Origin of the sequence: Streptomyces sp. NPDC093225 (assembly GCF_044753805.1) — a bacterium.
GTDB lineage: Bacteria > Actinomycetota > Actinomycetes > Streptomycetales > Streptomycetaceae > Streptomyces.
Genome location: NZ_JBIVNX010000022.1, coordinates 1 through 56562 on the forward strand (window position 1 = coordinate 1; position 56562 = coordinate 56562).

At 73.0% G+C, this 56562-nt stretch carries 51 protein-coding genes and 1 riboswitch (1 of these 52 only partly in view); of the genes, 13 read left to right on the top strand and 38 right to left on the bottom strand.

The annotated features are described in order from the left end of the window. Positions 1 to 267: 267 nt before the first annotated feature. Positions 268 to 1410, bottom strand: coding sequence for a glycosyltransferase family 4 protein (locus ACIQCH_RS20725; protein WP_402582816.1), 1143 nt, complete (start codon positions 1408 to 1410; stop codon positions 268 to 270). 68 nt (positions 1411 to 1478) lie between these two features. Between ACIQCH_RS20725 and ACIQCH_RS20730 the strand changes: the two genes are divergently transcribed. Further along, positions 1479 to 2633, top strand: coding sequence for a glycosyltransferase 87 family protein (locus ACIQCH_RS20730; RefSeq protein WP_402582817.1), 1155 nt, complete (start codon positions 1479 to 1481; stop codon positions 2631 to 2633). A 44-nt stretch (positions 2634 to 2677) separates the two neighbouring features. Here the strand turns inward: ACIQCH_RS20730 and ACIQCH_RS20735 are convergent, their stop codons facing one another. From ACIQCH_RS20735 to ACIQCH_RS20755, 5 genes are all read right to left on the bottom strand, one after another. Next, positions 2678 to 3916 (bottom strand): hypothetical protein, encoded by a 1239-nt coding sequence (locus ACIQCH_RS20735; protein WP_402582819.1) that lies wholly within the window; start codon positions 3914 to 3916, stop codon positions 2678 to 2680. An 82-nt stretch (positions 3917 to 3998) separates the two neighbouring features. Next, on the bottom strand, positions 3999 to 5045 hold the full coding sequence (locus tag ACIQCH_RS20740) for an NlpC/P60 family protein (protein WP_402582821.1): 1047 nt from the start codon (positions 5043 to 5045) through the stop codon (positions 3999 to 4001). 263 nt (positions 5046 to 5308) lie between these two features. Beyond that, on the bottom strand, positions 5309 to 6352 hold the full coding sequence (locus ACIQCH_RS20745) for an NlpC/P60 family protein (protein WP_402582823.1): 1044 nt from the start codon (positions 6350 to 6352) through the stop codon (positions 5309 to 5311). Between the two features lie 251 nt (positions 6353 to 6603). Continuing rightward, entirely contained in the window at positions 6604 to 7968 is a 1365-nt protein-coding gene (locus ACIQCH_RS20750; protein WP_402583008.1) for an NYN domain-containing protein, read from the bottom strand. A gap of 45 nt (positions 7969 to 8013) precedes the next feature. Next, complete coding sequence (locus ACIQCH_RS20755; protein ID WP_030206510.1) at positions 8014 to 8253, bottom strand: hypothetical protein; 240 nt, start codon at positions 8251 to 8253, stop codon at positions 8014 to 8016. A gap of 221 nt (positions 8254 to 8474) precedes the next feature. Between ACIQCH_RS20755 and ACIQCH_RS20760 the strand changes: the two genes are divergently transcribed. Next, a complete protein-coding gene (locus tag ACIQCH_RS20760; RefSeq protein WP_402582825.1) occupies positions 8475 to 9185 on the top strand; it encodes a rhomboid family intramembrane serine protease in 711 nt (236 codons plus the stop codon). Beyond that, positions 9182 to 9463: an Lrp/AsnC family transcriptional regulator gene (locus tag ACIQCH_RS20765; RefSeq protein ID WP_030206505.1), complete on the top strand. Its 282-nt coding sequence runs from the start codon at positions 9182 to 9184 to the stop codon at positions 9461 to 9463. The genes ACIQCH_RS20760 and ACIQCH_RS20765 overlap by 4 nt, the downstream gene beginning before the upstream one ends. A gap of 74 nt (positions 9464 to 9537) precedes the next feature. On the opposite strand, the gene ACIQCH_RS20770 is transcribed toward ACIQCH_RS20765, so the two are convergent. The 8 genes from ACIQCH_RS20770 to ACIQCH_RS20805 all read right to left on the bottom strand — a co-directional run bounded on the left by ACIQCH_RS20770 (position 9538) and on the right by ACIQCH_RS20805 (position 18882). Further along, positions 9538 to 10296 (bottom strand): DUF2785 domain-containing protein, encoded by a 759-nt coding sequence (locus tag ACIQCH_RS20770; protein WP_402582827.1) that lies wholly within the window; start codon positions 10294 to 10296, stop codon positions 9538 to 9540. A gap of 118 nt (positions 10297 to 10414) precedes the next feature. Further along, positions 10415 to 11878 (bottom strand): aminotransferase class V-fold PLP-dependent enzyme, encoded by a 1464-nt coding sequence (locus ACIQCH_RS20775; RefSeq protein ID WP_402582829.1) that lies wholly within the window; start codon positions 11876 to 11878, stop codon positions 10415 to 10417. Positions 11879 to 12109: 231 nt separating this feature from the next. Further along, positions 12110 to 12226: riboswitch (SAM riboswitch) on the bottom strand. 142 nt (positions 12227 to 12368) lie between these two features. Further along, positions 12369 to 13289 carry a hypothetical protein gene (locus ACIQCH_RS20780; protein ID WP_402582831.1) on the bottom strand — a complete coding sequence of 307 codons (921 nt, stop codon included), beginning with the start codon at positions 13287 to 13289 and terminating at the stop codon, positions 12369 to 12371. Positions 13290 to 13474: 185 nt separating this feature from the next. Beyond that, positions 13475 to 14539 carry an anthranilate phosphoribosyltransferase gene (gene trpD, locus ACIQCH_RS20785; protein WP_402582833.1) on the bottom strand — a complete coding sequence of 355 codons (1065 nt, stop codon included), beginning with the start codon at positions 14537 to 14539 and terminating at the stop codon, positions 13475 to 13477. A 181-nt stretch (positions 14540 to 14720) separates the two neighbouring features. Then, complete coding sequence (locus ACIQCH_RS20790; RefSeq protein ID WP_402582835.1) at positions 14721 to 16343, bottom strand: cytochrome bc complex cytochrome b subunit; 1623 nt, start codon at positions 16341 to 16343, stop codon at positions 14721 to 14723. Further along, complete coding sequence (locus ACIQCH_RS20795; RefSeq protein ID WP_402582837.1) at positions 16340 to 17392, bottom strand: Rieske 2Fe-2S domain-containing protein; 1053 nt, start codon at positions 17390 to 17392, stop codon at positions 16340 to 16342. The genes ACIQCH_RS20790 and ACIQCH_RS20795 overlap by 4 nt, the downstream gene beginning before the upstream one ends. Then, positions 17389 to 18198: a c-type cytochrome gene (locus ACIQCH_RS20800; RefSeq protein ID WP_030206473.1), complete on the bottom strand. Its 810-nt coding sequence runs from the start codon at positions 18196 to 18198 to the stop codon at positions 17389 to 17391. The genes ACIQCH_RS20795 and ACIQCH_RS20800 overlap by 4 nt, the downstream gene beginning before the upstream one ends. 63 nt (positions 18199 to 18261) lie before the next feature. Beyond that, positions 18262 to 18882, bottom strand: coding sequence for a heme-copper oxidase subunit III (locus tag ACIQCH_RS20805; protein ID WP_030206470.1), 621 nt, complete (start codon positions 18880 to 18882; stop codon positions 18262 to 18264). A gap of 173 nt (positions 18883 to 19055) precedes the next feature. Between ACIQCH_RS20805 and ACIQCH_RS20810 the strand changes: the two genes are divergently transcribed. Continuing rightward, on the top strand, positions 19056 to 19466 hold the full coding sequence (locus ACIQCH_RS20810) for a response regulator transcription factor (protein WP_030206467.1): 411 nt from the start codon (positions 19056 to 19058) through the stop codon (positions 19464 to 19466). 51 nt (positions 19467 to 19517) lie between these two features. Here the strand turns inward: ACIQCH_RS20810 and ACIQCH_RS20815 are convergent, their stop codons facing one another. The 4 genes from ACIQCH_RS20815 to coxB all read right to left on the bottom strand — a co-directional run bounded on the left by ACIQCH_RS20815 (position 19518) and on the right by coxB (position 24033). Next, the gene (locus ACIQCH_RS20815; RefSeq protein WP_402582840.1) at positions 19518 to 20768 is read right to left on the bottom strand and encodes an Ig-like domain-containing protein; all 1251 of its coding nucleotides are present in this window, start codon (positions 20766 to 20768) and stop codon (positions 19518 to 19520) included. Between the two features lie 171 nt (positions 20769 to 20939). Continuing rightward, a complete protein-coding gene (locus tag ACIQCH_RS20820; protein WP_030206461.1) occupies positions 20940 to 21338 on the bottom strand; it encodes a cytochrome c oxidase subunit 4 in 399 nt (132 codons plus the stop codon). Next, a complete protein-coding gene (ctaD, locus tag ACIQCH_RS20825; protein WP_402582842.1) occupies positions 21335 to 23065 on the bottom strand; it encodes a cytochrome c oxidase subunit I in 1731 nt (576 codons plus the stop codon). Before ctaD ends, ACIQCH_RS20820 begins: the two co-directional genes overlap by 4 nt. Continuing rightward, complete coding sequence (coxB, locus tag ACIQCH_RS20830) at positions 23062 to 24033, bottom strand: cytochrome c oxidase subunit II (RefSeq protein WP_402582844.1); 972 nt, start codon at positions 24031 to 24033, stop codon at positions 23062 to 23064. Before coxB ends, ctaD begins: the two co-directional genes overlap by 4 nt. A 337-nt stretch (positions 24034 to 24370) precedes the next feature. Between coxB and ACIQCH_RS20835 the strand changes: the two genes are divergently transcribed. Beyond that, positions 24371 to 25753 carry an aminotransferase class V-fold PLP-dependent enzyme gene (locus ACIQCH_RS20835; protein ID WP_402582845.1) on the top strand — a complete coding sequence of 461 codons (1383 nt, stop codon included), beginning with the start codon at positions 24371 to 24373 and terminating at the stop codon, positions 25751 to 25753. Between the two features lie 12 nt (positions 25754 to 25765). On the opposite strand, the gene ACIQCH_RS20840 is transcribed toward ACIQCH_RS20835, so the two are convergent. Next, the gene (locus ACIQCH_RS20840; RefSeq protein WP_402582847.1) at positions 25766 to 26116 is read right to left on the bottom strand and encodes a hypothetical protein; all 351 of its coding nucleotides are present in this window, start codon (positions 26114 to 26116) and stop codon (positions 25766 to 25768) included. Positions 26117 to 26607: 491 nt separating this feature from the next. Continuing rightward, positions 26608 to 27585, bottom strand: coding sequence for a carbohydrate kinase family protein (locus ACIQCH_RS20845; RefSeq protein WP_402582849.1), 978 nt, complete (start codon positions 27583 to 27585; stop codon positions 26608 to 26610). A gap of 199 nt (positions 27586 to 27784) precedes the next feature. On the opposite strand from ACIQCH_RS20845, the gene ACIQCH_RS20850 reads away from it, so the two are divergent. Together ACIQCH_RS20850 and ACIQCH_RS20855 are read left to right on the top strand one after the other, a co-directional pair. Further along, on the top strand, positions 27785 to 28057 hold the full coding sequence (locus tag ACIQCH_RS20850; protein WP_402582850.1) for a hypothetical protein: 273 nt from the start codon (positions 27785 to 27787) through the stop codon (positions 28055 to 28057). Positions 28058 to 28224: 167 nt separating this feature from the next. Then, on the top strand, positions 28225 to 29793 hold the full coding sequence (locus ACIQCH_RS20855; protein ID WP_402582852.1) for a hypothetical protein: 1569 nt from the start codon (positions 28225 to 28227) through the stop codon (positions 29791 to 29793). A 172-nt stretch (positions 29794 to 29965) separates the two neighbouring features. On the opposite strand, the gene erpA is transcribed toward ACIQCH_RS20855, so the two are convergent. Further along, the gene (gene erpA / locus ACIQCH_RS20860; RefSeq protein ID WP_030206436.1) at positions 29966 to 30322 is read right to left on the bottom strand and encodes an iron-sulfur cluster insertion protein ErpA; all 357 of its coding nucleotides are present in this window, start codon (positions 30320 to 30322) and stop codon (positions 29966 to 29968) included. Between the two features lie 301 nt (positions 30323 to 30623). On the opposite strand from erpA, the gene nadA reads away from it, so the two are divergent. Then, complete coding sequence (gene nadA, locus ACIQCH_RS20865) at positions 30624 to 31811, top strand: quinolinate synthase NadA (RefSeq protein ID WP_402582855.1); 1188 nt, start codon at positions 30624 to 30626, stop codon at positions 31809 to 31811. 110 nt (positions 31812 to 31921) lie between these two features. Here the strand turns inward: nadA and ACIQCH_RS20870 are convergent, their stop codons facing one another. From ACIQCH_RS20870 to ACIQCH_RS20890, 5 genes are all read right to left on the bottom strand, one after another. After that, positions 31922 to 32326, bottom strand: a complete 405-nt coding sequence (locus ACIQCH_RS20870) for a peptidoglycan-binding protein (protein WP_402582857.1) — start codon at positions 32324 to 32326, stop codon at positions 31922 to 31924. A gap of 46 nt (positions 32327 to 32372) precedes the next feature. Continuing rightward, on the bottom strand, positions 32373 to 32783 hold the full coding sequence (locus ACIQCH_RS20875) for a peptidoglycan-binding protein (RefSeq protein WP_402582858.1): 411 nt from the start codon (positions 32781 to 32783) through the stop codon (positions 32373 to 32375). Positions 32784 to 32899: 116 nt separating this feature from the next. Next, positions 32900 to 33292: a peptidoglycan-binding protein gene (locus ACIQCH_RS20880; RefSeq protein WP_402582860.1), complete on the bottom strand. Its 393-nt coding sequence runs from the start codon at positions 33290 to 33292 to the stop codon at positions 32900 to 32902. Positions 33293 to 33534: 242 nt separating this feature from the next. Further along, complete coding sequence (locus ACIQCH_RS20885; RefSeq protein ID WP_402582862.1) at positions 33535 to 36687, bottom strand: efflux RND transporter permease subunit; 3153 nt, start codon at positions 36685 to 36687, stop codon at positions 33535 to 33537. A gap of 193 nt (positions 36688 to 36880) precedes the next feature. Beyond that, the gene (locus ACIQCH_RS20890) at positions 36881 to 37636 is read right to left on the bottom strand and encodes a response regulator (RefSeq protein ID WP_402582863.1); all 756 of its coding nucleotides are present in this window, start codon (positions 37634 to 37636) and stop codon (positions 36881 to 36883) included. Positions 37637 to 37787: 151 nt separating this feature from the next. On the opposite strand from ACIQCH_RS20890, the gene ACIQCH_RS20895 reads away from it, so the two are divergent. Beyond that, positions 37788 to 38699, top strand: a complete 912-nt coding sequence (locus ACIQCH_RS20895) for a hypothetical protein (RefSeq protein WP_402582865.1) — start codon at positions 37788 to 37790, stop codon at positions 38697 to 38699. A gap of 58 nt (positions 38700 to 38757) precedes the next feature. On the opposite strand, the gene ACIQCH_RS20900 is transcribed toward ACIQCH_RS20895, so the two are convergent. The 5 genes from ACIQCH_RS20900 to ACIQCH_RS20920 form a co-directional block, all read right to left on the bottom strand. Continuing rightward, a complete protein-coding gene (locus ACIQCH_RS20900; protein ID WP_402582867.1) occupies positions 38758 to 40074 on the bottom strand; it encodes a sensor histidine kinase in 1317 nt (438 codons plus the stop codon). Positions 40075 to 40083: 9 nt separating this feature from the next. Continuing rightward, entirely contained in the window at positions 40084 to 40803 is a 720-nt protein-coding gene (locus tag ACIQCH_RS20905; protein ID WP_402582869.1) for a hypothetical protein, read from the bottom strand. Then, positions 40800 to 42620 (bottom strand): phosphatidylglycerol lysyltransferase domain-containing protein, encoded by a 1821-nt coding sequence (locus ACIQCH_RS20910; protein ID WP_402582871.1) that lies wholly within the window; start codon positions 42618 to 42620, stop codon positions 40800 to 40802. The genes ACIQCH_RS20905 and ACIQCH_RS20910 overlap by 4 nt, the downstream gene beginning before the upstream one ends. 123 nt (positions 42621 to 42743) lie before the next feature. Continuing rightward, positions 42744 to 43805, bottom strand: coding sequence for a nicotinate-nucleotide--dimethylbenzimidazole phosphoribosyltransferase (cobT, locus tag ACIQCH_RS20915; protein WP_402582873.1), 1062 nt, complete (start codon positions 43803 to 43805; stop codon positions 42744 to 42746). 61 nt (positions 43806 to 43866) lie between these two features. After that, positions 43867 to 45081: a bifunctional adenosylcobinamide kinase/adenosylcobinamide-phosphate guanylyltransferase gene (locus ACIQCH_RS20920; RefSeq protein WP_402582875.1), complete on the bottom strand. Its 1215-nt coding sequence runs from the start codon at positions 45079 to 45081 to the stop codon at positions 43867 to 43869. Positions 45082 to 45186: 105 nt separating this feature from the next. On the opposite strand from ACIQCH_RS20920, the gene ACIQCH_RS20925 reads away from it, so the two are divergent. Further along, on the top strand, positions 45187 to 45396 hold the full coding sequence (locus tag ACIQCH_RS20925; RefSeq protein WP_402582877.1) for a hypothetical protein: 210 nt from the start codon (positions 45187 to 45189) through the stop codon (positions 45394 to 45396). A 410-nt stretch (positions 45397 to 45806) separates the two neighbouring features. Here the strand turns inward: ACIQCH_RS20925 and ACIQCH_RS20930 are convergent, their stop codons facing one another. Further along, entirely contained in the window at positions 45807 to 46529 is a 723-nt protein-coding gene (locus tag ACIQCH_RS20930; RefSeq protein ID WP_402583010.1) for a class I SAM-dependent methyltransferase, read from the bottom strand. Between the two features lie 389 nt (positions 46530 to 46918). Continuing rightward, complete coding sequence (locus tag ACIQCH_RS20935; RefSeq protein ID WP_402582879.1) at positions 46919 to 47524, bottom strand: DUF3043 domain-containing protein; 606 nt, start codon at positions 47522 to 47524, stop codon at positions 46919 to 46921. Positions 47525 to 47814: 290 nt separating this feature from the next. On the opposite strand from ACIQCH_RS20935, the gene ACIQCH_RS20940 reads away from it, so the two are divergent. Then, on the top strand, positions 47815 to 48606 hold the full coding sequence (locus ACIQCH_RS20940; protein WP_402582881.1) for a PspA/IM30 family protein: 792 nt from the start codon (positions 47815 to 47817) through the stop codon (positions 48604 to 48606). A gap of 82 nt (positions 48607 to 48688) precedes the next feature. Then, positions 48689 to 48967 carry a hypothetical protein gene (locus ACIQCH_RS20945; protein ID WP_402582883.1) on the top strand — a complete coding sequence of 93 codons (279 nt, stop codon included), beginning with the start codon at positions 48689 to 48691 and terminating at the stop codon, positions 48965 to 48967. 62 nt (positions 48968 to 49029) lie between these two features. Here ACIQCH_RS20945 and ACIQCH_RS20950 read toward each other — a convergent pair whose 3' ends face one another. Further along, the gene (locus tag ACIQCH_RS20950; protein ID WP_402582885.1) at positions 49030 to 49791 is read right to left on the bottom strand and encodes a hypothetical protein; all 762 of its coding nucleotides are present in this window, start codon (positions 49789 to 49791) and stop codon (positions 49030 to 49032) included. Between the two features lie 83 nt (positions 49792 to 49874). Between ACIQCH_RS20950 and ACIQCH_RS20955 the strand changes: the two genes are divergently transcribed. Continuing rightward, positions 49875 to 50714: an adenosylcobinamide-GDP ribazoletransferase gene (locus ACIQCH_RS20955; RefSeq protein WP_402582887.1), complete on the top strand. Its 840-nt coding sequence runs from the start codon at positions 49875 to 49877 to the stop codon at positions 50712 to 50714. A gap of 49 nt (positions 50715 to 50763) precedes the next feature. Here ACIQCH_RS20955 and ACIQCH_RS20960 read toward each other — a convergent pair whose 3' ends face one another. The 4 genes from ACIQCH_RS20960 to ACIQCH_RS20975 all read right to left on the bottom strand — a co-directional run. Next, positions 50764 to 51411 (bottom strand): spherulation-specific family 4 protein, encoded by a 648-nt coding sequence (locus ACIQCH_RS20960; RefSeq protein WP_402582889.1) that lies wholly within the window; start codon positions 51409 to 51411, stop codon positions 50764 to 50766. 53 nt (positions 51412 to 51464) lie between these two features. Next, positions 51465 to 53000: a hypothetical protein gene (locus ACIQCH_RS20965; RefSeq protein WP_402582891.1), complete on the bottom strand. Its 1536-nt coding sequence runs from the start codon at positions 52998 to 53000 to the stop codon at positions 51465 to 51467. Then, entirely contained in the window at positions 52997 to 54556 is a 1560-nt protein-coding gene (pelF, locus tag ACIQCH_RS20970; RefSeq protein ID WP_402582892.1) for a GT4 family glycosyltransferase PelF, read from the bottom strand. Before pelF ends, ACIQCH_RS20965 begins: the two co-directional genes overlap by 4 nt. Before the next feature lie 141 nt (positions 54557 to 54697). Beyond that, on the bottom strand, positions 54698 to 56562 hold the 3' portion of the coding sequence (locus ACIQCH_RS20975; RefSeq protein WP_402582894.1) for a hypothetical protein. It continues 202 nt past the right edge of the window; only the last 1865 of its 2067 coding nucleotides appear in the window; its start codon lies beyond the right edge, outside the window; its stop codon occupies positions 54698 to 54700.

Sequence of the window (56562 nt, forward strand, 5' to 3'; positions counted from 1 at the left end):
TCCCGTGGTGTGTGGGGGAGGCGCTTGACAGGGGTGGCAGGCTGGACCGGAGGCAGGCCCGGGCCGAGGGGGGCCGCAGGCCCGGCCGAAGGCCCGAAGCCCTCGGGGTGGGCCTGCCGCAGGGCCTGCAGGCCGCCCCTGTCAAGCGCCGAGGGGACCCACACACCACGGGACCCACCCCCGAAGCGAGCAGCAGGCCCCATCCCGGCCGGCCCCCGAAACGGGCCGACCCCGCCCCCTCCCGGGCCGACCCCGACCCCTCCCCCCTCAGAGCAGCTCCCGCAGCCTCTCCGCCAGCAGGTCCCAGCGCCACTTCTCCTCGACCCAGGCCCGACCTCGCTCGCCCATGCGGGCGCGCAGCTGCGGGTCCAGCAGGAGCGTGGCGATGCGGTCCGCCGACTCCGCCGGGTCGGAGCCGCGCACGACCCAGCCGGTCTCGCCGTCCAGCACCGCGTCCGGCGCGCCGCCCGAGTCACCGGCCACCACCGGCAGGCCCGTGGCCGAGGCCTCCAGGTACACGATGCCCAGGCCCTCCACGTCCAGCCCGCCGCGCCGGGTCCGGCACGGCATCGCGAAGACGTCGCCGGCCCCGTAGTGCGCGGGCAACTCGCCCCACGGCACCGCGCCGGTGAAGCGCACGGAGTCCGCGACCCCGGTCTCGGCGGCCAGCTTGCGCAGGTCCTCCTCGTACGGGCCGCCGCCGACCACCAGCAGCACGGCGTCCGGCACCCGCGCCAGGATCGCGGGCATCGCCCGGATCAGCGTGTCCTGCCCCTTGCGCGGCACCAGCCGCGACACGCACACCACGACCGGCCGGTCGGCGAGCCCGAGCCGGGCCCGCACCTCGTCGCCGCCCGAGCCGGGGTGGAAGGTCTTCTCGTCGACCCCCGGCGGCAGCTGGACCATCCGCGCGGCGGCCGCGGGCGTCAGCGCGGCGGCTATCCGCGAGCGCGTGTACTCGCCCAGGTAGGTGATCGTGTCGGTGCCCTCGCCGATCCGCCGCAGCAGCTGCCGGGAACCGGGCAGCTGCGCCCAGCCCGCCTCGTGCCCGTGCGTGGTCGCCACCAGCCGCTGCGCGCCCGCCCGGCGCAGGGCCGGGGCCATCAGGCCGAGCGGCGCGGCCGCGCCGAACCAGACCGAGCTGCAGCCGTGTTCGCGCAGCAGCGCGGTGGCCCGAGCGGTCACCCGCGGGGTCGGCAGCAGCATCGTCGCGCGGTCGCGCACGACCGGGAACGGCTGCTCCGCGTCGAAGGCGGCGGTGGCCTCCCGGCCCTCCGCGCTGTGCTTCCAGGTGGAGGCGTAGACGACGATCCGGTCGGGGTCCAGGCGCAGCGCCATGTTGTGCAGGAAGGCCTGGATGCCGCCGGGGCGGGGCGGGAAGTCGTTGGTCACGATCAGCGTCTTGTGCATCGCCTGCGACAGTACCGAACGGCCGCGCCGAATGGCTCCCGGCCCCGGCCGCACGGCATCATGGCGCGATGCTCCTGACCGCCTGGTCGGCCACCAGGGCCCTGCTCGTGCTCTGCGTCCTGCGGGTCCTGGTCGTACCCGGCCCGGACGTGACCACCGACGTCTCCGTGATCTACCAGGGCTGGTCCCAGGTGCTGCGCACCGGCACCTTCCCGCTCGACGACGTCACCTGGCAGTACCCGCCCGCCGCGGCGCTGCCGGTGCTGGCCCCCGGCCTGCTGCCGTTCCTGGACTACGCCGCCGCCTTCTTCGTCCTGGCGCTGCTGACGGACGCGGCGGTGCTGTGGCTGCTGGTACGGGTGGGCCGGCGACCGGGGCGCAGTCCGGCAGGGGCGTGGGCCTGGACGGCCGGCGTGCCGCTGCTGGGGCCCACCGCGTACGCCCGCTTCGACCTGCTCGTGACGGCCGTGGCGGTGGCGGCACTGCTGGTGCCCCGGCTGCGCGGGCCCCTGATCGGGCTGGGCGCGCTCCTGAAGGTGTGGCCCGTGCTGCTGCTGGCCGGGGTGCGCGACCGGGCCGCGTGGGTGTCGGCGGGCGTGGCGGCGGCGGGGCTGCTGGCGGCCTTCACCGTGCTGGTGCCGGGGGCGCTGGCGTTCCTGACGTTCCAACGGGACCGGGGCACGGAGGTGGAGTCGCTGGGGGCCCTGGTGTTCCACGCGGCGGCGCACTTCGGCTGGCAGGGGGCGGTGATGATGAACTACGGCTCGGTGGAGTTCGTCGGGCCGTACGTGCCGCTGGTCAGCCGGGCCGCGCTCGCGCTGACGCTGCTGGGCTTCGCGTGGCTGCTGGTGTGGCGGGCGCGGGCCCGGGCGTTCGGGCCCCACACGGTGGCGGACGCCGCGTTCGCGGCCGTGCTGCTGTTCATCACCACGAGCCGGGTGATCAGCCCGCAGTACCTGCTGTGGCCGCTCGGCCTGGCGGCCGTCTGCCTCACGCTGCGCTCCACGCGCATGCGGTCGGCCGCCCACCTGGTCCTGGCGGCCACCGCGGCCACCTTCCTGGAGTTCCCGCTGGCCTTCTCGTACGTCGTCCACAGCGAGCCGCTGGGCGTGGGCCTGCTCGTGCTGCGCAACGGACTCCTCGTGGCCGCCGCGACCACGGCCTGCCGCGCCCTCTGGCGCGACACGGTCCCTTCGCGCCGCCGGAGCCCGGCCCGCGTCTGACGCTCCCCGTCCCCGGCGGCCCCACCGGCCGCCCCGACCGGCCGTCAGCCGAGCTGCGTGCGGAGGTAGTCGCGCCAGGACGAGGTGAAGTCGGCGGGGAGCAGGCCGAGCTGGGCGAAGGCGGCGTCGGGGGAACGGCCGGCGGTCTCGTAGAAGGCGACCAGCTGCGCCTCGCCCCAGCGCTCCGCCAGCATCCGGACCGCGAGCCACGCCCCCTCGTACGCCCGGGCCAGCGCGTCCGCGTCGCCCGCGAAGGCGAACTGGGACGCGTCCGGCAGGGTCGTGGGCGGCGCACCGGCGCGCACCGCCCGGGTCAGGGCCGGGGCGATCTGCTGCGGCGGGCGGCCGGTCGCGCGGTAGGCCACGTAGTCCGCGAAGCCCTCGGAGAGCCACAGCGGGGTCTGCTGCGTGGTCGCGTCCCGGGTCGCGACGTGGACGGCCTCGTGGGTGATCACCACCTGCCGGCCGAGGTCACCGAGGCGCTGGTACGCCTCCGGATTGATCGTCACCCGGTCCCCCGGCGAGGTGGTGACCGCCGCCATGCCGGTGAACGAGGAGGCCGGGGACCCCAGCAGCTGCGCCATCGCCGCCACGGACTCCGGTACCTGCACGAGCAGCCGTCCCACCCACGGCCGGGGCCACACCGCGCGGACGGCCGGCACCGCCCGGTCGGCGTCCGCCGCCACCCCGGTCAGCAGGGCGCGGTCCTGGCCGACGCCCAGGACCAGGCTCCGGGTGCCGTGGACCGCCGTCACCGGCCCCTGCTCCCACAGGAGCGGGTGCGACCCGGGGCCCGGCCGGTCGGCGACGACGTACCAGCCGCCGTCCCGCTGCCGCCCGGGGCCCTTCTCGTCGTCGTCCGGCTCCTCGGGCGCCTCGGTCCGGGCCGGTTCGAGGGCCTGCCCCCGCTGCAGTTCCACCTCGCGGGCGGAGACCAGCGGGCGCGCGTCGTAGCCGGTGATGCGGTAGCTCAGTTCCGCCGAGACGAAGGCCCGGTTGCCGTCGACGCGTACGGAGCCGGCCCGGTAGTCCCAGGCGGCCAGCGGCACCTGCGCCGCGTCCGCGAAGGTCGCCCGGGCACCCGGCCGGTGGTCCAGCTCCAGGTAGCGGGCCTCGTCGCGGGCGAGGAAGGCCGCGCTCCAGCCGTCGAGGGTGCCCTCCACGGCCCGTTCCGTCCGCTCGGTCCCGTCCACGGGTGCGGGCGGCGCCGTGCAGCCCCCGGCCAGCAGGGCCGGCAGGAGGGCGAGCGGCGTCAGGAGCCGGAGCGTCGCACGTCGGAACACGTGCCCGATCGTACGACCGTACGCCCGATCGGGCGCGGTGCCGGCGGGTACCGGCTCGGGGACGCGTCACCGCGGCACCGCCTCAGGGGCGCGTCACCGCGGACACCGGCATCATCCCGACCGGGTCGTAGCGCACCGGGGCGCCCGGGTAGGGGGCGTGCACGACCTGCCCGTTGCCCACGTACATGGCCACGTGGCTGGCGTCCGACCGGTACGTGACCAGGTCCCCCGGCTGCGCCTCGGACAGCGGCACCCGCCGGCCGGCGGACCGCTGGGCCTGGGAGGTGCGCGGCAGCGAGACGCCGGCCTGCCGGTAGGACCACACCATGAGCCCGGAGCAGTCGAAGGCGGAGGGTCCGGTGGCCCCCCACACGTAGGGCCGGCCCACGGCGGCCCGGGCGGCCAGCACGGCGGCGGCGGCCCGGCCGGACGAGGCGGCGACCCCGGAGAGGTCGGGCATCGCCTCGGCGCGGCCGCCGGAGCGGGAGGCGCGCTCGAAGGCGGCCCGCTCGTCGGAGGGCATCGTCTCCAGGATCCGGCGGGCGGCCGCCAGCTTGGCCGTGACCGACCGCTTGTGGCGGGCCACGTCCGCGCGCACCGCCTCCAGTTCGCCGAGCTTGCGGGAGGCCTCGCGGCGTTCCTGACCCAGTCGGCGCTGGGCCTCGCGGAGTTCGGTGAGGGTGGCGGCCTGGCGCAGCGAGAGCCGGTCGAGGGCCGCGGCCTTCTCCAGGTAGTCGTCCGGGTCGTCGGAGAGGAGGAGTTCGACCGCGGGGTCGACGCCGCCGCCGGAGCGGTACTGGGCGCCGGCGTAGGTGCCGAGCAGGCCGCGCATGGTGTTGATCCGGTCCTGGCCGCGGGCCACGGCGTCCTGGGTGCGCCGGATCTCCTTGCGGAGCTTCGCGGCGTGCTCCCCGGCCTCGTTGAAGCGCTCGGTGGCCTGCTCGGCCTCCTCGAAGAGCCGGTCGACCCGGGCTCGGGCGCCGGCACCCGGTTCCTCGGGGGCGGCGTGCGCGGGGACACCGGTCAGGGCCGCCGCCGCGGTCGCCGCCGCGGCGGCGGTCAGGACGGTGAGGCTGGTGCCGCGCGTACCGCGGTCGAGGCCCGAGGCGGGCCGGCGATGGGACGCCACAGGAGCCGTACCCCTTCCGCTCGCGCGGGGCCCGGGTCCGCCCCCCGTGGACGGCCGTGTTCCGGGGCCCGCGCTGGCCGACAGTAGCCGCGCGGGGAGGGCGGGACCAACGACCGTCGGGGGCACGCACAGTGACGCCCCGCCGGAGAACACAGGTCACCGGCGGGGCGCGGGGTCAGCTTGGGTTGTCGCGATTCGCCCGATTGGGCGGGTGGCGGCGGGTCGTCGTCCGATTGATCCGGACCCGCCGACGGGTGTTGCCGTCAGGCGACGCGGACGCCGAACTGGAACGGCATGTAGTCCATGTTCTCGTACTTGACGCCGCCGCGCGGGTTCGAGGCGTGCAGCACCGTGTTGTTGCCGGCGTAGAGGCCGACGTGGTGCAGGTCAGAGTAGAAGAAGACCAGGTCGCCCGGCTGGAGCTGGCTACGGCCGATCCGGGTGCCGTCGTTGACCTGCGTGTAGGTCGTGCGCGAGATGCCGACGCCGGCCTGCTTGTACGCCCACTGCGTCAGACCCGAGCAGTCGAAGGCGTTGGGGCCCTCGTAGCCGGATATGTAGGCCGAGCCCAGCTTGGTTTTGGCGTACGCCAGGGCCTCGCCCGCGTGGCCCGATCCCTTGACGTTCGGGTCGAGGCTGCCGCCGCGACCGCCGCCGCCACCACCGCGGCTGGCGCGGGTGTTGTCGTCGTCGTTCAGCCGCTGGCGCTCTTCGGCGGTCAGGGAGTTGAGCAGCTTCTGCGCCTCGGCGAGCTTGGCCTGGATCTCGGCCTTCTTCTCGCCGAGCTCCTTGCGGGTGTCCGCCAGGTCCTTGAGCTTGCCGGCGGCCTCCTGGCGCTCCTGCGCGAGGGCCCGCTGCTTCTCCTGGATCTTGTGGACGGACTCGACCTGCTTGGCGCTCAACTGGTCGAGCACGGAGGCCTTGGCGAGGTATTCGTCCGGGTTGTCCGACAGCAGGAGCTGGATGGAGCTGTCCACACCGCCGTTGCGGTACTGGGCGCTGGCCATCGAACCCATCTGGTCGCGCATCTCGTTGAGCTCGGCCTGGCCGCGGGCGACCTTGTCCTGGAGCTGGCCGATCTCCTTCTCGAGCTTGCGCTGCTGCTCGCGGGCCCCGTTGAACTTCTCGGTGGCCTTCTCCGCCTGGTCGTACAGACCGTCGACCTTGGACTTGACCTCGTCCTTGCTCGGCTTGGCGGGGGCCGCCTGCGCGTTCTGGGAGGCGAGGGCTACTGCTGCGGCCGCGAGCGCGGTGAGCGTGGTCACACGAGCGCGGGTCGGCTGCTTGGGTCGACGGTGGGACGCCACGGGGGCGAGCTCCTTCTTCCTCGAGCCGCCGAACGAAACGCAGTCGCGGCGGTACCTTCGCGGCCACCCCGAATGAGTGATCAACCGCACGAAGGTTTGAGCCCAGACCCTAGTGACCTTTCTGTGATCAGTTCAAATCCTGACGAGCAAAATCTCGCCCGGAAGCCCACTTCTTCACATCCAGAGCACGCTGCGTACCGGCCACTTGACGGACCGTCCCTGCCAAATCGGGCATAGTGCGCAGTACTTGACTAGGCGCGTGAAAGCCGCTTGAGGAGCAAGAGGGACGCAACGGGCCGCGCCCCCGCGCGGGCCACCCCGTCGGCCACCTCGCGGTCGGTGGACGCCACGACCACCGGCCGGCCGGGCGGCTCCGCCCGCACCAGCTGCCGGATCAACTCGTCAGCGGTGACACCGGCCTTGGAGAACAGCACCCGCACCCCGCGCGGCGGCGCGAGCAGCACCGGCGCGGCCAGCTCGGCGCCGTCGAAGACGCACGTCACCTCGGCACCGGTCTGCGCCGCCAGCATCGACAGGCCGCCCAGCAGCCGCAGCCGCTGCTTCTCCAGCGGCATCGTCGGATAGCCGGTCTTGGTCACGTTGTAGCCGTCGACGACCAGGTGCACCTGCGGCAGCGCCAGCAGCTGGTCCAGCAGCGCCGGGTCCGTCTCCGACAGGGCCCGGGCCGCGATGTCCTTGGGCGTCATCCGGCCCGGCTCCACCGCGTCGACGGTGTCCGCCGGCCGTACCGAGGCGGGCGGCAGGGCGAGCTCCCGGCGCAGTCCCTGCGCCGACTCCAGCACGGTGTCCAGCAGCAGCCGCAGCCGCATGTCCTCGACGCTGCGCCCCTCGCGGGCCGAGCGGCGGCTGGCCTCCAGGGCCGCCTCCACCTCGGTCAGGCGGGACTTCAGCCGCCGGCCCTCGCTCTCGGCCGCGGCCACCTGCGCGGCGGCCTCGGCACGGAACGCGTCGGCCTCGGCCGCGGCCTTCCGCAGCGCCGCCTCGCCGCGCTTGACGTCGTTCAGGGCGCTGCGCAGCTTGCGCTGAAGCGATTCGGCTTCCTTGCGGGCCGCCTCCAGCTCGTGCCGCTGGTGCTCCCCGTGGGTGCGCTGCTGCTCGCGCAGCAGGGCCAGCTCCTCGCGCAGTCGTTCGAGCTCGCGCTGGGTCTCCTCGCCGGCCCGCTCGGCGTCGGCCCGCTGGGCCTCCTCGCCCGCGGCCGCCACCAGCTTCACCCAGCCGGCCGGGCGCAGGACGTACGCCACCGCCGCCACGTCCAGCGGGTCGGCGGCGGCCGGCGACGAGCCGGACTCCAGGGCGGCGGCCAGCTCCGGCTGCGCCTCCCGGAGCCGTTCGGCGATCCGGCCGCGGAAGACCGGGTCGCCCTCCAGCGCGGCGGCCATCGCGTTGCCCGCGAACTTGGCGCGCCGCGTGGGGGTGAACCGGGCGTACTGGCGCAGCTGCGACGGCAGGTCGGCGAGCGTCAGCCCGCCGAACGCGTCGGCCGTGAACGCGACGACCCTGCGCCGTACGCCTTCCGGCAGAGGCCGGTCGAGCGCCTCGGCGTCGCCACCACCGGCCGCGCCGGCCGGTTCAGCGCCGCTTGCAGGCTCCACAATCCGTCACCCCTACCGTCGGTTCCTCAATCGGCGGGTGCCGCTCCCTCAGGAGTCGGCGCCCGGCCTGTCCACGAGCTCGATCTGGTCCACCGCGTTGCACCAGCGGCAGCGGACCGACTCGATGGTCTCACTCAGCACCTCGCGCTCCTCCACCTTGGGCTCTCCGGCGAGGTCGAGGTGGACGTACTCGACCACCTTCGACGAGCGGGTGACGTCGAAACGGGTGAGGTTGCCGCACAGGGTGCAGCGCCAGCGGGTCGTGGCGGTCGGCAGGGGAACCGTCATCGGGCCGATCTCTCCTTCGTGCGTGCCGCGCGGTCCGGATCGGTCGCGGGTTCACCCCGTCGTGACTCCACGCCGTCGTCGCCCCACGGCTCACTTCGGTACGCCTTCGGTACCGCTCGTAACCCTACGGCCTTACGGCAGCCCCGGGTGGGCCCCGTCCCGCATACGGGACGCGGCGGGGCGGCCTGTTCCGTTCCGTCCCGATAGGTCATGCTCTGTTCATGATCGTAAGGTGCGGAGCCGTCCGGGGCGCGGTGATCACCCACGCCCTGATCGCCGCCGGCGCGGTGCTGTTCCTCGCGGGGCCGCTGTCCGGGTTCGTCCCGTCGTACGGCACCGGGGACGCGCTGCTCGCGGAGCAGACCGCCTACCTGCGCGAATGGGGCGTGGTCCCCGACGAGCTCTTCGCCGGCGGCATCCGCACCGCCCTCACCCCGCTGACGGCGCTGTTCGTCCACGGGAACTGGCTGCACCTGCTCGGCAACATGCTCTTCCTGTACGTCTTCGGCGCGATGACCGAGGAGCGGATGGGCCGAGTGGAGTTCGCCGTCTTCTACCTCGTCTGCGGCTACCTCGCGATGGTGGCGTACGCGGCGGCCAACGCCTCCTCCGACCAGACGCTGGTCGGCGCCTCGGGGGCGATCTCCGGGGTGCTCGGCGCGTTCCTGTGCCTCTTCCCGCGGGCCAGGGTGACCAGCGTCTTCCCGTTCCTCTTCTTCCTGCCGCTGCGCCTGCCCGCCTGGGTGGTCCTGCTCTTCTGGTTCGCGCTCCAGGGCCTGGCCCAGTACCGGGCCGGCAGCGGTCCCGGGGTGGCGTACCTGGCCCACCTCGTCGGCTTCACGCTGGGCTTCCTGTACGCCTGGGGCCGCTACCGGCGTACGACTACAGTGAGGAGATCAGCCGCGGCCACCGAGGGAGACAGCACGCCGTGATCACTGCCCTTGTCCTCATCAAGACCAGCGTGGACCGGATCCCGGAGATCGCCGAGCGGATCGCGGCCCTGGAGAACGTCAGCGAGGTCTACTCGGTCACCGGTACGTACGACCTCATCGCCCTCGTGCGGGTCTCCCGCCACGAGGACCTGGCCGACATCATCCCCGGCCGGATCAGCAAGATCCCGGGCGTCGAGGCCACGGACACCCACGTCGCCTTCCGCACCTACTCGCAGCACGACCTCGAGGCGGCCTTCGCCATCGGCCTGGACGCCTGACCGACACGGCGACGAAGCGACGGAGGGCGGTGCCGGGACCCCCGTCCCCGGCACCGCCCCCGCGTCCGCGGCGGTCAGCGGGCGTCGAACGCCGCCAGGACCTCGCCCAGCCGAACTCGCAGGAGCCGGCGGTGCGGGAGGTCACCGCGGTCGACGAGGACGTACAGCGCCCGTAGCGTCCGCAGGGTGTTGGAGACCCAGGCCGGGGCCGGGCCCCGGGCCACTCCCCGCAGGGCGGCCTCCAGCGGCAGCAGCCAGTCGGTGGCGTCGCCCTCCCCCGCGTCCCGACGGTCCAGGGCCAGGGCGAGGCCGCGGGCCAACCGGTCGTCCTCCAACTGGTCGAACACGTGGTCCGTAGGGGCCAGCAGGCGGTCCGCGGCCAGTGCCGGCATGCGTCCCGGCGCCACCTCCGGCCGCTGCCCGAAGGCGCCCAGCAGGTCGGCGCCGTGCGCGGCCGCGTGCAGCCAGCCGAGCCGCTCGTCCCAGCCGCGCAGATCGTCCTCGGTGACGTACCAGTGGGCGAAGGCGTCCACCCATCCCGCGGCGAACTCCCCCTTGCGCACCAGCATCCGCAGCACCAGCGGGGCGAAGGTGCGGGCCTGCACCTCGGGGTGACCGAACCGGGCCGCCATCTCGTCGCCGAGGGCCCGTCGCCGCGGCGCGTCGATCACGCCACGGTCGATCCAGGCCGCCAGGACGGCGTACGCCGCCCCGTCCCTGACCTCGGGGTCCGGGTCGGCCAGCGCGCGGGAGAGCCCGGCCACCAGGTCGTCGAGGCCGTGTCCGGCCGGCACGGTGTACCCGGCGTCCGCGATGCCCTGCCACATGATCATGAACACAGCGTAGGGAGTCCCCGGCCCGGCCCCCAGCGAACAATCCGACGGGCCGGCGCCGAGGCCCCCCCGACGGCAGGGCGCGGGACGGGGAGCCACCCCGGCGGCGGGCGGGGGATCAGACGGCCGGGACGCAGCGGCCTTCCTGCGTGCGGTACTCCCACTGGGCGCCGTGGGAGACCAGCTCCCGCACGGCGCGGACGAACCGCTCCACGTGCTCGTCGGGGGTACCCGCGCCGAAGCTGACCCGGATCGCGTTCAGCGACCTCTCGCCCGGGGCGGCCTCCGGGGACCCGCACGCGCCGGGCTCCTGCGGCGCGCCGCCGAGCAGGGTGCGCACCAGCGGGTGGGCGCAGAACAGCCCGTCGCGCACGCCGATCCCGTACTCGGCGGAGAGCGCGGCCGCGAAGTGCGAGCTGTTCCAGCCCTCGACGACGAACGAGATGACGCCCACACGGGCCGCGTCCGCGCCGAACAGCGAGAGGACCCGTACCTCGGGGACCTCCGCGAGGCCCTCCCGGACGCGGCGCACGAGCTCCTGCTCGCGGGCGACCAGGCGGTCGAAGCCCGCCTCGGTCAGGGCCCGGCAGGCGGAGGCGAGGGCGTAGACGCCGATGACGTTGGGCGAACCGGCCTCGTGGCGGGCCGCGGTGGCGTGCCACTCGACGGCCACTCCCCCGTCCTCGTCGCGGGCGACCGTGCGGGAGGCCCCGCCGCCGGCGAGGTACGGCGCGGCCGCCTGCAGCCAGTCGGCCCGGCCGGCCAGCACGCCCGAGCCGAAGGGCGCGTACAGCTTGTGTCCGGAGAAGGCGACCCAGTCCACGTCGAGGTCCTGCACGGAGACCGGGTGGTGCGGGGCCAACTGGGCGGCGTCCAGGACGATGCGGGCGCCGTGCGCGTGGGCGGCCGCGGCCAGCTCCTTGACGGGCCACAGCTCGCCGGTGACGTTGGAGGCGCCGGTGACGCACACCAGGGCCGGGCCGTGGGGGTCGCGGTCGGCGAGTGCGCGCTCCAGCGTGTCGACGGCCTCGGCGGGGGTGCGCGGGGCGTCGAGGTAGGTGACCTGGTGGCCGCTCCAGGGCAGCAGCGAGGCGTGGTGCTCGGTCTCGAAGACGAACACCCGGCAGTCGGCGGGCAGCACGTGGGCGAGCAGGTTGAGGGAGTCCGTCGTCGAGCGGGTGAAAATCACCTGATCGGAGGAACGGCAGTCGAGGAACTCGGCCACCGTGGCGCGGCTGGCCTCGAAGAGGTCGGTGGACAGCTGGGAGAGGTACCCGGCCCCGCGGTGCACGCTCCCGTAGTACGGGGCGTACGCCGCGACGTCGTCCCAGACCCGCTGGAGGGCCGGGGCGCTGGCGGCGTAGTCGAGGGCGGCGTAGGTGACCTCACCACCGGTGACGAGGGGGACGGTGACGTCGCGGCCGAGGACCGGCAGCGGCGCGGCGGCGCAGTCGGCGTCGGCCGCGTGGGCGCCGGCGCAGCAGGCGTCGGCGCCGTCCTCGGCGGCGGCCGGGGCGGTGGGGGTGACGGTGGCGACGTAGGTGGTGGCGGCTACGGCGGCGGCGTTCGGGTACGCGGACATGGCGGTATCTCCCGGGGCATGCAGGGTGAATGGCTTCGCTGACCCCGCCGGGGGTACGCCTGTACGGTCGCGCGGGCGGGGGTGTGCCTCGACGTACGGCGGGACGGACACCGGGGATCCCGGCGGGGCCGCGCGTACGGAGGGGTGGAGAAGAGGGGCGCTGGGCGCCTATCGCATTCGCTTGCTCACGGAAAAACGCTCCTCGAGGACCAGGACCCCTGGTGGTCGAGGGGTCCGCGCTTGCCGCGGACCTCGCTGCCCACGGCCTGGTCATCACCCGGGGCACCCCGCCACGGACGGAGGGTTGCCGGACAGCAAGCCGGGGCCAAAACGCTGTCACTCGTGACCTGTGAGCATCCTGCCGACAAGATCCCGGCCCCGCAACCCGTGTCCGCATCCCGGACAGCCGTACCGCGAACCCGTGTTGGGCCGCGGCCGGGTGCGGGAGTGCGGGGAGGTGGCGGGGCGCGGTGGGGGCGCGGAGGCCGCCTCAGGGGCGCTCCCACACCGTGACGGCCACGGTGATCTGCCGGTCGGGGTCGGAGAAGCCGGTCACGGTGAGCCGGGCGACCCGGCCGTTCTCGGTCCCCACGCAGGCCGTGTCGCCGACCTGTACGTCCAGGGCGTTCTGCCCCAGTCGGCTGTTCAGCAGCTCGACGCACTGCTGGCGGGAGGGTGACCGGGCCCCGCTCCAGGCGACGAGGGCGTAGGGGCCGTACAGCTCGTGGGTGCCGCGGGGGCCGAGGTCGCCGAGCGGGGCGCGCGAGGGCGGGGCCGAGTCCAGGAACCAGCCGCCGGCCCGGTAGCCGCTGCCGTCCACGACCAGTTCGCCCTGCCACCGGACGCGTACGGGGCGCGGGGCGGGCGGGGTCGTCTCCGGCGGCTCCTCGCGGGGCGGGTCCGGACGGGTGGGTGGTGCGGTGTCGGTCGGGTCCGTGGTGGGCGGTCGCGTGTCGGACGCGGAACGCGTCGGGGTGGGCGTGGGGGTGGGGGTGGGCGTGGGTGTCGGGCCGGTGGAGGTCGCCGGGCGTCCGGACCCCTCGGGCTCCGCGGGCCAGGTCGTCACCACGGACGGCACCGGGGCGGCGGCGCCCGGCCCGTCCCCCGGCGCGCCGATGAGGGCGACGGCGAGGTTCGCGGCGGCGCCGACGAGAGCCACGGCCAGGGACCCGAGGATCGTGATGACGGCGGCCTTCACGCCGGGGTCCTGCTCGCGGTACCAGACGCCCAGTCCGGCCCATCCCCGTACGGCCCCCGACGCCGTGCCCGGCGACCCGGGTCCGCCGGTTCCCGGCCGCGGCCCGGGTGCGGGGCCGGCGTGCCCGGGCGTGCCGTGACCGGGCGTGCCGTGACCGGGCGTGCCGTGCCGTGGCGTCGGCGTGCCGGGATCCGGTTCCTCGCGATCGCCCATGGCGTCCCCCGTGCGGCGGCGTGCCCCTGGCGGTCCCGCGACCGCGCGTCCGCCCCGACGCCCCAACTGTAGCCAGCGGCGCCCCCGTTGACCCGGATTGCCCGCGGGCCTCCGCGTCACTGCCCTGCGGGGAGAACCCCCGGTCCGGGCGCGGGGCGCCACGGGACCGGGGGCCAAGGGGGGCGTCAGGCGTTGCTGGCGGCCACCCAGCGGTCGAGGGTCGCACGGGCCGAGCCGGAGTCGATGGACTCGGCGGCCCGCGCCATGGCGGCGACGAGCTGCTCCTCCAGCGACCCGGTACCGGGGTCCGCCGCGACCAGCGCGGCCGCCGAGTTGAGCAGCACCGCGTCCCGGACCGGACCGGTCTCACCGGCCAGCAGGCGCCGCGCCACGTCGGCGTTGAACGAGGCGTCCGCGCCCCGCAGCGCGGAGACGTCGACCAGCGGCAGGCCCACGTCCCGCGGGTCGAAGGCGAGCTCGGTGACGCCCCCGTCCCGGACCCACCACACCCGCGACGTGGACGTGGTGGTCAGCTCGTCGAGCCCGTCGTCGCCGCGGAAGACCAGCGCCGAGGCGCCCCGCTCGGCGAACACGCCGGCCACGACGGGCGCCATCCGGGGGTCGGCCACGCCCGCGGCCACCGACCGCACCCGGGCGGGGTTGGTCAGCGGGCCGAGCACGTTGAAGGTGGTGCGGATGCCGAGCTCCTTGCGGGCCGCGGCCACGTGCCGCAGCGCGGGGTGGAACTTGACCGCGAAGCAGAAGGTGATGCCCGCCTCCTCCGCGACCTGGGCGACGCGCGCCGGCGTGAGGTTGAGGTTGACGCCGAGCTTCTCCAGCACGTCGGAGGCGCCGGACGCGGAGGACGCGGCCCGGTTGCCGTGCTTGACGACCTTGGCACCCGCACCGGCGACCACGATCGAGGACATCGTCGAGATGTTGACGGTCTTCGCGCCGTCGCCGCCGGTGCCGACGATGTCGACAGTGCGGCCGGAGACCTCGATGAGGTTGGCGTGCGCGTACATGGCCCGCACCAGGCCGTTGATCTCGGCCACGGTCTCGCCCTTGGCGCGCAGGGCGACCACGAAGCCGGCGATCTGGGCGTCGGTGGCCTCGCCGCGCATGATGCGGTCCATGGCCCACGCGGTGTCGTCCGCGGTCAGGTCCTTGCCGTTGAGCAGGGCGTCGAGTACGGCCGGCCAGGACCCGGCCGCCACGCTGTCGCCGCCTGCCGGGGTCACAACGTTCATGGTCCGCTCCTGGGGTCCACAGCCGGATGAGGCCCGGATGCGTTCACACGGGCCCCCATGTCACCCTCAGCCTATCCACCCCCCACGGACGGCGAAGAGCCCCGTCCAGCGTGTGGACGGGGCTCTTGCCGTGGCGACTACATGTCGTGGTCAGCCGGCGGTGCCGGGTGACCGTCGGGGATCAGTGGTGGCCGTGGCCGCTCTGGATCTCCTTGAACTCCTCCACCGTGGGCTTCGGAATCTGGTTGCCCTCGGCGTAGTAGCCCTTGCTCAGCTTGGCGCGGAGCTTCTCGCCGGCCTTCACCTTGCGCTCGACACCGTTCTCGTCGACCGTCGGGCCGATCTCCACGGGCGCGTACTGCTCGTGCGAGGTCAGCTTGTGCAGCTGGCCCTGCGGCAGCGGCTCGTGGACCTCGATGAACTCACCGTGCGGCAGGCGCTTGATGATGCCGGTCTCGCGACCGTGCAGCACCTTGTCCCGGTCGCGGCGCTGGAGGCCGAGGCAGATGCGCTTGGTGATGATGAACGCGATGACCGGGCCCACGAAGAAGCCGATGCGGGTGAACCAGGTGATCGAGTTGATCGACAGGTGGAAGTACTGCGCGAACATGTCGTTTCCACCGGCGATCAGCAGGATGACGTACCACGTCAGCCAGGCCACACCGAAGGCGGTACGGGTCGGGACGTTGCGCGGGCGGTCCAGGATGTGGTGCTCGCGCTTGTCGCCGGTGACCCAGGACTCGATGAACGGGTAGACCGCGATCGCGACCAGGACCAGCGGGAAGATGACCAGCGGGATGAACACGCCCAGGACGAGCGTGTGGCCCCACAGGTTGATCTCCCAGCCGGGCATGGCACGGATCAGACCCTCGGAGAAGCCCATGTACCAGTCGGGCTGGGCGCCCGTGGACACGTGGTCCGGCACGTACGGGCCGAGCGCCCAGATCGGGTTGATCGAGGCGATCGCCGCGATGGCCGCGATGACACCGAAGACCAGGAAGAAGAAGCCTCCGGCCTTGGCCATGTAGACCGGCAGCAGCGGCATGCCGACGACGTTCTCGTTGGTCTTGCCGGGGCCCGCGAACTGCGTGTGCTTGTGGTAGAAGACCAGGATCAGGTGGCCCACCAGCAGGCCGAGCATGATGCCCGGCAGCAGCAGGATGTGGATCGAGTAGAACCGCGCCACGAAGTCGTGGCCCGGGAACTCGCCGCCGAAGAGGAAGAACGACAGGTACGTGCCGACGATCGGCACGGACAGGATCGCGCCCTCCATGAAGCGGACACCGGTGCCCGAGAGCAGGTCGTCCGGCAGGGAGTAACCGGTGAAGCCGGTGAACATGCCGAGGACCAGCAGCAGGAAGCCGAAGACCCAGTTGACCTCGCGCGGCTTGCGGAAGGCGCCCGTGAAGAAGACGCGCATCATGTGCACGAGCATCGCCGCGATGAAGATCAGCGCCGCCCAGTGGTGGATCTGCCGGATGAGCAGACCGCCGCGGACGTCGAAGCTGATGTCCAGGGTCGAGGAGAAGGCCTCGGACATCGTCACACCCTGCATGGGCACGTACGAGCCGTGGTACACGACCTCGTTCATGCTCGGGTGGAAGAACAGCGTCAGGTACACACCCGTGAGGATGATGATGATGAAGCTGTAGAGGCAGATCTCACCCAGCATGAAGGACCAGTGGTCCGGGAAGATCTTGCGCATGTTGGACTTGGCCAGGCTGTAGATGCCCAGTCGTCCGTCGGCCCAGTCGGCGATGCGCTCGCCGGCCGGAGCCTTTTTGGTTTCAGTGGCAGTGCTCATCCGCGCTCCCAGAAAGCAGGACCGACGGGCTCTTCGAAGTCGCCGAGCGCCTCGAGGAAGCCTTCGTCATTCACGCCGATGCGCAGCTGCGGGAGGGCGTGACCGGCCGGGCCGAAGATGACGCGGGCACCGTCGGAGAGGTCGAAGGTGGACTGGTGGCACGGGCAGAGCACGTGGTGCGTCTGCTGCTCGTACAGGCTGATCGGGCAGCCGACGTGGGTGCAGATCTTGGAGAAGGCCACGATGCCGTCGTGCGACCACGCCAGCTCGCGCTTGTCCTTGATGTCCTCCGGCAGGATGCGGACGATCATCAGGGCGGCCTTGGCGATCTGCTGCTGGTAGTCCTCCTGCTCCTCCTCCAGCCCCTCCGGGGCGGCGAAGGTCAGGGAACCGACAGCGACGTCCTCGGGACGCAGGGGCTCCTGGGTGTTCTGGTTGATGAGCAGCTTGCCCTTCGACCAGGCGGTGTTGCGGAGCTTCTCCTCCGGCAGCGGACCCAGGTCGCGCAGCAGCATGACGCCGGAGAGCGGCACCAGCGCCATCGCGCCGAGGAGCGTGTTGCGGATCAGCGGACGACGGGCGATGACCGACTCGTCGGCACCGTCCTTGAAGTCCTGCATGACCTTGGCACGGACCTCGGGGGAGGCCTCGATCGGGTGCCGGTCGTCGGCGACCTCGACGTCGGACATCAGGGTGCGGGCCCAGTGGACCGCGCCCGCGCCGATGCAGAAGAGCGCGACGCCCAGGGTCAGGCCGAGGGCGAAGTTCAGCCCGCTGACGTGACCGACCGGGAAGATGTAGACGATCTTGTCGACCGGGATGGTCACGTACGACGCGATGAAGCCGATGGTGGCCAGCATCGAGACCGTGAACAGCAGGGCGACCGTGCGCTCGGACCGCCTGGCGGCCCGCTCGTCGATGTCCTGGATACGGGGCTTGTGGGCCGGCAGGCCCGGGTCGGCGAACGGATCGTCCGCGACGGTCACCGCACCGTGGTGGGCGTCCTGCGCGCTCGGCAGGTTCTCTTCGGGAATGTCTTGGCTACTCATGACTTCTTGGCCTTAGCGGTGTGGGCCGCGACCCAGACGGCGACAGCGATGAGCGCACCCAGACCGAAGACCCAGCCGAAGAGACCCTCGGACACGGGGCCGAGGCCACCGAGCTTGAGGCCACCGGGGCTCTCCGACTTATCGCCGTTGACGGTCTCGAGGTACGCGATGATGTCCTTCTTCTGCTTCTCCGGCATCGTGCTGTCCGGGAAGGAGGGCATGTTCTGCGGGCCGGTGAGCATGGCCTCGTAGATGTGCTTCGGCTCCACGCCTTCGAGGTTCGGCGCGTACTTGCCGTACGTCAGGGCGCCGCCCTCACCGGTGAAGTTGTGGCACTGGGCGCAGTTGTTGCGGAAGAGCTCGCCACCCTTGGCGACATCGGCACCCGCCGGGTCGTACTGCTTCTCGGTCGGCACGCTCGGGCCGGCGCCGAGAGAGGCGATGTACGCGGCGAGCTGGTCGATCTGCGCCTGGGAGTAGATGTTCTTCTTCCGGGGGATCTGCGCCCCGGGCTGCTGGGCGGGCATGCGGCCGGTCGAGACCTGGAAGTCGACCGCGGCGGCGCCGACGCCGACGAGGCTCGGGCCGTCAGAGGAACCCTGACCGCCAGTACCGTGGCAGGTCGCACAGCCCACGGCGTAGAGCTTCTTGCCTTCCTCGATGGCGAGGGACTGGGCGGTGTCGTCGGCCTGCGCCTTGCCCGCGGGCGCGAAGGCGGCGTACAGCCCCCCAGTGGCCGCCAGCGCGAGGAGTAGAACGACGAGCGCCGCCAGCGGATGGCGTCGTCGTGCGGAGAGCTTTTTCACGGATTACCCCGGTGTCAGGATCTTCTGCGTCGGTGCTTGCTGGATGAGTCGGGCCGGGCCCGGTTACTTGATCAGGTAGATCGTGGCGAAGAGGCCGATCCAGACAACATCGACGAAGTGCCAGTAGTAGGACACGACGATGGCCGACGTGGCCTGTTCGTGGGTGAACCTCTTGGCCGCGTACGTCCGGCCCAGGACCAGCAGGAAGGCGATCAGACCGCCCGTCACGTGCAGACCGTGGAAACCGGTGGTCAGGTAGAAGACCGAGCCGTAGGGGCCGGACGAGAGCGAGATGCCCTCGTGCTTGACCAGCTCGGTGTACTCGAACACCTGGCCGCCAATGAAGATGGCACCCATCACGAAGGTGATCACGAACCAGGTGCGGAGCTTCTTCACGTCACCGCGCTCGGCGGCGAAGACGCCGAGCTGGCAGGTGAGGGAGGAGAGCACCAGGATCGTGGTGTTGGTCGCCGAGAAGGGCAGGTTCAGGTTCGAGGCCTGTTCCGTCCAGTACTCGGTACCGGTCACCGATCGCAGGGTGAAGTACATCGCGAAGAGGGCCGCGAAGAACATCAGCTCGGAACTCAACCAGATGATCGTTCCGACGCTGACGAGGTTCGGTCGATTGACCGTCGGGTGCGCGTGCCCGGTATCTACTGTCGTTGCTGTCGCCACGACCGACATTATGTCGGTCGCTTATCCGGCCCTCACGCCGGGGGGTGCCGTTCGGAGTGTCCGGGAGGTGTGCACTGCCCGAACGGCCCATCCGATGCCTGTCCGAACCGATGTTGAGGGGCCGTCGGACGGAGTAGAGTCCGCGCAACATCAACGTGATTCTTGTGACACGTGGAGGAACGATGCGGGCGACTGCGAGGGTCCTGGTCTACAGCGACGACGCCACTGCGCGCGAGCAGGTGCGGCTGGCCGCGGGACGGCGGCCGGCACCGGACCTGCCGCCGGTGGAGTTCCTCGAGTGCGCGACGCTGCCGGCCGTGTTGAAGGCCCTGGACGAGGGCGGCGTCGACGTGTGCGTACTGGACGGCGAGGCCGTGCCGGCGGGCGGCATGGGCGTGTGCCGGCAGATCAAGGACGAGGTGTTCAACTGCCCGCCGGTGGTGCTGCTGATCGGCCGGCCGCAGGACGCCTGGCTGGCCACCTGGAGCCGCGCGGACGCCGCGGTGACGCTTCCGGTGGACCCGGTGGAGCTGGCGGACGCCCTGGCGGGGCTGCTGCGGCGCAGGCTGTCGGGCAACAACCACGCCGCCTGAGCAGCCCCTCCCTTCCTCCTCACGGCGTACCGGGCCCCGGCGGGCCCGTTCTCACACCTGGGGCCGCAGTCGTGCCGTGTCGGCGGGGCTGCGGCCGTCCTGGGTGCCGGCCAGCAGGGCGCTGCCCTCGCGCCACTTCTTCCAGTCCAGGTTCCAGTCGCCGTAGCCGTTGCCGAACGGGTCCATCTCGTCGCCCAGGCTGTTGACGACCTGGACGACGTCGCCCTGCTTGATGTTCTCGTAGAACCAGGCGGCGTTGTCCGTGCTCATGCCCGTGCAGCCGTGGCTGACGTTGTCGTACCCCTGCGAGCCCACGGACCAGGGCGCGGCGTGCACGTATTCACCGCTCCAGGTGACCCGGGTCGCGTAGTAGACGGGCAGGTCGTACGAGTCCGAGGTGCCCTCCGCGATGCCGACGGTGGTGCTGCGCATCCGGACGAAGTACTCCTTGCCGAGCACCACCTTGTAACCGTTGCGGGTGGAGAAGCCGGGCTTGCCGGTGGTCACCGGGATGGTGTTGACGACCTCTCCGTTGCGCTTGAAGGTCAGCTGGTGCGCTGCGGCGTCGGTGACGACCTCGACCCGGTCTCCGATGGTGAGCTTGAGGGGTGTGGCGCCGGCGCCGTAGAGGTGGTCGGTGATGCGGACGCCCTCCAGGTTGCTCCGTACGGAGACGGTGGCGTGGGCCGGCCAGTACTCCTTGGGGCGGAAGTGCAGCTTCTTGTCGTCGACCCAGTACCAGGAGCCGTCGGTGTGGGGGCTGGACTCGACGACCAGGGCCCGCTCGACGACCGCGCGGGCGGCCTTGTCCTTGACGGGCTCGCTGAGTTCGGCCGTGACGGGCTGCCCGACGCCGTACGTGCCCGTGTCGGGACCGAATTCGGCGGTCAGCAGCTTCTTCGCCGGGGTGGTCTCGAACGTCATCGTGCGCTCCCCCGGGGCGCCGCGGGCGTCCTCGGTGCCGACGGTGACGGTGTAGCGGACGCCGGCGGCGAGAGCGGTGGTACTGCGCCAGCGGTCGCCGGTGGCGGAGAGTTCGCCGGCCAGTCGCCGCCCGTGGGCGTCGACGGCGGTGACGTCCGTGATACGGCCGCCGTCACCCTTGAGCGTGACTTCCAGGGGCCGGTCGGGGTCGACGGCGCGGCTGCCCGCCTTCGTGTTGAAGGCGACCTGGTCGCTCGCGTCGAAGGGGCGGGCGGAGAGCGGGTTGTCGTCGGTCCCGCAGGCGGTGGCCCCGGCCCCGAGGGACGCGACCAGCAGGGAGCAGCTGACAACCGTCCAAAGACGCGGTGAGTGGCTCATGCCCTCAACGCTATGAAGGTATGACAATTACGGCATGCGGGGTGACTGCAAACGAGGGTGCTCGGCAAAACGATCGGTCTCTGGTAATGGAGCGCCCCGGGGTACGGCAAGGGGCCCGGACCCCTCGGTGACGAGGTGTCCGGGCCCCACGTGCCGCGTCGGGCGCGAGTGCTACTGGTTCGCGTTCTCGCCGCGGTAGTACTCGTACACCCAGCCCCACAGACCGACCATGATCACGGGAGCGGAGAAGTACAGCAGCCACCAGCCGAAGACGACGCCCATGAAGGCCAGGGCGCCACCGACGGCCAGGGAGAGCGGCTGCCAGCTGTGCGGGGAGAAGAAGCCGAGCTCGCCGGCCTCGTCCGCGACGTCGGCTTCCTTGTTGTCCTGCGCCATGGCGTCCACGCGCTTGGCGGTGAAGGCCAGGTAGTAGCCGATCATGACGCTCAGGCCGAAGGCCAGGAACAGCGCCGTGGTGCCCGCCGGCTCCTTCGACCACACGCCGTACACGACGGCCATGATCAGGATGAACGCGGAGAGCCAGAGGAACATCTTGCCCTGGATCTTCACTTGCCGGCCTCCTTGCCGCCCGCGACGGCGGTGACGGGACCGTGGTCCTCGAGGTGGTCGAGGGCCGCGATCTCAGGGTGGTGCAGGTCGAACGCCGGGGATTCGGAGCGGATCCGCGGCAGGGTGAGGAAGTTGTGCCGCGGCGGCGGGCAGGAGGTCGCCCACTCCAGCGAACGGCCGTAACCCCACGGGTCGTCGACCTCGACCTTCTTGCCGTACTTGGCCGTCTTCCAGATGTTGTAGAAGAACGGCAGGATCGACATGCCGAGCAGGAACGAGCTGATCGTGGAGATCGTGTTCAGCGCGGTGAAGCCGTCGGCCGCGAGGTAGTCCGCGTAGCGGCGCGGCATGCCCTCGGCACCCAGCCAGTGCTGGACGAGGAACGTGCCGTGGAAGCCGATGAACAGCGTCCAGAAGGTGATCTTGCCGAGGCGCTCGTCCAGCATCTTGCCCGTGAACTTCGGCCACCAGAAGTGGAAGCCGGCGAACATCGCGAAGACCACGGTGCCGAAGACGACGTAGTGGAAGTGCGCGACGACGAAGTACGAGTCGGAGACGTGGAAGTCCATCGGGGGCGAGGCCAGGATGACACCGGTCAGACCACCGAAGGTGAAGGTGATCAGGAAGCCGATCGTCCAGAGCATCGGGGTCTCGAAGGACAGCGAGCCCTTCCACATGGTGCCGATCCAGTTGAAGAACTTCACACCGGTCGGGACCGCGATCAGGAAGGTCATGAAGGAGAAGAACGGCAGCAGCACACCACCGGTGACGTACATGTGGTGGGCCCACACGGTCACGGAGAGACCGGCGATCGCGATCGTCGCGGCGATCAGGCCGATGTAACCGAACATCGGCTTGCGCGAGAAGACCGGGATCACTTCGGAAATGATTCCGAAGAACGGTAGGGCGATGATGTACACCTCTGGGTGTCCGAAGAACCAGAAGAGGTGCTGCCACAGGAGTGCACCGCCGTTGGCGGCGTCGAACACGTGGGCGCCGAACTTGCGGTCGGCCTCCAGCGCGAAGAGCGCGGCCGCCAGGACCGGGAAGGCGAGCAGGACCAGGACACCGGTCAGCAGCACGTTCCAGGTGAAGATCGGCATGCGGAACATCGTCATGCCGGGCGCGCGCATGCAGATGATCGTGGTGATGAAGTTGACCGAGCCGAGGATCGTGCCGAAGCCGGAGAAGGCCAGACCCATGATCCACATGTCGGCGCCGACGCCCGGCGAGCGGACCGCGTCCGACAGCGGGGAGTAGGCGAACCAGCCGAAGTCGGCCGCACCCTGCGGGGTGAGGAAGCCGGCCACCGCGATGACCGAGCCGAAGACGTAGAGCCAGTAGGCGAACATGTTCAGCCGCGGGAACGCCACGTCGGGCGCGCCGATCTGCAGCGGCATGATCCAGTTCGCGAAACCGGCGAACAGCGGCGTCGCGAACATCAGCAGCATGATCGTGCCGTGCATCGTGAACGCCTGGTTGAACTGCTCGTTCGACATGATCTGCGTGCCCGGGCGGGCCAGCTCGGCGCGCATGACCAAGGCCATGACACCACCGATGCAGAAGAAGATGAACGAGGTGATGAGGTAGAGCGAGCCGATCGTCTTGTGGTCCGTGGTGGTGATCCACTTGACGATGACGTTGCCGGGCTCCTTGCGCCGCACCGGCAGCTCGTTCTCATACGAGTCGGCCGCGGCGGCACCCTGGGGTTCGTTGAGGATGCTCACAGTTTGTTCGTCTCCGAGTTCCGGGCCGGATCGGTCTGCTTGATGCCCGCCGGGAGGTAACCCGTCTGACCCTTCTCGGCCAGCTCCTTGAGGTGCGCCTGGTAGCGCTCGGGGGAGACGACCTTGACGTTGAAGAGCATCCGGGAGTGGTCGACGCCGCAGAGTTCGGCGCACTTGCCCATGAAGGTGCCCTCCTGCGAAGGAGTCACCTCGAAGACATTGGTGTGGCCCGGGATGACGTCCTGCTTGAAGAGGAACGGCACCACCCAGAAGGAGTGGATGACGTCGTTGGACGACAGGATGAAGCGGACCTTCTCGCCCTTGGGGAGCCAGAGGGTCGGGCCCGGGTTGCCCGTCTGCAGGTTCCGGTCGCCCGGAACGCCCTTGGTGTAGACGCCCTCGGCGCCGGCCGGGAAGTCCTTGGAGAACTTGTCCGGGATCGAGGCGAGCTCCTTCGGGACCTCGCGGAGCCTCGGGGTCGACACGTCCCCGTCGACGTTCTCGATGTAGTTGAAGCCCCAGCTCCACTGGAAGCCGATCACGTTGATCGTGTGCTTCGGCTTGTCCAGGGCGAGGAGCTCGGACTCGTCACGCGCGGTGAAGTAGAACAGCACCGAGACGATGATGAGCGGGACCACGGTGTACAGCGCCTCGATCGGCATGTTGTACCGGGTCTGCGCCGGGACCTCCACCTTGGTGCGGCTGCGCCGGTGGAAGATGACGCTCCACAGGATCAGGCCCCAGACCAGCACGCCGGTGGCCAGGGCCGCCGCCCACGATCCCTGCCACAGGGAGAGGATGCGCGGCGCCTGCTCGGTGACCGGGGTGGGCATTCCGAGGCGGGGGAAGTCTTTCCAGGTATACGAGCAACCAGTGGCGGTCGCCAGGACCACACCCGCAGTCAGCGCCTGCAGCAGCTTCCGCCGCATCGGGCGCCGCGGCGAGCGGTCGGAGCCGTAGGGACTCACGTAGCGCCTTCCCGAGGATTCGGCCCGCGCGACCGGCTGCGGCCGTCTCGCGGGTCGGTCGCCGGCCCTGGCGCGGGCAGGGGTTTGGATGTTTATGCGGACCAAACCCTACTGGACGCTATTTGGGGTCGCGCGGGGAGGGTGCCCAACGCGCCGCTACAGCGCCCGAAGGGGTGGCTCCGCCGTCCGGGGGACACCTCGACGCGCCCCGATCGACTGGGTTCGGGGGGTATTTGACGGTCACTGGAACGGGCCGGGCGGGCGGACCCGGCGACCACCGCCGCCGCCCCGGGCCGCGCCCGGCGGAGGGCGCCGCGGGGTGCCGTACGGTTCCCGTGTGCCGTACTTCGACGCCGCTTCCGCCGCCCCGCTGCACCCGGTCGCCCGACAGGCCCTGCTGGCCGCCCTCGACGAGGGCTGGGCCGACCCGGCGCGCCTGTACCGCGAGGGCCGCCGGGCCCGGCTGCTGCTGGACGCCGCGCGCGAGACCGCGGCCGAGGCGGTGGGCTGTCGGCCGGACGAGCTCGTGTTCACTCCTTCGGGGACGCGCGCGGTCCACGTCGGCGTCGAAGGGGCGCTCGCCGGCCGCCGGCGTGTCGGCGGGCATCTGGTCGTATCAGCCGTCGAACACAGTTCTGTGCTGCACGCCGCGGAGGCCCACGAGTCCCGCGGCGGCACCCGCACCGAGGTCCCGGTGGACCGCTCGGGGGCCGTCTCCCCCGCCGGGTACGCCGAGGCGCTGCGCCCCGACACCGCCCTGGCCTGCCTGCAGTCGGCCAACCACGAGGTCGGCACCGTGCAGCCGGTCGCGGAGGTGGCCGAGCTCTGCCGGGCGGCAGGGGTGCCGCTCCTCGTGGACGCGGCGCAGTCGCTGGCGTGGGGTCAGGTGCCGGGCGAGTGGTCCCTCCTGACCGGGAGCGCCCACAAATGGGGCGGCCCGCCCGGCGTCGGACTGCTCGCCGTCCGCAAGGGTGTCCGGTTCGCCCCGCAAGGTCCGGCCGACGAGCGGGAGTCGGGCCGCGCCCCCGGCTTCGAGAACATCCCGGCCGTGGTCGCCGCCGCCGCCTCCCTGCGGGCCGTACGGGCGGAGGCCGGGGCGGAGGCCGCTCGGCTGCGCGTCCTCGTGGACCGGATCCGCCGCCGGGTGGCCCGCCTCGTCCCGGACGTGGAGGTGGTCGGCGCGGCCGACCGCCGCCTGCCGCACCTCGTCACCTTCTCCTGCCTCTACGTCGACGGGGAGACCCTCCTGCACGAGCTGGACCGCGCGGGCTTCTCCGTCTCCTCCGGCTCCTCCTGCACGAGCTCGACGCTGACGCCCAGCCACGTGCTCAAGGCGATGGGGGTCCTGTCGGAGGGGAACGTACGGGTCTCCCTGCCCCCGGGCACCACGGCGGAGGAGGTCAACCGCCTCCTGGACGTGCTGCCCGCGGCGGTGGCGGGCGTCCGCGAGCAACTCGGCGCCGTCCCCCCGGTCACGCCCGTCGCCCCCGACGCGGAGTCGCTGGAGATCGACGCCCTCGGCGAGCGCTGCCCGCAGCCGGTCATCTCCCTCGCCCGGGCCGTCCTCCGGGTCCCGGTGGGCGGCACCGTCACCGTCGTCTCCGACGACGAGGTGGCGCGACTGGACATCCCGGCCTGGTGCGCGATGCGCGGGCACGAGTACCTCGGCGAGTTCCCGGCGCACGTCGGTACGTCGTACCGCGTCCGCCGCCTCCACTGACCGCCGCACCGCTCAGCGGCGGGGGGTGACGAACTCCAGGGCCTCGCGGGCCAGTCCGTCCCAGGCCAGCGCCGAGCCGGGGTCCAGGCTGAACCACTCGCGCATCACGCGCCCGTGCCCGGGGTCGAACCGCTCCCCCTCCCCGGCCTCCACCAGCGCATCGACGCGGGCCCGCGGGAGCTTCACCACCAGCCGGCCCCCGGCGAGCATCGCGAAGATCTTGCCGCCGGTCTTCATGGCGTCCGCGCCGAACTTGCCCGCCCGCTGCGGCTCGTCGCCGGGGACGGTCACACCGGGCTCGGCCTCGAAGACCGCGACCAGCTGCCCGTACCGCTCCTCGGGGGCGACCCGCTTCCGCTCCATCGGCACCCCTCGTCCGGGCCGACCCCACGACGCCGGCCTCCGTCAGCTCCCCCGGCACCCTATGCGGGAACCACCCCGAACCCCGTCCGACCCGCCCCGGCCCAGCCCACGTCCTTGGCGGTGCCCGGTGGGTGCCGTGGTGTGTGGGGGAGGCGGTTGACAGGGGTGGCAGGCTGGACCGGAGGCAGGCCCGGGCCGGAGGTGGCCGAAGGCCAGGGCGAAGCCCCGAAGCCTCCGGGGTGGGCCTGCCGCAGGGCCTGCAGGCCACGACGCGTCAAGCGCCGAGGGGACCCACACACCACGGGACCCACCCCCGAAGCGAGCCAGCCGAAGCCCCCGCTCCACTCGCCGAGCGAGCGAGATCCGACACCGGCCCCCACCCCGAAGCAGCCGGGCCGCCGCCACCGGAACCACGCCCGCCCCGTCACAGGAAAGACACCGAGCCCCGCCCAAAACCAGGACGGGGCTCGGCCGACAACCAGACCCGAAGGTCAGACGCTCAGGTGCGCCCGGACCTCAGCGGCCGCGTCCTCGCCGTAAGCAGCCGTGAACCGCTCCATGAAGTGGGCGCGGGCCAGGGTGTACTCCTGCGTGCCCAGGGTCTCGATGACCAGCGTGGCCAGCATGCAGCCGACCTGCGCCGCCCGCTCCAGGCCGACGCCCCAGGCCAGACCGGTCAGGAAGCCGGCGCGGAAGGCGTCGCCCACACCGGTGGGGTCGACCTTCTTCTCCTCCGGCGGGCACGGGACGGTGATCGTCTCCTGGCCCTCCCGCTCGATCATGACGCCGCGCGAGCCCAGCGTGGTGACACGGGTGCCGACCTTGGCCAGGATCTCCTTGTCGCTCCAGCCGGACTTCGTCTCGATCAGGCCCTTCTCGTACTCGTTCGAGAAGAGGAAGGTCGCACCCTCCATCAGGGTGCGGATGTTGTCGCCGTCCATGCGGGCGATCTGCTGCGAGAAGTCGGCCGCGAACGGGATGTTCCGGGTCCGGCACTCCTCCGTGTGGCGCAGCATCGCCTCCGGGTCGTCCGCGCCGATGAGGACCAGGTCGAGGCCGCCGACCCGGTCGGCCACCGACTTGAGCTCGATGAGGCGGGCCTCGCTCATGGCACCGGTGTAGAAGGAGCCGATCTGGTTGTGGTCGACGTCCGTGGTGCACACGAAGCGGGCGGTGTGCAGGACCTCGGAGATGCGCACGGAGTCGGTGTCGACGCCGTGGCGGTCGAGCCAGGCGCGGTACTCGCCGAAGTCGTAGCCGGCGGCGCCGACCAGGACCGGGCGGGAGCCGAGCTGGCCCATGCCGAAGCAGATGTTCGGACCCACGCCGCCACGGCGTACGTCGAGGTTGTCGACGAGGAAGGAGAGGGAGACCGTGTGCAGCTGGTCCGCGACCAGCTGGTCGGCGAAGCGGCCGGGGAAGGTCATGAGGTGGTCGGTGGCGATGGAGCCGGTGACTGCGATACGCACGGCGTGGATGCTCCTGCGGGCGGCGAAAGGCTGACATCCCACGCTACCCGCTTCCGGGCCCGTACCGGACGCTTCCGGCCGGAGGTTCGACCGTAGGAAACTACCCGATAGTAGGTCTTTCTTCGTGGAGATCGCCGTGCCTACGGTGCCCAGGTACCCGGTTACCCGTGGTACCCCTCACAGAATCGGGAGCACCTCCATGACGCAGTACTCCCCGCACTCCCCCTACGCCGCACACCCCACCCACCCCGCACGCCCCGCACACCTCGCGCGCTCCGCGGCCCGGCGCGGCCAGGACGGCGGGGACGGCTCGTTCGCCGAGCTGCTCGGCGCCTCGGCGCGGATGGCGCGGCACTGGGCGGTGCCGGCGGAGCCGCGACCGGCGCCGGTGAGCCCGACGGAGATCCACGGGGTGCGCGTGCCGACGGCTTCCGCCCGCCTGATCGCGGGTACGGCGCAGTACGGCGACTGAAGCGGGCGCCCCCGCCCCCACCCCCACGCACCCAGCCACCCGCCCACGCACCCACCCACCACCCACCCAGGCGCCCACCCACCCACCGAAAGGACCAGGGAACCGGTTGGCCCCGGCTTCCGTCACAGGGGCACCACGAACGGGACTGCGGGCGAAGGAGCGATGCGGTGACCAGCGAGCGTACGGACGAGCGCAGTGCACAGGAGCGGCGGCGGCCCCGGCTCGCCGTCGTGTCGGTGGCGGCCGCCGTGCTGCTGGCCGGGGGCGGCGGCGCGTACTGGGCGGCGTCGGCCTCGGGCGGCGGCGAGTCCAAGGCGGCCCTCGGCGACACGGCCGCCTCCCGCGAGCAGAAGGCGGACGGCGACACCCCCCTGCCGGGCATCGCGCCCGGCGAGCACGACCCGTCCGGCGGCGGGGTGGTCTACGTGGCGGAGGGCACCCTGCCGAAGGGCCCCGGCTCGGCGCCGTCGTACGACGTCAAGGGCGAGGTGGGCAAGGACGAGGTGGCCAGGCTCGCGGCCTCCCTCGGGATCGCGGGCGAGCCGCGGCTGGTCGGCGAGCAGTGGCAGGCCGGGCTCGTGAAGGACCCGGGCGGGATGCGCCTGACGGTGGGCCGGCAGGCCCCGGGGGCGTGGACGTTCTCGGCGTACCACCCGACCGGTGGCGACAACTGCAAGAAGGGGTCCGACAGCTGCGGCCCCGCCGTCCTCCCCGAGGGCGGCGGTACCGGTACGCCGGTGAGCGAGGCGGCGGCGAAGGCGGCCGCGGCCCCGGTGCTCAAGGCGGCCGGCCAGGACGGCGCGAAGCTGGAGGCCGAGGTCGTCCACGGCGCCACGCGCTACGTGAACGCCGACCCGGTGATCGGCGGGCTGCCCACCGAGGGCTGGCGGACCGCACTGATCATCGGCCCGGACGGGCAGGTGACCGGCGGCAGCGGCAACCTGAAGGCCCCGGTGCGCGACGGCCAGCAGTCGGTGATCACCGCCGACCAGGCCCTGAAGCGGCTGAACGCGGTGTCCCGGAGCCCGGAGATCGACTCCTGCGCGACCCCGGTGCCGAACGTCGACGTGCCGAAGATGCCGGGGGGTGGCGCGGGCGCGCCCGAGGTCGGGGCGGCCGGCCCGGACACGCCGGTCTCGGACGACGGCTCGGTGACGGACAGCGGCCCGACCTCGGACGACGACACCACGACCGCCGACCACGGCGCGGCGACCGGGATCGGAGGCGGACAGGACACGGATCCGGCCGCGCCGGATTCCGTCGCACCGTGCACGCAGTCGCCGGCCCCGCCGAAGCAGCCGCGCACGGAGAAGGTCGAGGGCGCGGTGCTGGGGCTGACCCCGCGGGCCGACGACCAGGGCGCGCAGCTGGTGCCGGCGTGGTTGTTCACGGTGGCCGGGCGCGACGGCCGGCCGGACCACACGGTCTCGCAGTCGGCGCTCGCGGCGGACGCCCCGACCGTCCCGCCGGCGTCGGCACCGGGGTTCTCGTACCAGGAGGACGGACGCCGGCTGACGGTGCACTTCTGGGGCGGGGTGTGCAGCACGTACTCCGCGTCGGTGCGGGAGAGCGCGACGGCCGTGACGGTGAAGATCACCGATACGCCGACGGACCCGCACAAGGCCTGCATCATGATCGCGAAGGAGATGTCCCTCACGGTGACGCTGGAGCAGCCGCTGGGCGACCGAAAGGTGATCGACGCCACGACGGGCAAGACGCTGCCGCGCACGAGCTGACCCCGGGCCCGCCGGCCGGCACCTGAGCGTCGGCGCAAGCCGGCCGGCACCCCAGGGGCCGGCGCCCACCCCCACGAAACGCCGAGGGCGGTCGCACCGGAACTCATCCGGTACGACCGCCCTCGGCGTGTGCTCGAGGCCCTCTGCAGAGCCGCTCCTGGACGGAGACGGCTTAGCTGAAGGAGTCGCCGCAGGCGCAGGAGCCCGTGGCGTTCGGGTTGTCGATCGTGAAGCCCTGCTTCTCGATGGTGTCGACGAAGTCGATCGAGGCGCCGCCCAGGTACGGGGCGCTCATGCGGTCGGTCACGACCTTGACGCCGTCGAAGTCCTTGACGACGTCACCGTCGAGCGAGCGCTCGTCGAAGAAGAGCTGGTAGCGCAGGCCGGAGCAACCACCGGGCTGGACGGCGACGCGGAGCGCCAGGTCGTCGCGGCCTTCCTGGTCCAGCAGGGCCTTGACCTTGGCCGCGGCGGCGTCGGTCAGGAGGATGCCGTCGCTCACAGTGGTCTTCTCGTCCTGAACGGACATCTGCATTCACTCCCGAAGTGGGGCGGCTCCCCGCCGGGGCAGGGAAACGTCGGACTCTTGCCGTCGGGTTGAACCGACGGGGCCGCGGATTCATTCCGGGCCTGACGCTTGTGTCAGATATTCATGCTCGCACACCCTCGCGCCACGGTGGAGTCGCGCGGCCGCGCCCGGCGAATTCGTCACATCGACACTATCGGCATCGTCAAACTGACGTGAAGCAGTTATGATAGATAACGTCAAGTAGACGAGAAGTGAGCTCAGCGGAACAGACATTCCGCAGAACAGAAAGGGTGCGTGTCTCGTGACCACCGCCCACACCCGGCAGGACCTCGACGTCCAGCCCACACCTCTCGCCCTGCTCCTGCTCGGCCGCGAGGCCGACCCCAAGAGCGAGCGCGGCGTGGAGTGCCCCGGCGACCTGCCGTCGCCGTCCGACCCGGACCTGGTGGAGCGCGCCCGCGCGGCCAAGGAGAAGCTCGGGGACAAGGTCTTCATCCTCGGCCACCACTACCAGCGCGACGAGGTCATCGAGTTCGCCGACGTCACCGGCGACTCCTTCAAGCTCGCCCGCGACGCGGCGGCCAAGCCGGAGGCGGAGTACATCGTCTTCTGCGGCGTGCACTTCATGGCCGAGTCGGCGGACATCCTGACCACGGACGACCAGAAGGTGGTCCTGCCGGACCTGGCCGCCGGCTGCTCGATGGCCGACATGGCCACCGCCGAGCAGGTCGCCGAGTGCTGGGACGTGCTCACCGAGGCCGGGGTCGCCCAGCAGGTGGTGCCCGTCTCGTACATGAACTCCTCCGCCGACATCAAGGCCTTCACCGGCAAGCACGGCGGCACGATCTGCACCTCGTCCAACGCGAAGAAGGCCCTGGAGTGGGCCTTCGAGCAGGGCGAGAAGGTGCTCTTCCTCCCGGACCAGCACCTGGGCCGCAACACCGCCGTCCGCGACATGGGCATGTCGCTGGACGACTGCGTGGTCTACAACCCGCACAAGCCGAACGGCGGCCTGACCGCCGAGGAGCTGCGCGCCGCGAAGATGATCCTGTGGCGCGGGCACTGCTCGGTGCACGGGCGGTTCAGCCTCGACTCGGTCAACGACGTGCGCGAGCGCATCCCGGGCGTCAACGTGCTGGTGCACCCCGAGTGCAAGCACGAGGTCGTCGCGGCCGCGGACTACGTGGGCTCGACGGAGTACATCATCAAGGCGCTGGAGGCCGCCCCGGCCGGCTCGAAGTGGGCCATCGGTACGGAGCTGAACCTCGTGAAGCGGCTGGCGAACCGATTCGCCCCCGAGGGCAAGGAAGTCGTCTTCCTCGACCGCACGGTCTGCTTCTGCTCCACGATGAACCGCATCGACCTCCCGCACCTGGTGTGGGCGCTGGAGTCCCTGGCCGAGGGCAACCTCGTCAACCAGATCCAGGTCGACAAGGAGACCGAGAGCTTCGCGAAGCTGGCGCTCGAGCGGATGCTGGCACTGCCGTAGCCGTCTCTCGTCTCGCACCTCTCGTGCCGAAGGGGCACCCGATCGATTCGATCGGGTGCCCCTTTCGTGCAACCTCCCCCCGAGCGAGGGGATTTCGCCGTCCGTTACGGCTAGCCCTGGGCGGCCGGGAGGAGGAAGCCCCAGGTCTTGACGCCGACGATGCCGTCCGGACCGCCGGTCTGCGCCGGGTACGCCGACTGGAACCGCAGCACGGCCGCCTCGGTCTTGGGACCGAAGTCGCCGTCGATGAAGGTCGGGGCGTCGCCGGAGCTCACGAACGCCGTGCGGACCAGTGCCCACTGGAGCGCCCGCACGCAGTCGCCCCGGGAGCCCCGGGAGAGGGTCACGGCCGGGACGGGCCAGCCGTTGGGGGCCCAGCGGGTGCCTACCTGGCTGGTGCACGCCTCCAGGTAGCCGGCCTGGGCCGACGCCTGCGGGACGGCGAACCCGACGGCCATGAGCAGGGTCGCGCCCAGGACCCCGGCGCGGGTCGCCGTACGCCTGAGGGGGTTCATGTGGGTGTTCCTCTCGGTGGGCGGGGGCGGGCGTGCCGCCCCCGGACTACTCGAAGTAGACGGTGGCGATCAGCCGGTTCCAGGTGTTGCGCCCGACGACGCCGTCCGCGCCGCCCTCGACATAGGCGCGGCGCTGGAAGTTCACGACCGCGTTGTACGTCTTGGGGCCGAAGGCGCCGTCGACGAAGCCGGGCTGGTCCTCGCTGCGGACCGCGCCCGCCTCGAGCAGTTCCTCCTGGAGCTCCCGGACGCACACCCCGGACGAGCCCTTGCGCAGCACCACGGTGGGGATGTCCCAGCCCAGGTAGTACTCGGAGCCGTAGGCGTTCTTGCAGGCCTGCAGTTCACCGCCCCAACTGGCCTGGGCGGGGGTGGCGGCCAGGGCGCCGAGGAGGGCCGCGGCGGTCACGGTGAGCGCGAGGGCCGCCAGGGGGCGGATGCGGCGCGACGTGGACATGGAGGAGCTTCTCCTGACGGTGAGGTAGGGAGGGGAAGGGACGGGACGGAAGCGGGGAGGGCAGGGCTCCGCGGGAAGGGAACCGCGGAAAGGACCTCGCGCGGAGCGGGCGGGGCTCAGCCCGTCAGGAGCTTCTCCCAGGTCCGCGGCCCCACGATGCCGTCGGCCTGGAGGCTGTGGTTGCTCTGGAACCTGCGGATGGCCGAGTCGGTACGGGCGCCGAACTTGCCGTCGACGAAGGTGCCGCCGCTCTGCTCCCACGAGGTCAGGCCGTACGCCGCGACGAGGTCCTGCAGCGCGAAGACGCAGGAGTCGGAGTCCCCGACGGAGTAGTCGTACCGCGGGATGGCGAAGCCGCGCGGGGAGGTGCGGGTGCCGAACTCGTCCTTGCAGATCTTGTACAGGGAGTCGTCCGCCTGGGCGGCCGGGGCGGACGCGAGCAGGGAGCCGGCGGCGACGGCCGCGAGGAGGAGCGAGGTGACGCCCTTGGCGGGGCGGGGGATGCGCATGTCGAGAGCCTTTCGCTGGGGACAGCGAAAAGCTGCCACACGGGGCGCGGCGGCCTCCTGCGTCCCATCCGTCCCGGGACGCGCGGGATGATCATCCAGCCAGCTCAGGACCGTCCTCCCGGGCTCGTCCCTGGGACGTCCCGGCCGTGCCCTCGTACCGACCGGGTTGTCCCGGGGGACGGAACGGGGAAGGCCCCGGTCCACCGCGAGGTGGACCGGGGCCTTCGGGCGGCCGGGGCGGGTCAGACCGTGACCGGCTCCGACGCGTCGTCCGCGTCGTCCGCGTCGTCGGACGCGGACGCCGGGGTCGGGACCGTGCCGGACTTGGCGGCGCGCCTGGCGGCCCGCTTCGCGCGGCGGCGCTCCTTGCGGAGCTCGACCATCGCGTAGAGCGTCGGGACCAGCAGCAGCGTCAGCAGGGTCGAGGTGGCCAGGCCGCCGATGACGACCACGGCCAGCGGCTGCGAGATGAAGCCGCCCTCGCCGGTGACGCCGAGGGCCATCGGCAGCAGCGCGAACACCGTCGCCAGGGCGGTCATCAGGATCGGGCGGAGCCGGTGGCGGCCGCCCTCGACCACGGCCTCGACCACGCCCAGGCCCTGCGCCCGGTACTGGTTGATGAGGTCGATGAGGACGATGGCGTTGGTGACCACGATGCCGATGAGCATCAGCATGCCGATCATCGCCGGGACGCCCATCGGCGTGCCGGTGACGATCAGCAGGCCGATCGCGCCGGTGGCGGCGAACGGGATGGACACCAGCAGGATCAGCGGCTGCACCAGGGACTTGAAGGTGGCCACCAGCAGCATGAAGACGATCGCGATGGCCGCGAGCATCGCCAGGCCCAGCGAGGCGAACGCGTCGTCCTGGTCCTCGGACACGCCGCCGATGGAGGCGGTGGCGCCCTCGGGGAGCTTCAGCGTCTTCAGCTCGGTCTGGAGGGCCGAGCTGACCGCGCCGGTGTTGTCGCCGACCGGGCGGGCGGTGATGGTGGCGGCGCGGGCGCCGTCGATGCGGGTCATCGACACCGGGCCGGGCACGAGTTCGACCTTCGCGATGTCGCCGAGCTTCGCCGGGCCCACGGGCAGGGCCTTGAGCTCGGCCATGGTGGCGGCCGGGCGGGCGGAGCGGATGACGATGTCGCGCTCGGTGTCGTCGAGGACGGCCTTGGCGACCGGGTTGCCGTGCACGGACTGGGCCACGATCTGCCCCAGGGCGGCCTGGTTCAGGCCGAGTTCCGCGGCCTTCGGGGTGGCGGTGACGGAGATCCGCGGGACGGACTGGGACAGGTCGCTCTCGACGTCGGCGACGTTCTTCAGGCCCGCGACCGCGCCGCGCACCTGGTCTGCGGCCTTCTTCAGGACGGCGGCGTCGCCGGCCTTGACGACGACCTTGAGGTTCTGGTTGCCGAAGCCGTCGCCGGCGGCGATGTTCGTGGTGCCGATGCCGTCCAGCTTCGCCAGCCCCGCCTGGAGGCGGTCGCGGGTGTCCTCGAAGGAGGCCGAGTCCTTCAGCGTGATCTGGTACGAGGCCTGGTTGGAGCCCGTACCGCCGCCGAAGGCCGCGAGGAAGCCGGAGGAGCCGACGGTGACCTGGTAGTCCTTGACGCCCTCGACGGACTCCAGGACCTTCTCGACCTTGCGGGCGGCCGCGTCGGAGGCGGCCAGCGAGGTGCCGGCCGGCAGCTCCTGCTTGACGGACATGACCTCCTGCTCGCCCTGGTCGAAGAAGTTGGTCTTCAGCAGCGGGGCCATCCCGAACGTGCCGACGAGCACCACGAGGGCGAGGGCGACGCTGGTGAGACGGCGACGGGTGGCGAACCGGAGCACGGGGACGTAGGCGCGCTGGAGCAGGCTGCGCGCCTCCTTCTCCTCGGCCGCGCGGCGGGCCTCGTCGGGGTCCTGCGCGGTGCCCTTGGGGGCGCGCAGGAACCAGAAGGACAGGACCGGGACCACCGTCAGGGAGACCAGCAGCGAGGCCAGCAGGGCGGCGGTGACGGTCAGGGAGAAGGACCCGAAGAGCTCGCCGACCATGCCGCCGACGAGGCCGATCGGCAGGAAGACCGCGACCGTGGTGAGGGTGGAGGAGGTGACCGCGCCGGCGACCTCCTTCACGGCGGTGATGATGGCGCTCTCGCGCTCCTCGCCGTAGCCGAGGTGGCGCTTGATGTTCTCCAGCACCACGATCGAGTCGTCGACGACGCGGCCGATGGCGATGGTCAGGGCGCCCAGGGTCAGCATGTTGAGCGACAGGTCGCGGGTCCACAGCACGATCAGCGCGAGGACCACGGAGAGCGGGATCGAGACCGCGGTGACCAGGGTCGAGCGCAGCGAGGCGAGGAAGACCAGGATCACGATGACCGCGAAGGCCAGGCCCAGCATGCCCTCGGTGGTGAGGCTGGAGATGGACTTCGAGACGGCCGGGCCCTGGTCGCTGACCACGGTCAGCTCGGCGCCGGAGCCCAGGTCGGCGCGCAGCTGGGGCAGCTTGTCCTTGACCGCGTCGGAGATGGCGACGGCGCTGCCGTCCTTGTCCATGGTGACGACGACGGCCAGGCTCGGCTTGCCGTTCGTGCGGGTCAGGGAGACCGGGGTGGACTCCTCCTGCGTGACGGCCGCGACGTCGCCGAGGCGGACGGCGGGCTTGCCGGGGCCGGCGGTCAGGCGCAGGTCCTGGATCTGGGCCAGCGAGGTGTAGCCGCCGCCGACGCGGACGGTGCGGTTCTGGCCCTGCTCGTCGAAGGAGCCGGCCGGGAGGCTGACTCCGCCCGCCTGGAGGCCCTGGGTGAGGGCCTGCACGTCGAGGCCGGCCGCCGCGAGCTTGGCGGTGTCCGGGGTGACGGTGACCTGGAGGTCCTGGACGCCGGAGACGGTGACCGTGCCGACGCCGTCGACGTCGTCGAGGGCGGGGACGACGGTGCGCTCGAGCTGGTCGGCCAGGGCCTGCTGGTCCTTGTCGGAGGTGACGGCGAGCACGACGGTCGGCATGTCGTCGGTGGAGCCGGCCACGACCTGCGGGTCGACGTCCTGGGGCAGGCGGGCGCGGGCCCGGTTGACGGCCTGCTGGACGTCGGCGACGAGCTGCTTGGTGCCCTCGTCGCCGTAGTCGAAGGTCGCCATGATGAGGGCGTTGCCCTCGCTGGCGGTGGAGGTGACGCCGGTGAGGCCGTCGACGCCCTTGATGGTCTCCTCGAGGGGCTCGACGACCTGCTTCTCGACCACGTCGGGGGAGGCGCCCTGGTAGGGCGCGAGGACCGACACCATGGGCAGTTCGATGGACGGCAGCAGTTGCTGCTTGAGCTGCGGGATGGCGATCGCGCCGAAGACGAGCGCGACGATCGAGACGAGCCCGATCAAGGCCCGTTGCGCGAGGCTGAAGCGGGACAGCCAGGACATGGGTGGTGGGTCTCTCTTCCGTGGCGGATCGGGCAGGACGTCGTACGCGGCCGACGGAGCGCCGGTCACCGTCCACCCTCCGCCATAGGGGCGGCCCGCTTCCTCGCCCGCAGGTCCCTTTCCTTATCTCGCGCATACCGCGGTTGGAGTACGGGGGTGTACTCCTCCCCTGCGTCGGGGTTGGCGGAGGGAGTCAGTCCACGCGGGGGCGGACCAGACCCGACTCGTAGGCGATGACGACCAGTTGGGCCCGGTCGCGGGCGCCGAGCTTGGCCATGGCCCGGTTCACGTGGGTCTTGACGGTGAGGGGGCTGACCTCCAGCCGGTCGGCGATCCCGTCGTTGGAGAGCCCGGCGGCGACGAGGACCAGCACCTCGCGCTCGCGCCCGGTCAGGGCGGCCAGCCGCTCGGCGTGCCGGCCCGCTCCCCCGCCCGGTCCGCCGCCGTCGTCACCGGCGCCCAGCCCGCCGGTGTGGCGCAGGAAGGTGGCGATCAGGCCCTTGGTGGCGGCCGGGGACAGCAGTGCCTCCCCCGCGTGGGCGATCCGGATGGCGTTCAGCAGTTCCTCGGGCTCGGCGCCCTTGCCGAGGAACCCGGAGGCGCCGGCCCGCAGCGACTGCACGACGTACTCGTCGACCTCGAAGGTGGTGAGCATGACGACCCGGACGCCGGCGAGCTCCGGGTCGGCGCTGATCATCCGGGTGGCGGCCAGTCCGTCCGTGCCCGGCATGCGGATGTCCATCAGCACGACGTCGGCCTGCCGGGTGCGGGCGAGCTCGACGGCCTGCGCCCCGTCGGCGGCCTCGCCGACCACCTCCATGTCGGGCTCGGAGTCGACCAGCACCTTGAACGCGCTGCGCAACAGCGCCTGGTCGTCGGCGAGTACGACCCTGATCCGGCGCTCGGGCCGGTCGGCGCCCGCGAGCCCGTGGTCCGCTTCCCCAGTCATGGCCCCAGCCTAAGCAGCCCCCGCACGCCTCCCCCGGCCGGGCCCCGCCCCCGGGGCGGGCCGGGCCGTCGAATCGTGATCCGGCGGGCGTTGACTGGCCGGACACCCCGCCGGAGGGTGTTCGCACTGGTCAACAGGGTGGGAAAGAACGATGGCAGAGCAGGCACGAGCACAGGCACGAGCACAGGCACAGGCACCGGGGCAGGGGAAGTCGCAGGACGCCGCCGCCCGTTGCGCGGAGCTCTTCGAGGTGGGCGGCTTCGCGGCGGTCCGGCGGACCGCCGAGGCGGGACTCGCGGAGGCGGGCCCGGACCCGGTGCTGTACCGGTGGCTGGGGCTCGCGCACGCCGCCGAGGACGAGGACGACCACGACGACGAGGCCGAGCGGGCGTACCGGCGTGGCCTGGAGGTCGCCCCGGACGACCTCGGGCTGCTCGTCTCGTACGTGGAGCTCTGCCGGCGCGCCGACGCGTGGGAGCACCCCGGTCGGGCCGCGCGCGCCGAGGCCCTGGAGAACCGGATCGAGCGGTTGGCGCCACCCGGATCCCCCGAGCGCGAGCGGGTGGATGCGGTCCGCGGCTGGCACGGGCGCAGCTACTGGGAGGACCTGACGTACGGGACCGTCGTCCGGGGCCACGTGCAGGAGGGCGGGGCGGCCGCGCAGAGCCACGACGTCGCGCAGGCGCTGGCCCGCTCGGAGCGCGGGGAGTCCCCCGTGCCGGCAGGCTCCGAGCGCACCGAGGACCTGCGGACCGCCGAACTGGCCGCCGCCGTGGAACTGCTCTCCGGACCGGCCAACGCGCCCCTGCGGCTGCTCCTGCGCCACCGGGTCGCGGCCTTCGTCCTGACCTTCGCCCTCGCCCTGATCACCAACCGGGTGCTGCTGATGACCGGGACCGTGCGCGTGAGCCTCTGGGGCTGGCTCTGGTGGATACCGCTGCTGCTCGCGGACGTGAAGCTGCGCCGGGCCCGGACGCTCGCCCGGGAGCGGGTGGTGGCCCGCATCGAGGCGCGGCACGCGGAGGCGGGGGCCGGGGCGGGCACCGGGGCGCCCACGGCCTGAGGCCCCCGCGCGCGAAGGCCGCACGGGCTCCGGAGTGTGCCGCCGGTGGCGCGCGGACTCAGTGTGCGGCCACGCCGGTCGGCGCCGGGGCGCCGTCCACCGGCAGTACCGCGTGCACGCGGTAGCCGCCGCCGAAGCGCGGCCCGGCGGTGCAGGTACCGCCCAGGGCGGTGGCGCGCTCGCGCATCCCGAGCAGGCCGTGGCCGCCGCCGTCCGGCGCGGCCGCCGCGCCCGCCGCCTCGTCGACGGTCCGCGCGTCCCTGCCCGCCGCGCCGCCCGGACCCTCCGGGGCGGGGTCGGCCGGGTCGCCGCCGTCGTCGAGGACGGTGATCTCGACGGTCCGGCCGACGCGGACGACGCTGACCTCGGCCCGGGCCCCGGTCCCGGCGTGCTTGCGGACGTTGGTCAGGGCCTCCTGGATGACCCGGTACGCCGCCAGGTCCACGGCCGCCGGCAGCGCCTGCTCGTCCCGGGCCACCACCACCGGCAGCCCGGCGTGCCGGAAGGTGTCGACGAGTTCGTCGAGCACGGCCAGGCCGGGCGCCGGCTCGGTCGGGGCGGCCGGGTCGCCGGACTGGCGCAGCAGCCCGACGGTGGCCCGCAGTTCGTTCAGCGCCGACCGGCTGGCCTCCCGTACGTGCGCCAGCGCTTCCTTGGCCTGGTCGGGGCGCTTGTCCATGACGTGCGCGGCCACCCCGGCCTGCACGTTGACCAGGGCGATGTGGTGGGCGACCACGTCGTGCAGGTCGCGGGCGATACGCAGCCGCTCCTCGGCGACCCGGCGCCTGGCCTCCTCCTCGCGGGTGCGCTCGGCCCGCTCGGCCCGCTCCCGTATGGCGTCGACGAAGGCGCGGCGGCTGCGGACGGCGTCGCCGGCGGCCGCGGCCATGCCGGTCCAGGCGAACAGGCCGAGGTTCTCCTGGGCGTACCAGGGCAGCGGGCCGACCAGCATGGCGACCGCGGTCAGGCAGGTCATGGTGACCAGGCCGACCCGCCAGGTGGTGGGCCGGTCGGTGCGGGCGGCGACCGTGTAGAGCGCGACGACGGCGCTCATCGCGACGGGTGCGCGCGGCTCGCCGGTGAACAGCTCCACGAGGGAGACGGCGCCGGTGGCCGCGAGCACGGCCATGGGCCGGCGGCGGCGCAGCACGAGGGCCGCGGCGCCGACGAGCATGAGGACGACGCTCGGCAGGTCCGGGGTGCGGGTGCCGAACGTGGCCGCCTCGTGGATGCCGGGCGGCTGGACGAAGGAGCCCAGCACCATGGCGACGAGCACGCCGAAGGCCAGGACGGCGTCGGTGGCGGTGCGGTGGCCGCGCATCCAGGCCCGGGTGGGGGCCAGCCCGGGTGCCGGTGCGGCCAGGGGGGAGCTCATCCCGACACGTTACGTCCTGCCGCTCGGCCCGCGGTCCCGCGGGGCCGGTCCCGCCGGTGCCCGGGCGGGCAGGGTCGGGGGCGGCGGCGGGGTGCCGTGCAGGGCGACCTGTACGGCGATCAGGAGCAGCACCGCGGCGATGGCCGCCAGGTGCTCCTTGCCGGCCAGGTTGTCCTTGACCAGCACCTCGACGACCATCGCGAGCACCACCAGGCCGCCGGTCCAGTACGCCCGGTAGCGCCAGCACAGGTACACCGCCAGGCCCACCACGGCCGCCGACGGGCCGGTGTCGTTGACCAGCTTGTCCGAGACGGGCAGGCCCAGCGGGTGCTCCGGTCCGAGGGCGACGCCGATGCGCGCGTACGTGGTGCCGGCGAGCGTGGCGACGTACCCGATCAGCAGGGTCCGCCACCAGCCGATGCAGATCTCCGCGATGCCGAACACCAGCAGTATCTGCGCGAGCGCGCCCCAGACCGGCAGGTCCAGGGCCGGCACGAAGAGCGAGAGCGGGGTCCGCAGCAGGGCCACCCACAGCGGGTCGGTGGTGTGCACCGACCCGAGGTTCTGGACGGGCCGGAAGCCCCAGGGCTGGTTCTGGACGATCTGGAAGACGGACGTGAGGGCCACGGCCCCCAGGGTCATGGGGACCGCCCGCCACCGGCGGGCGGTCAGCGCGTCGCGAACGGTGACGTAGAGCGGTCCCCATTCGCGGCGTGCGAAGTCCCTCAACGCTTGGTCTCCAGGTGCTTGCGGTGCAGCCACTTGGGCAGGCCGGGAGCCTCGAGGAAGCCCTCCGCCCGACCGGCGGCGATGCCGATGCGCAGCAGGTCCGAGCTCTTCTCGAAGAGCATGAACCGCGGCTCCCAGATCGGCCGGTACTTGGCGTTGGCGCGGTACAGCGACTCGATCTGCCACCAGCGCGAGAAGAAGCTCAGCAGCGACCGCCACATGCGCAGCACGGGGCCGGCGCCGAGGCGGGAGCCGCGCTCGAAGACGGAGCGGAACATGGCGAAGTTGAGGGAGACCTGGGTGATGCCGATCTCCTTGGAGCGCTGGAGGAGTTCGATGACCATGAACTCCATCAGGCCGTTCTCGGAGTCCCGGTAACGGCGCATCAGGTCCAGGGAGAGGCCCTTGGGGCCCCACGGCACGAAGGACAGCACGGCGCGCAGCCTGCCCTCCGCGTCCGTGCACTCCAGCATCACGCACTGCCCGTCGCCGGGGTCGCCCAGCCGGCCCAGGGCCATGGAGAAGCCGCGCTCGGTCGCGCCGTCGCGCCAGTCGTCGGCGCGCCGCAGCAGCTCGTCCATCTCGGCGGCCGGGATGTCCGCGTGGCGGCGGATGCGGACCTCGTACCCGGCCCGCTTGACGCGGTTGAAGGCCTGCCGGACGGTGCGCATGGCACGGCCGTCGAGGGTGAAGTCGTCGGTCTCGACGATGGCCTCGTCGCCGAGCTCCAGCGCGTCGAGGCCGTGCCGGGCGTACACGGTGCCGGCCTCCTCGCTCGCGCCCATGACGGCCGGCACCCACCCGTGCTCGCGGGCCTCGGCCAGCCAGGGTTCGATCGCGCCGGGCCAGGCCTCGGGGTCGCCGATGGGGTCGCCGGAGGCCAGCGAGACGCCGCCGACGACGCGGTAGGCGATGGCGGCCTTGCCGGTCGGGGACCAGATGACGCTCTTCTCGCGGCGCAGCGCGAAGTAGCCGAGCGAGTCGCGGTCGCCCTGCCGGGCGAGCAGCGTGCGCAGCCGCTCCTCGTCCTCCTCGGTCAGCGGGTCGACGGCCCTGCGGGAGCGGAAGGCGGCGTACAGGACGGCCAGCAGGAGCAGCGTGGACAGGACGTTGATGGCCACGTCGACCCAGCCGGGGGTGTTGATGCCCGGGTACGAGGAGTCGTCCGCGGCCAGCGTCACCAGGCGCATCACGCCGTACCGCCAGCGGTGCATGAACGAGGCCTCGGCGTGCTCCGGCGTGGTGTTGGTGGCGCCGACGAGGAGGGCGGCGACGAGCGAGGTGACCAGCAGGCCGAGCACGGCCACGGCGGCGGCGAGCTTGGGGTTGGAGCGGTCGCCCTTGGCGTAGAACTCGCGCCGGCCGACCAGGAGGGCCGTGACGAAGGCGAGGGTCAGGACGAGGGAGACCCAGTTCTGCGCGTGGCGGCGGATGTCGGCGAAGTCCGGGTCGGGCCAGACCAGCGTCAGCGCGAGCCCGACGAGCAGCAGCCCGCTGAGGACCAGGTTCAGGATCCAGGAGGCCCGCTTGCGCCGACGCATCGTCACCGCGAGGAAGAGGGTGAACATGCCCGAGGCGAAGCCCGCGGTGAGCATGTACGGGGTGAAGTAGTCGTCGGCGTTGTGCCGGCGCAGGTCGGCCCCGAAGGAGACCCACACGGCGCTGAGGAAGTTGACGAACGCGACGGCACGGAGGTACCAGACCGCGAAAGAGGCGCTGCGGCGCGACCGGGCAGTGCTGCGGACCGGCTCCCGGTCCTCCCCCCGCACCTGCTCCCGGCTGCGGCCGGGCGCACGATCGGTGTCTACGGTAGCCAAGCGGACTTCTCCCATGAAAAACGATGATATGGGGCATCATGCCGCATGTGAGAGTCACTCAGATTCGAGAGTCGCTCAGCCGCGAGCGGGAGGAGCGGCCTGGTCGGGACCGCTCCCTGACGTTCAGCCCGTCTCCTCCACCGTCCGGACGGGGAGCTCCGCCGCGAGTGCGGCGGCCGCCTGGACGAGGGGGAGCGCGAGCAGCGCCCCGGTGCCTTCTCCCACTGTGACGCCGTGGTCGAGCAAAGGGTTGAGTGCCATCCGGTCGAGTGCCTTCGCCTGCGCCGGCTCACCGCTGGCCTGACCGGCCAGCCACCAGTCCGGGGAACGGAACGCGGCCCGCTGGGCCACGAGTCCGGCCGCGGCCGAGACCACGCCGTCCAGGATCACCGGGGTGCGCCGCACCGCGCACTGGAGCAGGAAACCGGTGAGCGCGGCCAGGTCGGCGCCGCCGACCGTGGCCAGCAGCTCCAGCTGGTCGCCCAGCACCGGGCGGGCCCGGCGCAGCGCGTCCCGGACCGCCGCGCACTTGCGCATCCAGGCCAGGTCGTCGACGGGCCGGCCGCCGCGGCCGGTGACCACCGACGCGTCGGTGCCGCACAGGGCGGCGATCAGGGTGGCGGCCACGGTGGTGCCGCCGACGCTCAGGTCGCCGAGGACGACCAGGTCGGTGCCCGCGTCGGCCTCCTCGTCGGCGACGGCCATGCCGAGGCGCAGCGCGGCCTCGGCCTCGTCCGCGGTCAGGGCGTCCTCGACGTCGATCCGGCCGCTGCCCCGGCGCACCCGGTGCCGGACGACCTCCCCGGGCAGCAGCTCCGGGTCGCAGTCCAGGCCGGCGTCGACGATCCGCACCGGTGCACCCAGCCGGCGGGCCAGCACCGCCACGGGGCTCTCCCCGTCCAGCACGGCGCGCACCAGCTCGTGGGCGCTGCCGGCGGGCCGGGCGGAGACGCCGAGGGAGGCCACGCCGTGGTCGGCGGCGAACAGCACGACCTTGGGGTGCTCGACGGGGCGGACCGGTACGGCGCCCTGTGCGGCGGACAGCCAGTCGCCGAGCTCGTCGAGCCGGCCCAGCGCTCCGGCAGGTACGGCCAGCCGCTCGCGCCGCTCTTCGGCGTCACGCCGCACGCCCGCGTCCGGGCGCTCGATCAGGTCGGAGAAGTCGTCGAGGTTCAGCCTGTCCATTTGCCGAACAGTACCGGGTGCCCGCGGCCCTTCTCGCCCTGCCGCCAGGGCGCTCGGAACCTCAACCGCGCAGCACGAGGGCCTGGCCGGCGACGACCAGGAGGACGTGCTCGCACTCGGCGGCCACGGCGGCGTTCAGGCGGCCCAGCTCGTCGCGGAAGCGGCGGCCGGAAGCCGTGGCCGGGACGACGCCGGACCCGACCTCGTTCGAGACCAGCACCACGTGCCGGCGGGTGGCCCGGACCGCTGCCACCAGCTCGGCCGCCCGCTCGCGCAGCGCGCGCCGCCCGCTCTCCTCCCACACCGCGTCGTCCCACGCGCCGGCCCGGTCCATGGCGTCGGTCAGCCACAGGGCCAGGCAGTCGATCAGCAGCGGCGGCCCGTCCTTCGCCAGCAGCGGCACCAGCTCGCAGGTCTCGGTCGTCCGCCAGCTCCCCGGCCGGCGGTCCCGGTGCAGGGACACCCGGGCCGCCCAGTCGGCATCGCCCTCGCGGGTGCCGCTGGTGGCCACGTACTCGACCGCGGGGAAGGCCTCCAGCCGCCGCTCCGCCTCCACCGACTTCCCCGAACGGGCCCCGCCCAGCACGAGGGTGCGGCGCGGCAGGTCCGGCACCGCGTGGTACTCGCCGACCAGCAACGTGCTGCCGTCCCGCACGCTCCGCGCCCCGGCGGCCGCCAGCCGCCGGTCCAGCTCCGCGCCCGGGGGCGCGTCGTGGTCCACGTGCACGGCCACGACGTCGGTGGCCACGGTCACGGCCCCGGCCGCCCGCAGCCGGGCCAACGCGTCCGGCCGCCCCAACACGTCCGCGACGACCATGTCGTACGGCACCACCGCCACCCCGCCGGCCTCCGGCCCCATCCCCGCGGGCGCCCCGCCCGGCGGCAGGTACAGCAGCCGCTCACCGTCCGGCCCGGTCACCTCGTACCCGGTGCCGGGCCCGTCCATCGGCACGGCCCGCACCCGGTGCCCGCTGATCACCGCCAGCTCCCGCCCGTCCGGCACCCGCCCCGCGGCCGGCAGCCCCGGCGGCAGCTCCACGGCCGGGCCTTCGTGCGGGTGGGTCAGCAGCACCTGCCGGACCCCCGCCAGCGAGTGGCCGGCCCGGGCCGCCGCCAGCGCCGCTCCGGGGGTGAGGTCGAGCAGCAGTGCGCCGTCCACGAGCAGGGCGGTGGCGGCCCGCGCCCGCTCGCCGACGGACAGGGCGCACACCGCGCAGGGGCAGTCCGCCCGGGGTAGTCCTTCAGGGGCGCCGGTGCCGAGGAGAGTCAGTTCCACGAGGAAGATCCTCCCGCGTCGGCGCAAGTCGTGCGCGCCCGGCTACGCTGCGATCACGCTGCACTGCGTACGGACACGAGCGGAACACGAGCAGAGGAGGCGGGCATGGCGTGGATCTGGCGTTTCGAGGCCGCGGACGGCACGGAGACGGCCCCGGCGGTGGAACCGGAGGAGTTCACGACGCAGGGGGACGCCGAGTCGTGGATCGGCGAGGTGTGGAAGGAACTGCTCGAGGGCGGCGCGGCGCAGGTCCGGCTGTTCGAGGACGGCACGGAGATCTACAAGATGTCGCTGAGCGCGGCCGCCGAGGCCTGAGGCCCTGAAACCCGGTGGCCCGGCACCCCGCGGAGGGGCGCCGGGCCACCGGCACGCGTGACGGGCAGAAGCCTTCCCCAACGCAGGCCGCCGGATCCCTGGCGATGCCAGGCGGGTCCCGTGGTGTGTGGGGAAGGCGCTTGACTCGGCATGGCAGGCTGGTCCGGAGGCAGGCCCGGGCCTGGGTGGCCGCAGGCCAGGCCGAAGGCCCGAAGCCCAGGGGTGGGCCTGCCGCAGGGCCTGCAGGCCATGCCGAGTCAAGCGCCGAGGGGACCCACACACCACGGGACCCGCCCCCGAAGCGAGCGTGCCCCGACACCGGGCCCCCACCCCCGAACCGGACGAGCCCCGACCAGGTCTGACTCACCCCACCGGGGCTGACGCAGCCCCCACCGGGTCCAACCCAGCCCTCAGCCGCGAACCCCACACACGTGCAGCAACGCGGCAACCCCCCGATAGGGGTCGGTCCGCCCCGCCCGGTCCTCGGCGGCGAGCAGCCGGTCGAGCTCCTGCGCGGCCGGCAGCGGCTCGTCGTTGGCGACGGTGTCCGTGAAGACCCGCACCCCGTACCAGGCGTGCAGCGGCGCCCCGATGCCCGCGAGGGTCGAGGTCAGCCCGTCGAGCCGGTCGGCGCGGGCGGACAGCCCGATGCGGTTGGTGTACTCCGTGGCGTCGAAGGCGGCCAGCGCGCCCTCCCAGTTCCCGCCCAACCCGGCACGCATGGCGAGCCCGTCGCCGTTGCGCACCAGCAGCGACAGCAGGCCGCCGGGGGCCAGCATGCGGGCCAGCGCGGCGAGCATCTGGTCCGGCTCGGGCACGTACATCAGTACGCCGTGGCACAGCACCACGTCGAAGCTGCCGGGCAGGAAGTGCGCGCCGGTCTCCCGGCCGTCGCCCTCGAGGAAGCGCACCCGCTCACGGATGCCGGCGGGCTCGCCGGCCAGGGACTCCTGAGCGACCCGCAGCATGTCGGGATCGGCTTCGAGGCCGGTGACCTTGTGGCCGGCCCGGGCCAGCCGCAGTGCCTGCGTGCCCTGGCCCATGCCGACGTCGAGGACGCGCAGCCGCTGACCCACCGGGTAGCGCGCCGCGATCTGCTCGTCGACCTGCCTGGCCACGAGCTCCTGGCGCACGACGTTGCGCAGACCGCCGAGCCCGTCCAGCCAGGCCGCGGCCCCGCCGGCGAAGCCGGTGGGACGGGCCGGCAGCGGCACCGGAGCACCGCCCCGGCCGGCGCCGGCCGCCTCGAGGGACTCGGCCGCCGGGGCGGACGCGGGCGCGGGCACCGAGATGACGCCCGGCACCGGCGTGGCCTGCGGAGCCGTCACGACGGGCACGGCAGGCGGCCCGACCTGCACCGGCACGATCCGGGGATCCACGGCAGCGGGGACCGTCAGACCCGAACCCGAACCCGAGCCGGAACCCGAGCCGGAGCCCGAACCCGAGACCGAGCCGGAACCCGAGACCGAGCCGGAACCCGAACCACTACCCGACCCAGAGCCCGACCCCGTATCGGCCCCGGTCAGGGCTTCTCCCCGCGCTTGACCTGCGGCTTCGGCAGACGCAGTCGGCGCATCTGGAGCGTGCGCATCAGGCCGTACGGCACCGCGCCGCGCGTCGGCTCGTTCGGGAAGCGCTGCTTGAGGGCCTTGCCCAGGCGGAACCACAGGCCGATCGAGTCGAGGATGATCAGCGCGATCACGGCGAGCCAGAGCAGCAGGGCGATGTTCTGCAGGGCGGGGACCCGGACCATGCTGAGGACCAGGATGACCACCGCGAGCGGCAGGAACATCTCGGCCACCGAGTAGCGCGAGTCCACGTAGTCGCGGACGAACTTGCGCACAGGGCCCTTGTCGCGCGCCGGCAGATAGCGCTCGTCACCGTTGGCCAGGGCTTCGCGTTGGCGGGCCATGTCGGCACGACGGCGCTCACGCGCCCGCTTCGCGTCCTCCTTGCGGTCACCGGTCGAGGCCACGGCTCCCCGGCGCTGCGACTGGGCCGCGGCGCGCTTCGGCGTCGGACGGCCCTTGGGCGCCTCGGGGTGGCGGGTCTGATTGGAGAGGTCGTCGGTCACCTTCTCGGTGGACGTGGACGCCTTCTCTTCCTTGGAGGAACGGCTACCAAACACAGAACCCAAGGGTACGGGGTGTGCGGCACAGACCCCAGCTCACCGGGGAACGATCCGGCAACGACGGGCGTCCTCATCACTGCGGACCGGCCTCCCCGCCGTACGCGCACCGTCCGGGTACCACCTACTCCTCAGGCGTGATCCGCGGGCCGCCGCACTCGTCCTGCAGGAGGAGCGCATCGGGACCCGAACAGTGCGGTAATGGAGGCAGGGCCCGTAGTGTGGGTCCTGCTGGGGTCCGGGACCTGAAGAGTCTTCTGCAGTCGTCTAGAAGGGGGCGCGCGAAGCCCATGAGCGGTGTCATGAAGCGTATGGGGATGATCTTCCGCGCGAAGGCGAACAAGGCCCTTGACCGGGCCGAGGACCCGCGCGAGACCCTCGACTACTCGTACCAGAAGCAGCTCGAGCTGCTGCAGAAGGTGCGCCGCGGCGTCGCGGACGTCGCGACCTCGCGCAAGCGGCTGGAACTCCAGCTGAACCAGCTCCAGGGCCAGTCCGCCAAGCTGGAGGACCAGGGCCGCAAGGCGCTGGCGCTGGGCCGCGAGGACCTGGCCCGCGAGGCGCTGCAGCGGCGTTCCTCGCTCCAGCAGCAGGTCAGCGACCTCGAGGTGCAGCACCAGACGCTGCAGGGCGAGGAGGAGAAGCTGACGCTGGCGGCGCAGCGGCTCCAGGCCAAGGTGGACGCCTTCCGCACGAAGAAGGAGACCATCAAGGCCACCTACACCGCGGCCCAGGCGCAGACCCGGATCGCGGAGTCCTTCTCCGGCATCTCGGAGGAGATGAGCGACGTCGGCCTGGCGATCCAGCGGGCCGAGGACAAGACCGCGCAGCTGCAGGCGCGCGCGGGCGCCATCGACGAGCTGCTGGCCTCGGGCGCACTGGACGACCACAGCGGCATCGGCCCCAAGGACGACATCCAGGCGGAGCTCGACCGGCTCTCCGGCGGCACGGACGTGGAGCTCGAGCTTCAGCGCATGAAGGCCGAGCTGGCGGGCGGCTCCCCGGCCAAGCCGGCGATCGAGGGCGGCGCCGGCGACGCGGCGCACCAGCAGCAGAACCAGCACCGGTTCGACAAGAACTGAGAACCGGCTCGAACCAACCGGGTCCCCGGGGTGCGTCCCGGGGACGCCGATCGAGCCTCACCAGCGGGAGGACAGGCCAGACATGATTGTCCGCATCATGGGGGAAGGCCAGGTCAGGCTGGACGACAGCCACCTCGCCGAGTTGAACGCGCTGGACGACGAGCTCCTGCGGGAGATGGAGGGCGGCGACGAGGCCGGCTTCCGCCGGACCCTGCAGGGCCTGCTGGACGCGGTCCGCAGGCTCGGTTCGCCGCTGCCGGACGAGGCGCTGGAGCCGTCGGAACTGATCCTGCCCGCGCCCGACGCGACCCTCGCGGAGGTCCGGGAGATGCTGCGCGACGACGGGCTGATCCCGGGCTGACCTCGGGACCCACCCCAGAAACCGTCGCAGAAGCCACCCGGACCCCACGACCCACCCGAGGATCAGCCCGGCCGGGCCGGCTCCTTCCGGGGGTCCGGGGCCCCGCCGATCCAGTCGTGCAGCTTGCGCCGCGGCACCGCCCAGCGCTTGTCGTGCCGGTACGCCCGCAGGCCCGCCTTCGCACGGGCCCGCGGGCGTTTCGCGTAGAACCGCTTCGCGTACGGGGAGCCGGGCCGGGCCAGCCGGACGGCGCCGATCAGCGCGACGAACGGGACGAGCACGCCGACCAGGGCCGTGCGCGGCTTGCCCTTCCACAGGGCGACCAGAGCGAGGAAGAAGTTCGTGGCCGTGTTCATCACGACCAGCCCGCGGTTCGCCCGCTCGTCGTGGGTCAGGTCGTTGACCCCGAAGGGGAGGAAACCGCCCAGGACCAGGGCCACCAGCGCCGCCGTGAGCACGACGATCTCCACGCTCTTGCGGCCCTGCTCGCTCCAGTAGACGTCGTCGAGGTGGAGGATCAGCGCGAACTCGTCGAGCACCAGGCCCGCCCCGAGGCCGAAGAACATGGCGGACAGGAGCGCGCCGAAGCCGTGGTGGCCGCTGCTGATGGCGCCGAAGCCGCCGATGATCACCAAGACCACGCCCGGGACGACGTGGTGGACGTGCAGCCCCCCGGGGGTGACGTTGCGGAACGGGCCCTTGCCGGCCCGGATCAGCCGCGTGATGGTGCGGGTGACCAGGAACGACGTCACGAACGACACCAAGGCGATCAGGAGCGGGAGCTTCCCCGGTTCGACGATGTTCCGATACCACCAGTGCCCCATGACCACCAGCTCCCGTTTCGGCAGATATGCGGTAATTTACCTGGCTGCCGCGCCGGCAGGGCGAACCGGTAGCGTTCCGGCCGATGACCGATTCTCCGACTCCCCCGCCTTCACCGACTCCCGCGCCCGCAGCGGCCCGCGGTGAGCGCGCGTCGCTCGCCGACGGCCTGCGCTTCGCCTTCGGCACGCTCACCGTGCTGCCCGTCCGCCTCACGCGCTGGGACCGCCCGGCCGCCCGCACGGGCATGCTGTGCGCCCCGCTCGCCGGACTGGTGGTCGGCCTGGCCGCGGCGGCCGCGGGCGGGGCGCTCCTGCTGCTGGGCGCCGGACCGCTGCTGGCGGCGGTGGCGACGGTGGCCGTGCCGGCGGCGCTGACCCGGGGGCTGCACCTGGACGGGCTGGCCGATACCGCGGACGGGCTGGGCAGCGCGAAGCCGGCCGCGGACGCCCTGCGGATCATGAAGGCTTCGGACGTCGGGCCGTTCGGCGTGATCTCCCTGGTGTTCCTGCTGCTGGGCCAGGTCGCGGCGGTCGCCGAGCTGTTCCGGGACGGCTGGGCGTACGGCGCGCTCGGCGCGGCCACGGCGGCCGCCTCCGCGCGGCTGGCCCTGACGCTGGCCTCGCGCACGGGAGTACCGGCGGCACGGCCCGAGGGGCTCGGGGCGGCGGTGGCCGGAGCGGTGCCGCGGGGTGCCGCCCTCGCGGTGGCGGGCGTCGTCCTGGCCGCGGCCGCGGCGGCCGCGGCGCCGCTCGGGGTGGCCGCCGCGGTCCGCGGGGGCGGGGCGGTGCTCGTCGGGCTGGGCGTGGGCGAGGTACTGCTGAGGCACTGCGTACGCCGCTTCGGAGGCGTCACCGGAGACGTCTTCGGCGCGGTCGCCGAGGCCTCCGCCACCGCCGCGCTGGTCTTCCTGACCCTGGGCTGACGCCCGCGCCGGGGGGCCGCGCGGCGGCGGAGCCTCCGGGCGTGGCGGGCTAGCCCGCCACGGTAAGGGCGGACGGGAGGGACGACCAGGGGTGGGCGCCGGTGCCGGGGACGGCGCAGTGGACGGCCGCGCCGCGGGAGCGGGCCAGCTGGGCCGCGGGGGCGCCGGGCGGGACGCCGTACACCAGGTGGCAGAAGCGCTCGGGCGGGTGCGCCGCGGTCCACTCGGGCACCTCGGCGTCCTGGTACGCGTCCCAGGGCCCCTCGAACGTCACCAGGAGGTCGGCCAGTTCGACGTACCCGGGATGGGGGTGCGCGCCGTGGTTGAGGACCAGGGTGCGGGCCCCGGCCGCGCGGGCCGCCACCGCGAGCCGCCGGTAGTGGGGCAGGAACTCGCCCTCGGCCGCGGCCTGGTCGAGGAAGGCCCCGTCCGTGCCGTACCAGTCGCGGTAGCGCAGCAGGTCCGCCACCACGTCCCGGTGCGGCCGCCGCCCGTAGTCGGTGTCCGCGTAGCCGAGCACGGGCACGCCCGCGTCCCGCAGCCGGTGGGTGACGGCCAGGAAGTGCTCGTCGGCGGCCGGTCCGGGACCGCTCGCCGGGTTGAGCACGACGGCGCGCAGCCGGTCGGCGCAGCGGACCAGGGCTGCCCAGTCCTCGGCCCGTTCGGCGGGATGCTCGTACAGCGGCACCAGCAGCATGGTGGGGTCCTCGTTTCGACGGATCGGCGGTGGGCGGTGGCGCGGCCCGAGGATCAGCGGTGGGCGGTGGCTCGGCCCAGGAGCACGCAGACCAGCGCGGCCAGTACGGCGGCCGTGCAGCCGGCCACCACCAGCTGGACCAGCCGCGGCTGCCCGGCCCCGGCGAGCAGGGCCGCGCTCTGCGCGAGGGCGGCCCCGATGCAGACCGCGGCGGCGGGCCGGACCGCGCCGAAGGACTGCAGCAGCAGCCCGCTCCACATCACGGCGCCGAGCAGCAGCAGCGTGGCCAGCCGGACCGCGCCCAGCCCGGGCGAGCCGGGCCACAGCAGGGTGCCGGCGATCCCCAGCCCCAGCAGGACGAGCAGGTAGAGGGCCAGGCACTCGAGGAGCCGGGTGGCCATCACCCGGCGGAACCCGGCCGGCGACCGGGCGGCACGCAGCCCGGCCAGGCTCCCGCTGCGGAACCGGTGCAGCAGCCACTCGGCCGGACCCATGCTCAACGTGAGCGCCACCGCGGAGGGTGCGGCCACCGCTTCGGCGGGTCCGCCCGCGAAGACCTCGCCGAGGGCGGCGTACAGCACGAGCACGCCGGTGCCCAGGCCGAACACCCCGAACGGCACCGAGTCCCGCAGCCGCGGCCCGCGCGGCACGTGGTCCTCGTCGGTGCCGCGCAGCATCCGCCAGTGGACGGGGTCCGGGGTGGCGCGGGCCGCGGCCCATCCCCGCACCCGGGCGGCCAGGGAGCGTACGCCCCCGGCCACCGGCAGCTCCCGGACGGCCAGCGCGCAGGCGGCCAGCAGGGAGGCCCCGAGCAGCGCGACGCGCACCGGTACGGGCAGTCCGACGGCCAGCGAGACCAAAGCGCCCACCGCCATGGGCAACAGGGCGAGCAGGAGCGCCCGTTCGCGGCCGAGGACCAGCAGCACGGTGGCTGCGCCCACGTAGACGGCCTGTCCGGCGGCGAACGCCGTGCTGAAGGCGGAGCCGGGCGCGGCGAGCGCGGCCGCGGTGCCCAGCAGCGCGCCGGCCGGGGCGCCGGTGAGCAGGGTGCGGCCGGCGGCGGCCCGGTCGCCCAGTCCCATCCAGGAGTACGCGCGGTGCGACAGGGTCTGGTCCCAGACCCAGCCGATCAGCGCCCCGGCGAGGAGGGTGAGGGTGCCGGCGGGCAGTCCGAGCCGGTCCGGGGGGCCTTCGAGGAGCGGGGCACCGAGTACGTACGCCAGGCCGGGCAGGGCGAAGACCACGCCGCGCAGCAGGCAGGCGGTGAGGGAGACCCGCCAGGGGTCGGCAGGTGCCCCGGCGGGCTCGGTGAAGGCGCGGGGCACCTTCTCGTACAGGTCCTCGGCGAGGGTGAAGGAGTCGGGGCGGCCGTAGGTGAGGCGGATGTGCTCGTCGGTCATGCCGTCCGACTCCAGGACGGCGGCGATCTCGTCGGGGTGCACGGCGCCGGCGACCAGGGTGTCCAGGCGGGCGGCCAGCTCCCGCATCGGGTCGGCGGCGGCCGGGCCGGAGCGGCGGGGGCGCGGGACGGCGGGCAGCGCGTCGTCCCCGGAGCGGGCTCCCGGCGCGAGCCACAGGCCGCCGCTCACCACAGGCTCCCGTCGGCGGCGAGCTCCCGGGACCAGGGGTCGGCGGCGAACTCCGCGGCCACGGGGGGCCGGACGGCGTCGAGGGGCGCGGCCCCGGCGGCTCCGGTGGCGGTGGTGGCCGCGCCGGGGCCGGTGCCGGCCAGCTCCCGGTAGATGTGCCGGAAGCCGTCGACGGACTGGTCGAGGGTGAACTTCTCGACCACGCGGCGGCGCGAGGCCCGGCCCAGCTCGGCCCGGCGCTCAGGGTCGCGCAGCAGCGCGAGGGTGGCCCTGGCCATGAGTTCGGGCTCGCGCGGGGGGACCACCAGGCCGGTGTCCCCCACCGCTTCCCGGACTCCGCCCACGTCGGTGGAGACGGTGGTGCGGCCGCAGGACATGGCCTCGATGATGCTGAAGGGGAACCCCTCGCTGATGCTGGAGAGCATCACCACGCTGCCGGCCGCGTAGGCCTTGGCGACCTCGCTGATGCGGCCCTCGTACGTGATGCCGTCGGTGACGCCGAGTTCGGCGGCGAGCTTCTCCAGCCGGAGCTGGTAGTCCTCGCCGCCGGCCGGCACCGGGCCGAACAGCCGGAGCCGGAGGTCGGGCAGTTCGGTGCGCATCAGCGCGTAGGCCCGGATCAGGGTCTCCAGGTCCTTGATGGGGTCGATGCGGCCGCACCAGCTGAGGGTGGGGACCTCGGGCTCGGGTCCGGCGTCGGGGAAGCGGTGCGGGTCGACGCCGTTGTAGACGGTGCGGATGCGGTCGGCGTCGGCGCCCCCGCGCTCCTCCCAGCGGCGGTTGTAGCGGTTGCAGGGGGTGATGAGGTCGGCCCGCCGGTAGCCCTCGGAGTTGAGGGCCCGGTAGAAGCCGAGCATGAGGGCCTTGACGGGGTAGCGCTGGGCCTGGCTGCGGTAGCCGAGGTAGCGCTCGCGCAGGTAGATGCCGTGCTCGGTGAGGAGGAAGGGGACGCCGTCGAAGTGCTGGGCGGCGAGTGCGGGCAGGGTGGCCAGGCCGCTGCTGACGGCGTGGGCGACGCTGTCCGCGGGGATGCGCACGGCGAGCGGGCGCAGGGCGTGCTCCAGCAGGTCGTTGGCGGTGAGCGCGTCGTGCAGGGTGGGGCGGGCGGCGGCCACCGGCAGGCCGGGGCCGGTCCACACGCGCATCAGGGTGCGCAGCACCGATTCGGAGCGCAGCGCGGCCGACAGCCGCCCGGCGCGGGCGAGTTCGGCGAAGGCGTGCAGTGCGCCGCTGAACTCGTGGGCGGCGGCCGGGTCGAGGAGCGCGCGCACGAAGCGCTCGTACGTCTCGGTGAAGCGGCGGTGGGCGCGGCCGCGCAGGACGGCATCCCGGGAACGGCCGGGGGCGGGCCCCCACAGGGGGACGGCGGTGTGCCGGTAGACGTTGCGGGGCAGCTCCCAGGTGACGGGTTCGCGGCCGGTGCCGGTGAGGGCGGTGACGTTGAAGTCGACCTCGGGCATGCCGCGGACGAGCTGGTCGCACCAGGTGCTGACGCCGCCGTGGACGTGCGGGTAGGTGCCTTCCGTGAGCATGGTGACGTGACGCCCATGGCTCATTGCGTTGTGTCCCCCCAGGACTCGAAGGCGCCGGCGCGCCCGGATGCGGGTGCGCCGGCGGGTGGTGCGGGCAGCGGTACGGACGGCGGGTCCGCCGGCGGTCGCCCGCCGGCGGACTCACGGTGCGTCAGCCGGGGTGCGTCAGCTGGGGAGCTTCAGCGTCACGGCCGACTGCAGCAGCTCCGGGCCGGTCCAGGCGGAGCGGTTGCCTGCGTAGGCGGTGCCCCAGGCGGCGGTGCCGAGGAGCATCTGCTTGCGGGTGCCCTCGGGGGCGGTGATCGGGGCGGTCACGCCCGTCGGGGCCTTGACGGTGACGGCGGTGCCGATCCGGTAGGCGGTGACCTTGCCGTCGGCCAGGGCCTTGTCCCAGGCGGTGCGGCGGGCGAGTTCGGCGCCGGCGTCGCGTTGACGGGGGTTCACGATCGGGGTGTTGGCGGCGAACATCTGGCCGTAGGTGGTGAGGACCTCGTCCAGGACGGGGTAGAGGATGCGGTCCTCGGCCAGGTTGGACTGGTGGACGTAGTGCGGGCGGGGGTCGTTGCCCAGCACGTGCCGCAGGGCGGTGCGGGCCTCCTGCGGGACGATGTACGAGGCGTAGCCGGTGGCCGTGTCCAGGGGGACGGGCAGGCAGGTGGACGTCGGGTTGTCCTCGCAGATCCCGCTGCCGCCGTCGGCGGCGGAGGTGTAGATCCAGTTGTACTCGTCGGCCATCTCGGCGGCGGTGCCGGCGTTGTAGTAGACGTTCATCGGGTGGCGCGGGACGGTCTGCGCCGGGCCCACGGTCCGCTGGACCGGCTCGCGGGAGTTGTCGCTGGCGATCCAGCGGACGCCGGTCTCGGCCAGCGCCGGGGCCAGGTTGGGGTTGTCGACGGGCTGCTGCGGCAGGGTCTTCAGGCCGGAGTGCTCGCCGGTGACGAGCTCGGTGCGGTCGACGGGCAGCCCCTTCTGGGCGGCCCAGTTGTTGTTGTCGCGGATCTGACCGGCGATCTCGGAGCGGCTCACCCACTGGGTGGCGCCGGCGGCGTTGGTCGTGCACTTCCACGGCACGACCGAGACGTCCTGGACGCAGCCGAGGAAGGGGTGCGTGTAGGTGTGGTTGATCCAGCGGTACTGCGCCCGGTCGGCCACGAGGCGGTCGGCGAGGGCGTCGGTGCCGCCGTGCTCGGCCTTCCACTCCTCCCCGGCGCCCGCGTTGTAGACCATGTCGAGGGTGAAGCCGCGGGACTGCTGCCACTGGGCGGCGTACGTGGCGTCGGCGGCGGTCATGCGGATGTCGTTGCCGGCGTCCGCGCCGCCGGCGCAGTCGATGTCCCCGGGCGTGCAGTTGAGGTCCGGGTTCCAGCGGGCGTCGGGCGCGAAGACGTCGTCGACGTGGACGGAGAAGTAGTTGCGGGACTGGCCGAGGTGGACGCCCTGGGTGAGCCAGTCGACGATGCCCCGGGCCAGCAGCCGGAACTGCCGCTGGTAGCGGTTGTACCCGAAGGTGACGACGAGTTCGGTGCGTCCGTCGTGCTCGTACGTGCCGACCATCGAGGCCCGGCCGCCCTCGACGGGGGCGTCGACGAGGCTGGTGTAGCCGGGGCGCGGCCGGCCGAGGTAGCCGTAGCTCTCCGGAATCAGGGTCGAGTTGTCCTCGAAGAGGACCTGACCCGCGAGGTAGCCGAACGGGCCGGCCCTGCCGGCGTCGGTGACGGCGGCCGGGGTGCCGTCCAGCATGCCGGCGTAGCCGCCGCTGTCGGTGTAGTCCAGTCCCACGCCCGGGTGGGCCCAGGTGTAGGCGTCGACCTGGCGGATCCCGTAGGTCGTCTCGTAGGCGGCCAGCGCCGCCGCTTCGGCGGAGCCGTCGCCGAAGGGGTTCTCGTTGGGCAGGACCACGCCCTGGTACTTGGCCCGCGGTCGCCCGTCGACGGTGTCGGCCAGGAAGGCCGCGTCGATCACCGGGCGGCCGGCGTCCCGGAGGTCGATCCGCGTGAAGGGCACCCCCGTGTCCGTCAGCTCGGCGACCA

Coding starts and splice junctions, on each gene's coding strand:
- ACIQCH_RS20725 (WP_402582816.1), bottom strand. CDS start 1,410: ATGCACAAGACGCTGATCGTGACCAACGACTTCCCGCCCCGCCCCGGC.
- ACIQCH_RS20730 (WP_402582817.1), top strand. CDS start 1,479: ATGCTCCTGACCGCCTGGTCGGCCACCAGGGCCCTGCTCGTGCTCTGC.
- ACIQCH_RS20755 (WP_030206510.1), bottom strand. CDS start 8,253: ATGACGGTTCCCCTGCCGACCGCCACGACCCGCTGGCGCTGCACCCTG.
- ACIQCH_RS20760 (WP_402582825.1), top strand. CDS start 8,475: ATGATCGTAAGGTGCGGAGCCGTCCGGGGCGCGGTGATCACCCACGCC.
- ACIQCH_RS20770 (WP_402582827.1), bottom strand. CDS start 10,296: ATGATCATGTGGCAGGGCATCGCGGACGCCGGGTACACCGTGCCGGCC.
- ACIQCH_RS20775 (WP_402582829.1), bottom strand. CDS start 11,878: ATGTCCGCGTACCCGAACGCCGCCGCCGTAGCCGCCACCACCTACGTC.
- ACIQCH_RS20780 (WP_402582831.1), bottom strand. CDS start 13,289: ATGGGCGATCGCGAGGAACCGGATCCCGGCACGCCGACGCCACGGCAC.
- trpD (WP_402582833.1), bottom strand. CDS start 14,539: ATGAACGTTGTGACCCCGGCAGGCGGCGACAGCGTGGCGGCCGGGTCC.
- ACIQCH_RS20790 (WP_402582835.1), bottom strand. CDS start 16,343: ATGAGCACTGCCACTGAAACCAAAAAGGCTCCGGCCGGCGAGCGCATC.
- ACIQCH_RS20795 (WP_402582837.1), bottom strand. CDS start 17,392: ATGAGTAGCCAAGACATTCCCGAAGAGAACCTGCCGAGCGCGCAGGAC.
- ACIQCH_RS20805 (WP_030206470.1), bottom strand. CDS start 18,882: ATGTCGGTCGTGGCGACAGCAACGACAGTAGATACCGGGCACGCGCAC.
- ACIQCH_RS20810 (WP_030206467.1), top strand. CDS start 19,056: ATGCGGGCGACTGCGAGGGTCCTGGTCTACAGCGACGACGCCACTGCG.
- ACIQCH_RS20815 (WP_402582840.1), bottom strand. CDS start 20,768: ATGAGCCACTCACCGCGTCTTTGGACGGTTGTCAGCTGCTCCCTGCTG.
- ACIQCH_RS20840 (WP_402582847.1), bottom strand. CDS start 26,116: ATGGAGCGGAAGCGGGTCGCCCCCGAGGAGCGGTACGGGCAGCTGGTC.
- ACIQCH_RS20850 (WP_402582850.1), top strand. CDS start 27,785: ATGACGCAGTACTCCCCGCACTCCCCCTACGCCGCACACCCCACCCAC.
- erpA (WP_030206436.1), bottom strand. CDS start 30,322: ATGTCCGTTCAGGACGAGAAGACCACTGTGAGCGACGGCATCCTCCTG.
- ACIQCH_RS20870 (WP_402582857.1), bottom strand. CDS start 32,326: ATGAACCCCCTCAGGCGTACGGCGACCCGCGCCGGGGTCCTGGGCGCG.
- ACIQCH_RS20875 (WP_402582858.1), bottom strand. CDS start 32,783: ATGTCCACGTCGCGCCGCATCCGCCCCCTGGCGGCCCTCGCGCTCACC.
- ACIQCH_RS20880 (WP_402582860.1), bottom strand. CDS start 33,292: ATGCGCATCCCCCGCCCCGCCAAGGGCGTCACCTCGCTCCTCCTCGCG.
- ACIQCH_RS20885 (WP_402582862.1), bottom strand. CDS start 36,687: ATGTCCTGGCTGTCCCGCTTCAGCCTCGCGCAACGGGCCTTGATCGGG.
- ACIQCH_RS20890 (WP_402582863.1), bottom strand. CDS start 37,636: ATGACTGGGGAAGCGGACCACGGGCTCGCGGGCGCCGACCGGCCCGAG.
- ACIQCH_RS20895 (WP_402582865.1), top strand. CDS start 37,788: ATGGCAGAGCAGGCACGAGCACAGGCACGAGCACAGGCACAGGCACCG.
- ACIQCH_RS20900 (WP_402582867.1), bottom strand. CDS start 40,074: ATGAGCTCCCCCCTGGCCGCACCGGCACCCGGGCTGGCCCCCACCCGG.
- cobT (WP_402582873.1), bottom strand. CDS start 43,805: ATGGACAGGCTGAACCTCGACGACTTCTCCGACCTGATCGAGCGCCCG.
- ACIQCH_RS20925 (WP_402582877.1), top strand. CDS start 45,187: ATGGCGTGGATCTGGCGTTTCGAGGCCGCGGACGGCACGGAGACGGCC.
- ACIQCH_RS20940 (WP_402582881.1), top strand. CDS start 47,815: ATGAGCGGTGTCATGAAGCGTATGGGGATGATCTTCCGCGCGAAGGCG.
- ACIQCH_RS20945 (WP_402582883.1), top strand. CDS start 48,689: ATGATTGTCCGCATCATGGGGGAAGGCCAGGTCAGGCTGGACGACAGC.
- ACIQCH_RS20950 (WP_402582885.1), bottom strand. CDS start 49,791: ATGGGGCACTGGTGGTATCGGAACATCGTCGAACCGGGGAAGCTCCCG.
- ACIQCH_RS20955 (WP_402582887.1), top strand. CDS start 49,875: ATGACCGATTCTCCGACTCCCCCGCCTTCACCGACTCCCGCGCCCGCA.
- ACIQCH_RS20960 (WP_402582889.1), bottom strand. CDS start 51,411: ATGCTGCTGGTGCCGCTGTACGAGCATCCCGCCGAACGGGCCGAGGAC.
- pelF (WP_402582892.1), bottom strand. CDS start 54,556: ATGAGCCATGGGCGTCACGTCACCATGCTCACGGAAGGCACCTACCCG.